This window comes from Ralstonia sp. 22086, assembly GCF_052045975.1.
Classification (GTDB): domain Bacteria; phylum Pseudomonadota; class Gammaproteobacteria; order Burkholderiales; family Burkholderiaceae; genus Ralstonia; species Ralstonia wenshanensis.
In genome coordinates this window covers 738805-796475 of sequence record NZ_JBQEPZ010000001.1, presented here as the reverse complement: position 1 = coordinate 796475, position 57671 = coordinate 738805, and the positions used below count along the sequence as shown (strand labels likewise).

The following is a 57671-nucleotide window of genomic DNA, read 5'->3' as shown; positions in this document are numbered from 1 at the left end:
TGGTGGCCCCGTCCTGGCTGACGTGATCGCTCTCGTGAAGGACCGTGCCAACACGCTGCGTGAAGTCGCCCAGACGGCGCTGCTGTTCTATCGCACCGATCTGGCTGTCGAACCGGAGCTGGCCGCGCAGCACCTCACCGAGGACGTACGCCCTGGCATCGCAGCGCTGGCTGAGAAGCTCGGCGCGCTGCCTGAGTGGAAGCGCGAGGCGATTGGTGCAGTCTTCAAGGAAGTGCTCGCCGCACACGGCTGGAAGATGCCGAAGCTGGCGATGCCGGTGCGCTTGCTGGTGGCCGGGCAACTGCAAACGCCGTCGATTGATGCCGTGCTGGAACTGTTCGGCCGCGACGTTGTTCTGCGTCGTCTGGCGGCGTGACGAGCGCGACGCAAAAAATTTTGCGAAAGGGTATTGCCAAGCGCTAAATACTTCCCCTATACTCTTGTTTTCGCTGCAACACGAAGCGAAATGCAGTAAGAAGCAAGCAGTAAAAGGCAGTACCTCGGGGCTATAGCTCAGCTGGGAGAGCGCTTGCATGGCATGCAAGAGGTCAGCGGTTCGATCCCGCTTAGCTCCACCAAAATGCCGGAAGATTCGATTCAAAAAATAATTTGAAAAGAGGCTTCCAAAACGCAAAAAAGTTCGTTATAGTAGCGGACTTCGCAGCGTAAGACAGAAAGCGTTGCAAAACAGTTTCTGTCCCCTTCGTCTAGAGGCCTAGGACATCACCCTTTCACGGTGAGTACAGGGGTTCGAATCCCCTAGGGGACGCCAAAACAAGAGCTTAACCAGAAGCTCATTAGCAAAATCAGTCTCTAGCTGATTTTGCAACCGACACGGAGCGGTAGTTCAGTCGGTTAGAATACCGGCCTGTCACGCCGGGGGTCGCGGGTTCGAGTCCCGTCCGCTCCGCCAAATCAAAACCCGCTGCTTGCAGCGGGTTTTTCTTTTGCGCTTTCAATTCAAGCCACGCTAATCAAGATTGATGCTGCTTTAAAGTGAGTGTGAATGGCTCGCTTTAATTGGCAGCGCGGCTCACGCGATTGAAATAGCTGACCAGCAGCGCGCCAGCCACCATCAAACTGAGCCCATTGGCGGCCCAGAAACCGGCTGCGCCGCGCAGTGCCGCAGCAATGTCCCCCAGCAGCCCAAATCCGAGCACATAACCGCCGCCAAGCCCTACGCCCCACAGCGATAGCGCATAGATCACAGTGGGGATGAGCGCGATTTTGTATGCGCGCAGAATGAACGCCGTCATGACCTGGAGCGCATCGAACATCTGATAGAAGGCGATGAAAGGCAGCAGCGGCACCGCAATCGCCAGGACAGCGGCATCGCGCGTGTATAGGCTGACCAGCTCCCGCCGCAAGAACAGCACGGCCGCGCCAACGATGACCGCGCACATCACCGCCAGCTTGATGCCATTCAGTGAGATGCGCCGTGCTGCTACGCGATCGCGGGCCCCAATTGATTGCGCGGCCAGCGTGGACGTCGCGATCGATAGCGACAGGGGCACCATATACGCAACCGCTCCAAGGTTGGCGGCAATCTGATGCCCGGCCAGGACCACCGTGCCAAGGCGCGCGATGAAGATCGCCATCAACGTGAACGACGTGATCTCGATCAGGTAGGTGAAACCCATTGGCACGCCCAGGTGTACCAGCGCCCACAGCCGCGCGCGGTTAGGGGGCGAGTAGTGCGTGAAAATCGCGAACGGCTTATATGCCGGATTGCGCATCAGGATGATGACCGCTGCGATAAACCATAGCCAACTGATGATCATCGAGGCAAGTGCGCAGCCTGGGCCGCCCATCGCGGGGACGCCCATGCCGCCGTACAGAAATAGTGCGTTGAGAGGAAACTTGATGGCGAGGCCTGCGAGCTGCAGTGCCGTCACCATCACCGGGCGCGACAGCGCGTTGTTCAACGCAGAGTAGATCCGGAAGCCGAGTGCCGCAGGCAACGCGAGCGCTTCATACCGCAAATAGGCGGTGGCTTTCTCAGTGAGTTCTGGCGTGGCGTCCGCCAGGTGCAGCAGTGGGGCGGGGAACCAGAGGATCAGCATACCGATCGCGGCGAGCACCAGTCCGAGCCAGGCGGCCTGGCGCACTTCTTCGCCGATCTCGCTGTGCCTTTGCGCGCCGTAGAGTTGTCCGGCGATGGGCGAGAGCGCTTGCAGCACGCCCATCAGGCTGATGTACACCGTCACGTAGATCGAACCGCCGAGGCCGATGGCCGCGAGGTCTGCTGCAGAGGCGCGGCCAGCCATCGCCGTGTCCAGTACGCCGAAGGCGATGACAGCCAACTGGCCGATCAGTACCGGCCAAGCCAGTTCGGTAATGCGGCGGACGTCGGCGACAAACATGAGGGGCTACGGAAACCTTACTGGCGCAGCTTGCGTCGGCGTGTGGTTGCCGGGGTGGGCGGCGGATGTTTGGCGGCCGCGGCTTCAGTCAGGCGGTACATGCGGAAGTGCTCATCGCGATCGGCTGGGCGGCGGCCTTCCCAGATCAGGCGCCACTCGTAGTTGGAGACGCTCGTCGGTGCGCCGTAGTCGTACGGATCATGACGCAGCAGGATGTCGCAGTTGTCTTCGGCGCTGCCAAAACGGATGTGGCCGAAGTACGCAAATGAGGCGAGCTGCGCATCGCCCATACGGATCGGCTGCACGCATGTGTAGGTGCGCGGCAGTGCGAGGGCGGCCGACTGCGCGACATCGCGATATGTCTTGGCGTAGTTGATGGTGGGTAGCCACAGCGTCATCATCAGCACCCACATCAGCGTAGTGCCGGCGGCCGAGATCACCACCGCGCGCCAGATGGCCTTGGGCGCGCGCGATGTGCGCCATACGACGATGAGCACCCACGCCGCGGTCACGAGCAGCGCGCAGACCAGTGCGGTCCAGCTGAACTCGGGTCGATAGCCCGGTACGATGCGGTACACGTTGCGCGCAAGCTGAGGCGGAAAGCCCGTCATCTTGGCGATCCACAGCAGCCATAGCGTGCCGCCCAGGATGGTGAAGGCCAGCAGCGCAAACCAGTCGATTGCGCTGATGGCGCCTCGCTTGAGTGTCGGCAGCGCGAACGTGGCCATCACGGCCATCGGTGGAATCAGCAGCAGGAATCCGTCGTCGCCCGGGTGGGGCTGCATGAGCAGCAGCACCAACTGCGGCAGTAGGACGGCCAAGGGCAACGTGATATGCGGAGCGGTACGCATGCCGCCCCAGCTCTTCCACGCCCATGCGGCCAGCGGCCAGACCGGCCAGGCGAACAATGGCAGGTTGCGCGCGACGAAGCCGAGCGAATGCGCCGTCGGGCCAGCGTATTGGTGGCGATCGAAGCGTGCCCATTCGCGAACGTAGGTCACGGCGTCAGTCGGATTATTTGCCAGCAAGTACGCCATCGCCGGCCATGAGCATCCCAGTACGAGCGACACGGGCAGTGCGACTGTGAGCAGTGGGCGCAGCGGCAGCACGCGCGTGGCATGCGCGGCGATCAATACGGCCACCGTGATTGTCAGGGGCAGGATTGGGCCGCCCGCCAGCGACAGGCAACCGATGCCGACGCCGTAGATGAGACTGCCGTGCACCGGCTTGTCCAGCGCTCGGATCAAGCCATACACCGCGACCGCCACGAAGCAGAGCGCCCCAACCAGCGGTGTCGTTTCGTGACCGCGCTGCGCGAGGCCTACGCAGGCGAGGAAGATCAGTAGTGCGCCATCTGCCAGCGTACGGCCGTAGTCGCGCGTGTTGGGCTGGCCACCAAAGACGAATTCAAACGGTTGGACTTCCGCGCGACGACCCAGCAGATAGGCGCCATACCAGATGCACGCGCTGGTGACGAAGAAGAAGAGGGCGGTCGCCAGGCGCGACGCATCCGCGGGGCCGAGCCATTGTCCGAAGAGGCGAATGAACGCCGCGCCGATCCAGAACACCAGCGGCCCCGATTGCACGACAGGGCGCCCGACGATGTTCGGCATCAGCCAGTCTTGCGCGTTGCCGGTGGCTAGCGTCCACATCGCGCCGAAGCCGGCGGCGTCTTCGTTCTTCCACGGGTCGCGCGAAAACAGGCCCGACAGGCCGTAGATCACGCAGATGGCGAGCAGCAGCCAACGCGGCAACTCACGGGTGGCGGCGGCAGTCAGGCGGATGCGCGAGACGCGGGTGGTGTTCATCGAGTGTCAGACCGGGCGAGCCCGGCCGGGGTTGCACAGCGACGTGCTGATCGTAAAGAGAGAAGCCGAATCAACGGCCTAACATGTGCCGAAAAACAAAAAAGGCAGCCGGAGCTGCCTTTTTCTGACCACTAGGACGGTCTGCACTGAGCGGGTCATGCGCTGAGCCGTCTCCGGCGCCGGTATTACTTGGCAGCCTTGCCGATCTTGCTGCCGAACTTGTTGCGGAACTTTTCGACGCGGCCTGCCGTGTCCAGAACCTTTTGCTGGCCCGTGTAGAACGGGTGCGATTCGGACGAGACTTCGATCTTTGCCAGCGGATATTCCTTGCCGTCCAGCGTGATCATTTCCTTGGTCTGGATGGTCGAGCGGGTGATGAACTTGAAGTCGCTGGACATGTCCTGGAACACGACTTCGCGGTAATTCGGGTGAATGCCTTCTTTCATGATGGGCCCTGGGGTAGAGGTAGCCAATTCGCGGCGCGCTTCAGGTGCTCACATGGTAGGAGCCACCGTGCGACCAGCCCTCGAATCACTTGCCGGGTGGAGAAACGAGGATTATGCCAGAGAAACAAAGGCTTGAGCAACGCGCCAGCCGCAAAATCCGTCGTGCCGGCGCATCGGAAAGTGACTTTAGGAGCCTATTTCGATCAAGGTTTGGCCAGACGCTCGATCGTGAGCACGCCGTGGCCGTCCAGATCCACGGTCCTGGTGTCGCCGACGCGCAACGAGGTGTCGAGGTTGCGCGCCAAGGTGTCGACGCGTGCAGGGGCCTCGGTGTCGGGCGACGGCTGGAACCGATGCAGCGTTACACCGATGGACAGCGTCTGGAACTCGCCCGACGCTCCCATCGGCCGCAGGGTGACGTCCACGCCGGTCTTGGCCCAGCGGTGGCGCATGAATTGGCAGGTAGTGGTGTCGCAGCCGAGCGGGATTGTGTCATCGGGCAGGCCGGCGGCGAAGCGCGCCTCCCATTCTTTCCTGGGCATCGAGCCGCCCACGTCGTACGTGTGGGTACGTTCGAGCAGTGCGATGTGCTCGCCCGTGGTGGATGTGTCGGCCGAAAGCGTGACGCGTTTGGTTTCTGATTGCCCATCGAATTGGGCGGTGACGCTGAGGATTACGGGCACGGCTGGCTGTGCCCACGCTGTGCCGGCAGCGAGACAACTACCGAGCAGCGTTGTGCGAAGCGCTTGGCGAATCGTCATGGCAGGAATCCCTCCTGGCGTTGCTCAGCGTCCAGCACGCGCCGTGCCGGATCTTGCAGGTAGAAGTCTTGCAGGAGCGCGTACAACGAGGGCAGCGTCTCGAGCATGGCGACCGGCTCTACGAAGAACACCTCCGACCCCACCGCAAAGAACTCCGACGGATGCTGTGCGCCATAGGGGTCGAGCAATGAAAGGATCGGGTCGTCGCCCCACCGGCGCTCGGGAATCTGGTCGCAACGATTGGCGAAGGCGTCGTACTCGGCATAGAGGTCATCGGCCCATTGCTCGCGGTCAACATCGGCATGCAGCCGCGATGAAAACGCCGGGACGCCGTCCGATTCGCCGTTGAGCATGTCGAGCTTGTGTGCAAACTCGTGCACGACCACGTTGTATGGCTGCGCGCCTGGCGCGGCCAGTGCGCCCCCAAGTTCAATGTCCTGCCACGAGAGGATGACCGGGCCGTGCTCCCATGCCTCGCCGGCGGCTTCTTCGCGCACGTTGTGTACGACGCCGTCTTCATCCATGACCTCCTTGCGGATGACGAACTCTCCGGGGTAGATGACCACCCCGTGCCATCCGGCATACCACGACATGCCCAACTCCAGGATCGGCACGCTGGCCTGCACGGCTACGCTGATCACCATGTCGTCGGTGAGCGGCAAATCGTGCGCGGTGGTGAATTCCTTTTCGGCGATGAAGAGCGTGGCCGTTTCACGCAGGCGTGCGAGGTCTGCGTCAGACCAGTCGAGCAGGAAGGGCAGGCTATCGAGCGCGCGTGACCACAGCGCGTCGGAGATGGCGTAACGGTTCAGCCGCCGCGTGCGTGCGCGGCCGGAGAACCATCGGAGGACAGACGAAAGCATGCGTCCAGTATATCGGCCGGCGCCTGCAGCTTTGCGACGCGCGCTTGCGCCCTTGTCGGGGAATCAGGCGACTGAGAGGAGTCGTGCACCGCGCTGATTGGCGACGTACACGGCCTCGGTGCGGCTGCGGACTTTCAGGCGCCGATACAGCGTGCTGATATGCGCCTTGGCTGTCGCCTCGGAGATGTTCAGCATGCGGCTGATGGTCTTGACCGGATGCCCGCGCGAGAGCAGCACCAGAATCTCGTACTGCCGCGGCGTGATGCCGAGCAGCTTCGGATCGGTCTGCGGGTCGCCTGCAAGCGCCGGGTTTGGTGCGCCGTCCAGGCGTGATTCCGGCAGCAGCGCGCTGGCCGGAATGTATTGACCACCCACCAGAACGAGCTCCAGCGAAGCTGCGATGACTTCGCCCGGCGAATGCTTGAGCGTGTAGCCTGACAATCCCATCTGCATGAGCGTACGGATGATGTCGGGCGATTCGGATTCCGCCAGCACGACCACGTGGCGCGCATGGGGCCGATGCATGATTTCGCCGATGGCCGACAACTCGTCGAGATGTGGCAACGGCAGGCCGATCACAAGGAGTCCGGCGTCGGCATTGGTTTCGATGGCGTCGAACATCCCTTCGTCCGGTTCGACAACCGTGACGCCAGTGACGCCCTTGAGCGTCCGTAGCAGGTGCGCAATGCCTGTACGCACCAACGGATGGGCTTCGATCAAAACAGTGTTCATCGTTGTTCTCGACCTGTTACCGATCTTGCGAACATCCTTGTCGCCCAGGCGAGATACAGGCCGGAGCAGACCCCCGTTCCGAATCATTTTAGTGGCGGAAGTCAAAAATGACAGCCGCCACGGCCATGCCTCGGGACCCTCCTTGCGGCGTCCTGGGTACTGTAGCCCAGCATTTGCCAGGGCGCGCAATTCGACCACCGCAGCACCTGCGCCCGATAACCGCGGTTTTTGTGGCGACTGCTGTTTCAGTCGCGACACAAAAAACGCATGCCATGCAGGGGCGCGCGGTTCTCCGTGTGGAAAATATCCCGTTAAAACAAGGCGTTAGCCATCATGGCATGGATGTCGCTCTATATCCGTCGGGGAGGAGCGAGCCATGCCGACAATCGCGCAGCGCTGTGCTCGACGTTTGCCGTTCGGGTGGACGGTCGAGAAGACCGGAGTGGTCGCAAATCGCACGGCCATGATCGTCATGGTGCCTGCGCTTGCAGTAGACGGCGATTTCGTCGCGCGGCGTCCAGTTACACCGCTGATCGCCCTTCGAAGCGTTCTCGCCGATACGTTGCCGGCGCGACTCGCATTCGGTCTCATTCCCACCCGCGCATTCGATCCATCCACCGGTTCTGTCGTGTCCGCACTCACGGACGGCGAACTGAGTACGTCGCATGCGTGGCTTAACAATCCAACGGCGAAGGGGCTTTCGCAATCCCCCCGGAAGTGGGGTGCTTTGCGGTATGTGCCGCTTACCGTGTCAGATTGCCGGCGCCGCAACAGTCTCTTGGCAAAGGTTGTCGTTGGTTGCGCAGCCTTGGGTGCACCAAAATGTGGCGCTTTCGCAACGTGCGCCGAACAGGCCCGCGTGGCGGTTCTTCAACGGTTTCGTGCTCCGTCCCCCGGCGGGCACTCTTTTCTTAATAGCCATCCTGGAGCTAGATCCCGATGCAAACCAACCTGGCCGCGTTTGCGGCGCTGGCACCGCCGATTGACTCCGTTGCCGGCAACTGAATTGAATGCACTGAACCAAATGCTGGATGCTTCCGATTGGGGGAGGCAGGCGGGGCCAGGTCCGTCGTTCTTCGTTCTTGCCCTCAATGCCCCTCAGGAGCGCAGCGCTAACGCTACGCCCCCGATCGCATGAAACCGATGAGACGGACGACGCTCAGGCCGTATGCAGCGGATGCTCTGCGCGAATGCCGTGCTTTTGCATCAGCCGGTACAGCGTGACTCGGGACACCGCCAATTCGCGCGCCGTCATGCCCATGTGGAAGCCGTTGCGCGCGATGGCCGTACGGATGGCGTCCGACTCGGCGCCTTCGCGCGCTTCTTCCAGCGTCTGGCCCGACACGGATGCGTAGCCTTCGAGATGCAGGTCAGCGGCGGAGATCTTGCGGTTGTCGGTCATCACCAGCGCGCGGCGCACGCGGTTGATGAGTTCGCGTACGTTGCCCGGCCACGGGTAATGCATCATCGCGTGCAACGCGCAGGGCGTGAACCCGCGGATGCGGTGCGAGGCTTCGCTCGCGTGCTGGGCCAGGATGTGTTCGGCCAGCAGCACGATGTCGCTGCCGCGCTCGCGCAGCGGCGGCACCGACAGGGTCAGCACGCACAGTCGATGGAACAGGTCGGTGCGGAATCCGCCGTGGTGTTGGGCTGCCTCCAGATCCACGTGTGTCGCCGAGATGATGCGGATGTCCAGCGGGATCGCCTGGTGCCCGCCCAGCCGCGTGATCGTGCCTTGCTGCAGGAACCGCAGCAGGCTGACTTGGCTCTCGAGCGGCAGGTCGCCGATTTCATCGAGGAATAGCGTGCCGCCATTGGCATGCTCGACCCAGCCGATATGACGTTGATGCGCGCCGGTAAATGCGCCTTTTTCGTAGCCGAACAATTCGGACTGGATCAGGTGCGGCGGAATCGCTCCGCAGTTGATGGCGATAAACGGCCCGCCTGCGCGCGAGGACGCTTCGTGAATGGCCTGCGCTGTCAGCTCTTTGCCGGTGCCCGACTCGCCCGCAATGAAGGCTGGCGCACTGTTCTGCGCAACCTTGCGGATGGCGCGGAACAGGCTGTGCATGGCGGGGCACTCGCCCAGCATGCGAGCGTGATTCGCCTTGGGCGCCGGCGTGACTTCTTGTGCGAGCGAGGCCATGCCCCAGGCGTGACGCAGCGAATACGCGGCCTCATCCATACGCAGCGGCATCTGCACGTAGTCCACGCAGTAGTCGCGCACGAGTTGGCGCACGCGTTCGTGATTCAGCATGGCGGGCGGTAGGGCGGCCACCCAGCCTACATGCGAGACCTGCATGCAGCGCTCGAGCAAATCCAACTCCGCAGCGGAGAACGCGCTGCTGAAATCGACCAACCCGGCCATGGGAACGCCGTCGCGAATGGCGCAACCCAGTTCACGCATCGACGTTACGCGCCGCACGTGCCACTCTGCACCCAGAATCGTCTCGTCGATCTCCCCCATCCCTGCGCGCGACGCCACTACGACGGTTCGGCACGCAGCAGTACATTCCAGCGACTCTTCGCGCATGGTTTCCCCCGTTCGATTCTTGGTGTGGTTCGTTCTTTGCCGAGGCGGCTCAGCCAGGGCAGGCTTGCAGTATGGTTGCCGAGTTTCTCTTTTGCGATGACGTTTAAGGACGATGGTGGCAAACGCTTGCGCGCCCGCGCTGTAATGCAAACGAACTAGCGAATTTCACAGCTTTGACGAGGAAATCCGCTGGAAAAACAGGCGGTTGACGCAGCAATAAAAAAGCGCACCACAATGGGTGCGCTTTTCGCTATGCAGACAGGAGATTCAGCCGCCGCGTCGCATCATGTCGAAGAACTCGGCGTTGTTCTTTGTCGTCTTGAGTTTGTCGAGAAGGAATTCCATCGCCTCGACCTCATCCATGTCGTGGATGAACTTACGCAGAATCCACACCTTCTGCAGAATGTCCGGTTTGATCAGCAGCTCTTCGCGGCGCGTGCCCGACTTGTTCAAATTGATGGCGGGGTAGACGCGCTTCTCGGCCAGGCGGCGTTCCAGGTGCACTTCCATGTTGCCGGTGCCCTTGAACTCTTCGTAGATCACGTCATCCATGCGGCTGCCGGTTTCGATCAGCGCCGTGCCGATGATGGTGAGCGAACCACCTTCTTCCAGGTTACGTGCCGCACCGAAGAAACGCTTCGGACGCTGCAGCGCATTGGCGTCGACACCGCCGGTCAGCACCTTGCCCGAGGTTGGCACCACGGTGTTGTAGGCGCGGGCCAGACGCGTGATCGAGTCCAGCACGATCACCACGTCCTTCTTCAATTCGACCAGGCGCTTGGCCTTTTCGATGACCATTTCGGCCACTTGCACGTGACGAACGGCCGGCTCGTCAAACGTCGAGGCCACCACTTCGCCGCGCACGGTACGCTGCATTTCGGTCACTTCTTCCGGGCGCTCGTCGATCAGCAGCACGAACAGCTCGGCTTCCGGATGGTTGGTCGCGATGGCGTGCGCAATGTGCTGCAGCATCACGGTCTTGCCGGACTTCGGGCTTGCCACCAGCAGCGCGCGTTGGCCGCGGCCGATCGGGGCAATCATGTCGATGATGCGGCCGGTGATGTTTTCTTCGGCCTTGATATCGCGTTCGAGCGTGAGCGGCTTGTTCGGGTGCAGCGGCGTCAGGTTCTCGAACATGATGCGGTTCTTGACCGCCTCAGGAGGCTGCGTGTTGACCTTGTCGACCTTCACCAGCGCGAAGTAGCGCTCGCCATCCTTGGGCGTGCGGACTTCACCTTCGATCGTGTCACCGGTGTGCAGATTGAATCGGCGGATCTGCGACGGGCTGATATAGATGTCGTCGGTGCTGGCCAGATACGAGGTTTCCGGCGAGCGCAGAAAACCGAAGCCATCGGGCAGCACTTCAAGCGTGCCGTCACCGAAAATCGTTTCCCCCTGTTTCGCCTTCTTTTTCAGGATGGCAAACATCAACTCCTGTTTGCGCATGCGTTGGGCGTTATCGATCTCCAGCTGCCCCGCCATTTCCAGCAATTGGGACACGTGCAAGGATTTCAGTTCTGTCAGATGCATAGACGAAAGATGAGGGAAGGGCCCGAACGGGCGGCGAAACGAGAAACGGGGGGAGGGGGAAAGGTCGAGCGAACGCTCGGAGAAACAGATTGGCTGCAATCTTAGCACAACGCTGGCGAGCTTCCAGGCGGAAGTGCGCCAGCGTGGGCGAGGGGCAACGCGAAGGGTCGCCCGCAGCCGAAAAAGGGCTTACAGGTGGCTGTCCAGGAATGCGGTCAGCTGCGACTTGGACAGTGCGCCCACCTTTTGCGCGGCCACAGCGCCATTCTTGAACAGAATCAGCGTCGGGATGCCGCGAATGCCGAACTTGGCCGGCACGCCTTGGTTTTCATCGACGTTGATCTTGGCGATCTGCACCTTCTCGCCGTAGTCCTTGGAAACTTCGTCCAGGATCGGGGCGATCATTTTGCAGGGACCGCACCATTCGGCCCAGAAATCGACCAGCACGGGTTTGTCGGACTTGAGCACGTCTGCCTCGAAGGACGCGTCGCTCACATACTTGATCTGTTCGCTCATGGCGGGAACCTCTGTTATTTCGTAATAGCTGGCGACGTGCGCCGAACCCATACATTACACGATTACACGAACCGGCGTGTATTGAGACCACTGTCGGCGCGGATGCTGCTGATATAGTACCGACGCCCTCATTTTCAACCGATTCAATCGTTGATTGTGGCTATCAGGCCGATAGCCGCACGTTTCCCGGTATATCGCCATATTCCCTCGCATGCAGACGCTTGCCTTCGCGCCTGGCCCAGCATTCCTTTCCCATGCCGCCGACGCTGCATGGCGCTTTCTGGATGTGCATGCCCAATCCTCGCGTGCCGCCACGGTTGTTGTGCCGACAGCCGCGCAGATTCCTGGGGTGCGCAGTGCCCTGCACGCCAGTGCGCAAGCAGCCGGCACGCCGCGCTTGCTCCCTCGCATTCTGACGCTGGGGCACTGGCTGCTCGATTTGCCACCCGAAGCGGGTGTGCCGGTTGCGCGCACGCCGCTGTCGCGACTGCTCGCCGTGCAACAGGCCCTCAAGACGCAGGCATGGCTGCGTGAAGCGCTTGGCGCACAGGACGATGCCGCCCTGTGGGGCGTGGCGCAGGTGCTTGTGACGGTGTCGGATGAGTTGTCTCAACGTTGGCTGACGCTGGATGCCGCGCACAGTGGCGCCGATGGGCGTTCCGACGAGCTGGAGTCGGCATTGGCGGAGGCGTTGGAGCGTACCTACGCACAATTGTCCGAGCGTTTCCTCGGTACCGAATCGCGCATCGTGCTGACGTTCTGGCGGTTGCTTTCGGGCGCGGCGGACCCGATTCCAATGCGCCTGCGGGCCATGCGGCGCCTGCTGGACGAACTGGACGGGCCGATCGTGTGGATGAGCCCGACCGATCCCGAGGCAGTTGATCTGGATTTCCTGCAGCGCGCCGCCGAGCGCGTGCCTGTGCTCAACATCGGCTATGACTGGAATGCCCCTGAAACCGGCGCGTCTGCGGCGCCCGCCACACACGCGGATTTCCGCGATCTGCTGCTGCATGCCTGGCTCGAATGCGCCACGCCCGCCCAGGCGGCGGACGATGCTGGCGACGCGCAGATTCCGGCGCCAATCCTGCGCATTGCGGGTGCCGCCCGCTTTGAGGACGAGGCGGCCTTCGCCGCGCATACGCTGGTCGACTGGTTGAACGCCGGACGCCGCTCGCTGGCGTTGGTGGCGCAGGATCGCATCGTCGCGCGGCGGGTTCGCGCGCTGCTCGCGCGTGTGAACGTGCCCGTGCGCGATGAGACCGGCTGGAAGCTCTCCACGACGCGCGCTGCTGCGGCACTGATGCGCTGGGTTGATGTGGTGCAGGGCGATGGCGATACCGCTGCGCTGCTCGATCTCATCAAAAGTCCGTTCTGTTTGCGCGATGCCGACGCAGGTGTTGCCACGCCTGCGTGGGTTGCGGAACTGGAGCGTCGGGTGCGCCGGCATAACGTTTCGGGTGGCTGGGGGCGGTTGCGCCGACTGGTGGCCGATCGCTCCACCAATGAAGCTGATGGCGAAGCAAAGGTCAGCCGCCTGGCCGATCGCCTCGGCGTGCTGGCTGATGAGGCGGCCCTGTGGCGCCGCGCCGGCAGCGCCACGCTCGACGCATGGGTAACGCTGCTGGCAGGCACGCTCGATCGTCTGCATATGCGCACCGGTTTGCAGAACGACGATGCAGGCCGGCAGTTGCTGGACTGGATTGACCGCCTGCGGACTTCCATACATGGCAGCACCGATGCGGGCGCGCGGTTCTCGCTCACCGAGTGGCGTGCGTTGCTGTCGATGCTGCTCGAATCTGCGGTCTTCAGCGAGCCTTCACCTCCTGCGGATCGGCGTGTTGTCATCCTGCCGCTGAACGGCGCGCGCATGCGGCGCTTCGATGGCGTCGTGGTGGTGGGTTGTGACGATGCGCAATTGCCGTCGGCGCAGCCGGAGTGGCTGTTCTTCTCCAACGACGTGCGACGCGAACTCGGTTTGCCCGACCGGGCCCAGCGCTTTGCGCAGCAGGCGCGCGACCTGGCCGAAGTGCTGCTCAACCAGCCCGAGGTGGTGTTGACCTGGCAACGCCATGGCGGACGAGGCGAGCCGCATCGCCTTTCGGGCTGGCTCGAACGCTTGCAGCGCCGGCTGGCGGTGAGCGGCGTTCGTATCGATACGTCGGTCACGTTGCCCAGTCTGCAGACCACGAGCCAGCCCACCGACATGCCCGCGCCCGCCGCTCCGTCTCTGGTGCCGTCCACGCTGAGTGCGGCCGCTTACAACAGCCTGCGCCGTTGCCCATACCAGTTTTTCGTCGGTCGCATGCTTCGTCTGGGCGAGCTGGAAGAGGTGTCCGACGAGCTGGAGAAGCGCGACATTGGCGAGATCCTGCACGCGATCCTGCATCGCTTTCACCGGCAGTTGCTGGAAGCGCCAATGCACGATCCGGCGGATCGTCAGGGCTTGCTGCTAAGCATCACCGATGAACTGTTCGGCCCGCTGTTGGCCGAGGATGGCAACGCGCTGCGTTTCTATCGGCGCTGGCTCGGGGTGATGCCGTCGTACTTGGCGTGGCAGGCCGCGCGCGAGGCTGACGGCTGGCGCTTTGAGGCGGGCGAGGTCGATGCCGATACGTCCATCACGTTGCCGGACGAGCGCCCGCTGCGCTTGCGCGGCCGTATCGACCGCATCGATGTGCACGACGAACACGGCGTGGCGGTGCTCGATTACAAGACGCAATCGCAAATGGTGCTGGTGCGTCGCGCCAAGTCGCCGTTTGAGGATTGCCAACTGCCGTTTTACGGCGTGCTCGATGCGCGCGCAGACTCCGGCGGCTGGGTTTCGCTGGACGGCGAGGCACGCGGGGACAAGCGCGACGTTGCATTGCCCGACTTTACGCAAGTCGTCGACTGGTTGATCGAACAGATGCAAAAGGACATGACGGCCCTTGCAACCGGTGCGCCGCTGCCGGCCTTTGGTGATGAATCGGCGTGCCGCTACTGCGCGGCGCGTGGCCTGTGCCGCAAGGGATATTGGACGGACGGCGCACCGCGCGAGCCGGAGGTCACGGCATGAGCGATCACGCTTACGAACGCGATGGCGCAGCGGTCTCGCCCGAGGCCTTCTCGCGCGCCGCGTGCGACCCGCAGCGCTCCGTTGTGGTGGAAGCGTGCGCGGGTAGCGGCAAGACGTGGTTGCTGGTCACGCGCATGCTGCGCCTGCTGCTGGCGGGTGCGGCACCATCGGACATTCTCGCCATCACGTTCACGCGCAAGGCGGCCGAAGAGATGCGCCAGCGTTTGCTCGATATCCTCGCGCAACTGGCCAGCGCTGACGATGAAGGCGTCGTGCGCGAGCTGATCGCGCGCACGGTGGATGAGCGCGATGCGCCCGCGCTGATTGAAACCGCGCGTGGGTTGTATGCCCGCGTGCTGGAATCGCCGTCGCGCATGGCGATCGACACGTTCCACGGCTGGTTCGGTTCGCTGCTGCGCGGGGCGCCGTTGTCGTCTGGCGTGCAGCAGGGCGCATCGTTGCGTGAAGATGCCGGGCGGCTGCGGCGTGAAGCTTGGGCGCCTTTCTGGCGCGGCTTGCTGGCCGACGATCAGGCTGACTTGCGCGCCGCGTATGAAGCGCTTGCCGATCTGGTCGGCGATTTCCAGGCCGGTCGCCTGCTCGATGCAATGTTCCATCAGCGCAGCGATTGGTGGGCGTACAAGACGCAGGCGGCGGGGCGTCCGCTGGATGCATTGGACGCACTGCTTGGCGACGATGCGACGGTCGATCCGTTGATCGAAGCGCTGCAGGATGCGGCGTTGTTGTCCGACATGCTGCGCGTGTCCGGGTGGCTCGGGCAGGGCGGTACGGCCGAGGGCAAGCGCGCGGTCACCATCGAATCGGCGGTCACCGCAGCGCGCGGAACCGATGTGTCGGATGAGGCCGCTCGTGCGCAAGCATTTGATGCGCTCTTCGCCGCCTTCCATACGCAAGCCGGCAAGGCGCGCGCGTGCAAGCCGACCAAGGCGCTCATCAAAGCCGTTGGCGACGAGCACGCACAAACGCTGGTGACCTTGCACACCACGCTCTGCGAAGCGCTGACCACCATCCAGGCCCGCCGCCAGGAAGCCCGCGTGCGCGCCGTCAACGCAGCATTGTTTGCGCTGGGTGACGCACTCATCGAACGCTATCAGGCCTACAAGCGCCAGGCGCGCGCGATGGACTTCACCGATCTCGAATGGGAAGCCGCGCGCCTGATGCAGCAAGACGATACCGCCGCTTACCTCCAGGTGCGGCTCGACGCGCGCTACAAACATCTGCTGCTCGACGAGTTTCAGGATACGAACCCGATGCAGTGGCGCATCCTGCAGGGCTGGCTGGCCGGTTATGCCGGCACCGGCACGCAGCCGAGCGTGTTTCTGGTGGGCGATCCAAAGCAATCGATCTACCGTTTCCGCCGCGCGGATGCGCGATTGTTCGATGCTGCGCGTGAAATGCTGGTCGCAGAATTCAACGCGACCGTGCTGCGCACCAACCGCACGCGTCGCAATGCGCCGGCCGTGCTGGAGTGGGTCAATGCCGTGTTCCTGCAAGCGCGGGCGCGCGGTGACTATCCCATCTACGCCGAGCAAAGCACTGCCGTGGATGCACCCATCGGGCAGGCGCTGCTATTGCCACTGGTGCCCGTGTCCGAAGCCGAACAGGCTGACGAAGCCGCCCCCCGCGATACGCTCACCGAGCCGCGTGAGGAGGCCGGCGATTCGCAGCGCTATGAAGAGGGCCGCCAAGTGGCCGCTTGCCTGCGCGCATTGCACGCTAACGAGCGCATTCGCGAGGGTGGCGTCGAGCGCCCCGTGCGCTGGAGCGATTTCCAGCTGCTCGTCCGCCGCAAACGCTATCTCGCCGATTACGAACGCGCGCTGCGCGACGCCGGCGTGCCATATCTGAGCCCGCGCCGTGGCGGTCTGCTGGCGACACTCGAAGCGCTTGATCTGTGCGCGCTGCTTGATTTCCTGATGACGCCGCAGGCCGATTTGTCGCTCGCGCATGTGCTGCGCAGCCCCATCTTCGCCGCCACCGACGACCACCTCATCGCACTGGCGCGGGTTGGCGAAAGCACGGTCGCATTGACGTGGTGGGAGCGCCTGATCGCGCTGGCCGCCCAGCCTGATGCGGCGGACACCTTGCGCTACGCGCATCGCATGCTGTCGCGCTGGCTGGCAGTGGCGCCCACGCTGCCCGTGCACGATCTGCTCGATCACATCGTCTACACGGGCGAACTCAAGCGCCGCTATGCAGAGCGCGCACCGGCCGCAAACCGCGATCAGGTGCTTGCCAACCTGGATGCATTTTTGAAGCTCGCGCTCGATCTGGATGGCGGCCGCTATCCGAGCCTGCCGAAGTTCATGGCCGAACTGCGCGCCATCCGCCAGGGTGACGAGGACGAAAGCCCTGACGAAGGCATGCAGGGCGACCCGGAAGCGCCGGACGCCATTGATGCCGAAGTTGCCAGCGAAGGACTTGACGCCGTACAGATCCTGACCGTACATGCCTCCAAGGGGCTCGAGGCGCCGTTCGTCGTGCTGCTCGACAGCCACCACAGCGACGCGCGTGTCGATACGGCCGGCATCTTGATTGATTGGCCGCCCGGGGCGCAGGCGCCTGTGCATTTTTCTGCGTTCGGCAAAACGTCAGAGCGCGGCCTCGCGCGCGAGTCTCTCTTCAAGCAAGAAAATGAGCTTGCCGAGCGCGAGAACTGGAACCTGCTCTACGTGGCGATGACCCGTGCGCGGCAAGCGCTCATCGTTTCCGGTGTGGCGAACAAGCGCGATGTCACAGCGGCCCAATCAGTCGATGAAGGTGATGCGCCCGAGGTGGACGGCACGGCGAGCTGGTACACGCTGCTCGCCACGGCAGGCGTGGCGTCACCTGCGCCGATGCTAGATGGCCTAGCAGATTCGGCCGGCGATGCGGCTGCGGCGGAGGCGGTCTCTTACCACGACTTCCGCGCGCCGCTTACGGTGACGGTGCGTGTCGGAGCGGCCGGCGCATCCGCAGAGGGGCCTGCCGATATCGTCTTTGACCAAGGCGCCGTCGCGCAGGGCGAACTGCTGCATGCCGTGCTCGAGCGCCTGACGCGCCGGGGCTTGCCTGAACAGGCGCCCGACGCAGAGACAATCGCGCGCTGGTTCGGTGCCACCGGCGTCACGCAAACCGACGCCACGCGCGCCGCCGATGCCGTGCGCCGGATGCTTTCAGCCGAGGCGCTGGCGCACGTTTTCGACCCCGCGCGCTTCGATGCCGCACATAACGAGATCGAACTCTTCGGCCCAGACGGCGCGCTGTTGCGCATCGATCGCCTGATCGAACGTGGCAAAGACGTCCTCGTGGTCGACTACAAACTGCGCTTGCTGCCCGTTGAACGTGCCGCCTATGCGGATCAGTTGCGCGGCTATGTGGCCGCCGTCGCGCCGATGTATCCGGGGCGCACCGTGCGCGCAGGCGTGGCGACCGCGCAGGGGGAGTGGATCGACCTGGACGCGTTGCCCAAGCCGGTGCAGACGTCACACGACGACAGCCAAGGCGCGTTGTTCTGACGCGGGCGGCACAAACAGAAAAGGGGAGGGTGATGCGGACGGGCAAAAGAGAAAGGGGACGAGCCTGACCCTCGGCACTGGCGGAAAACGGCTGTGGCTGCTTCGTTCCCGACCTGACCAGGTTGACCGCGCCACCATGCGAGGAGGCCCGTCCGACCGGCATTGTAACCGACTCCCACGTCCCCACCTGAATATCCTTGCAATTCGCTCGGCGCGCATGGCGGTTGACCCCTCCGAAGCCGCGTCGGAAATCCACCTCGCTTTGCTACAATCCGCCGCATGAGTTATCAAGTGCTCGCCCGCAAGTGGCGCCCTCGCGATTTCACCACGCTGGTCGGTCAGGAACACGTGGTGAAAGCGCTCACGCATGCGCTCGAACAGCAGCGCCTGCACCACGCATACCTGTTCACGGGTACGCGCGGTGTCGGCAAGACGACGCTGTCGCGCATCCTTGCCAAATCGCTCAATTGCGTCGGCGCAGACGGGCAGGGCGGCATCACCGCGCAGCCGTGCGGCGTGTGCCGCGCCTGTACCGAGATCGATGCCGGGCGCTTTGTCGATTACATCGAGATGGATGCCGCCTCCAACCGCGGCGTCGACGAGATGGCGCAGTTGCTGGACCGCGCGGTCTACGCGCCAACCAGCGGCCGCTTCAAGGTCTACATGATCGACGAAGTGCACATGCTGACCAACCACGCCTTCAACGCGATGCTGAAGACGCTGGAAGAGCCGCCCGAGCACGTCAAGTTCATCCTCGCGACCACCGATCCGCAGAAGATTCCGGTGACGGTGCTGTCGCGCTGCCTGCAGTTCAACCTCAAGCAGATGCCGCCGGGGCACATCGTGTCTCACCTGGACCGCATCCTTGGCGAAGAGGGCATCGCCCACGAGCCGAATGCGTTGCGTCTGCTGGCGGCCGCTGCCCAGGGTTCGATGCGCGATGCGCTGTCGCTCACCGACCAGGCCATTGCGTACAGCGCTGGCGAGGTGAGTGAAGCTGCCGTGCGCGGCATGCTTGGTGCGATCGACCAGAGTTACCTCGTGCGTTTGCTCGATGCGCTGGCCGATGAGAATGGCGCGGCGCTTGTCGAGATCGCCGACGAGATGGCGGGGCGCAGTCTGAGCTTCTCGGGCGCGCTGCAGGATCTTGCATCCCTGTTGCAGAAGATTGCGCTGGCGCAGGTCGTGCCTGCTGCCGTGCAGGACGACTGGCCCGAGGCCGACGATGTGCGCCGCCTTGCCGAGCGCTTCGATGCGCAGTCGGTGCAACTGTTCTACCAGTTTGCCAACCTGGGCCGGAACGAACTGGCGCTTGCGCCGGATGAATACGCCGGCTTCACGATGACGCTGCTGCGCATGCTGGCGTTCCAGCCCGGACAGTCGGGTGGGGACGCGCCGCCGCCTTCGGGCGGTGGTGGCGGGAAGCGGGCGATGCCGCTGGCAGCAACCCCGACCGCATCGACGCGCTCTGCGGCCCCGGCGACTGCGGCCGTGGCGGCACCGCATGCTGAGGTTGCGCAGGTGGCGGTGCGTCCGGAGCAGGTGGTCGAGGCGCCGCGTGCGACTTATCAAGCGACTCCGACGGCCCCAGCGGCCGTTGCAGCGGCCGTGCCGACGCCGGCTGCGGCGCCAGCGCGTCGCTCGCCGGCGATGGAAGCGCTGGCCGCTGCGCGTCAGGCGTCGAGTCGTGGCCGCGGCGGAGCTTCTGCACCTGTCGCTACGCCGGTAGCGGCGCCCGCGCCTGTCGCGCCTCCTTCTGCACCTGCTGCAGGTCCACGCCCGAATCCGGCTGCTGCGCCGGCATCCGCACCGCAGCGCCGTGAACAGCCGGTTGCAGTTGCCGCGCCCACCGATGACGGCCCGCCGCCCTGGGATGAAATGCCGGGCGAACTTGCTTCGCCTTCGCTTGAAGAAATGGACGCCGCGTTTGCCGGCTGGGATTTCGCTTCCAACGTGCGCCCCGGGGCGTCTGAGCCGGCAGCACGTCGTCCCGCACCGATCGAAGCGCCGGCAGCTGCGCCTGCGCCGGCCAAGACGGCCGCTCCGGAGCCGGTAGCCGCTGCTACGCCGCCTGATCTGAGCGCCAGCGGTCTTACCACGTTCGACGGCAATTGGCCGGCACTGGCAGCGAGCCTGCCGATCCGCGGTCTGGCACAGCAACTGGCCTACCAGAGCGAGTTGGCTGCCGTAGAAGGCGTCACGATGCGCCTGCGCGTACCGTTGCCTCCGCTGACTGACGCCAACGTCGTCGAGCGCCTGGAGGCAGCACTGACGGAACACTTCGGCACGCCCGTTCGCGTGGCGTGCGATATCGGGCCTGCACGCGCCACCGCGGCGGCTGTCGATGCCGAACAGCGCGCCGAGCGCCAACGCAATGCCGAAGACGCCATTGCCGCCAACCCATTTGTGCAGGCGCTGGTTCGTGACTTTGCCGCGCAGGTCGTTCCCGGTTCGATCCAACCGCACGCGCACTGAATCGCATTCCAAGACTGAACATTGAATACCGGCGCGCCAACCTGAGCGGCGCGCCCTTCACGACCCATTTCAAGGAGCAACGACCATGATGAAAGGCCAGATCGCGGGGCTGATGAAGCAAGCCCAGCAGATGCAGGAAAACATGAAGAAGGCGCAGGAGCAGCTTGCGTTGATCGAGGTGGAAGGCGTGTCCGGTGCCGGCCTCGTGAAGGTGGTGATGACCTGCAAGAACGACGTGAAGCGTGTGTCGATCGACCCGAGCCTGCTGGCCGAAGGCGAAGACAAGGATCTGCTGGAAGACCTCATCGCCGCTGCGTTCAATGACGCCGTGCGCAAGGCCGAGGCCACTGCGCAAGAGAAGATGGGCTCGCTCACCTCCGGTTTGGGCGGTATGGCGAGCATGCTGCCGCCCGGCTTCAAGCTGCCGTTCTAAACGACGCTCATCAGGATCGCGCCATGGTGCTGGAATCCGCGCTGCTGCACGTCAGGCCCGGCCAGGAAGCTGCTTTCGAGGCGGCCTTCGGCGAGGCTCGCCACATCATCGGTGCGATGGGGGGCTTCGTTTCGCTTTCACTGTCGCGCTGCATGGAGAAGACCAGCGATTACCTGCTGTTGGTGCAGTGGCAGACGCTGGAAGACCATACCATCGGCTTTCGTCAGTCGCCCGAGTACCAGCGGTGGCGCGCGCTGCTGCATCATTTCTATGACCCGATGCCGGAAGTGCTGCACCACACGACGGTTCTGGAGCACGTGTGATGCGTAACGCTTTAGGCACGCCATCGGCGCTGCAGATGCTGGTTGAAGCCTTGCGCGTGCTGCCGGGCGTGGGCCCCAAGTCTGCCCAGCGGATGGCGTATCACCTCATGCAACATGACCGCGAGGGCGCCGCGCAACTGGCACAGGCGCTGTCCGAGGCGACGGAATCGATCCAGCACTGCAGCCGCTGCAATACCTTTACCGAGCAGGAAATCTGCGAGACCTGCCTGGACGCGCGCCGCGATGCGTCGCTGCTGTGCGTGGTGGAAACGCCGGCTGATCAGATGATGATCGAGCAGACGCTGACTTATCGGGGCCAATACTTCGTGCTGATGGGGCGGCTCTCGCCGCTGGACAACATCGGCCCAAAAGAGATCCACCTCGAACGCTTGCTGGCCCGCGCCACTGACCCTGCGCTGGGCGGGCCCTGCGCCGAGGTCATCCTTGCCACCAACTTCACCAGCGAGGGCGAGGCGACCGCCCACTACATCGGCGAGATGTTGAAGGCGCGCGGTATCAAGGCGACGCGTCTGGCGCGTGGCGTGCCGGTGGGCGGTGAACTGGAATACGTGGACGCGGGCACCATTGCCCGCGCGGTGCTGGATCGGCGCCAGCTCTGAACCGGCGCACCTGAATCTCAGAATTCGGTATGCAGGCGCGTACCGAAAAACACCGCAGGACCGCGATCCGCGTTGTAGCCGGGATTGCGAATCCATTGCGCGTCGGCACTGATCCACAGGTGCTTGGTCGCCTGGAAGCTATAGAACGCCTCGACGATCTGCTCGGGCGCATAGTTCAGCTTGCCGTCTCCCAGGAATACGCCCAGGCCGCCTTGCTGCAGGTAGCGACGGTGATCCCGCGACAACATGTTGATAACCGCCGCGAGCCCGACCGTGTCATCCGAGCGGCCCCACTGGCTGCCCTTGACCAGCGTGCCGAACGACACGGAGCGATCGATCTCCGTAAAGGCGTAGGTTTCCGTCTTGCCGTCCGCCCAGGATGCACGTGCGAAGACGCCAATGTCGTCGTTGATCTGCTGTTCGCCGCCAATACCGACGCCGACCTTGGAGTTGTCGCGCCGCGCCAGGCTGATGTCCGGCGCGCTGCCCGTCGACTGGCCGAGGGCGAGGGCATCGTCGTAGCGGGCCATGTCGGTCCTGTTTCGGAAGAGCATCACGCGCAGCTTGCCCGGCTGACCCGCGAGCGTGTGGCTCCGCTCGACTTCAAACACGTCGCCGTAGTGGCGGCCGATGCGCGTGTCGAGCGGCAGGCCGTTGGATTCTTCCGGCTGGATGAAGCGGCCGATGCGATAGGCCCAGTCGCCGTCGTAATACTCCAGGGCGGCGCCCCAGGTGTAGCCGCGTGCATCAGCAGCGTAGTCGAACGCGCCGTGCGTGAGGAACGACCAGTTCAGGAATTGCGTGCGCGGATCGTGCGCGTAGGTCACGCTGTCGAACACGTCCAGCACCGAAAAATTGCCGGCTGTGAAGACAAGGCGACGCTTGTCGACTTGGCCGGCAAACTGGTTCATCTCGGCTTCCCTCTCTTCAGTGCCGCCACCCAGGCCGACCGTCTGGCGGAAGAAGGCGCGTGCGCGATAGAGCGTCGGGTTCGGGCCGGCGGTCTTGGCCAACTCACCATTGGTGAATCCGGCCAGGCCATGCAGACCCGAGAAGGGCTGGCCGAACGCCATTTCCGGATTGAAGTGCACTTCAGCGCCTTGCCACAGGCGCATGCCCAGGTCAAGCGTGGTCGTGACCGAATAGCTGGTGGTGGACTTGCTCGACAGGCTGTTCGGCCCGCTGTACGGCGAGTGGAACGATAGGTCGTGCTGCCACACGTAGGTGGCCTGGCCATGCACGGCAAAGCGGTCGGGATCGTTGATCGCCCAACCGGCGGTGTCGCCTGTGCTGCTTTCGGCTGCCAAGGCATGCCCGGCGCTCAAGGATAGGGCGCACAGGGCGGTCAAGCGGGCAAGACGGAACGGAAGCGGCATGGCGGCAAGCAGGGAGAACGCCGTTAGAATCCCTTTTTCGGATCCGGGAACGGCAAAAGTCCGCCATGTTAAACGTGGGCGGGTGACGGTCGGATGAAACACGCACGGAACGTGCCCCGATGTCACATCCGATGTTGTGTATTTCCCACCTTCAGCTTTCCACAATGAATCTCGCCCGCTTCGATCTCGTCACCCTCGGCCTGTTTGTGGCGGTGGCCCGGCTGGGCAGCATTTCGGCCGGGGCGCGCCAGTCGCACTTGGCCGTGGCTGCGGCAAGCAAGCGGATTTCCGATCTGGAAGCGGCTGTGGGCGCGCCGTTGCTATATCGCCATGCCGCCGGCGTGGAACTGACCGAGGCCGGCCAGGCGTGCTTCCGCCATGCTGTGGGCATCCTGCAGGACGTCGAGCGTATGGCCGGCGCACTGTCGGACTTTGCCGCGGGCACCCGCGGGCTGGTGCGCGTGTGGGCCAACACGTCGTCGATTACGCAATTCCTGGCAGATGACCTGGCCGCCTTCATGCTGGCCAATCCGGCCATCCGCATCGCGCTGGAAGAGCAGGACAGCGGCGATATCGTTGCCGCGCTGCGGGAGAACCGGGCGGACCTTGGCATCTTCGCGGCCGGTACACCCTGCGACGGGCTGCAATCGTTCGATTACCGCGAGGACGATCTCGCGTTGGTGACACCGCGCGGGCATCCATTGGCCGGGCGCAAGCACGTCCATTTCGCTGACGCCGTGGATTTCGACTTCGTCAGCCTGCCGCCGGGCACGTCGCTGGCCGCGCAACTGGTCGACGAGAGTGTCCGCCTGGGTAAGCCGCTGCGTTTGCGTATCCAGGTGCGCAGCTTTGAAGCCGTCTGCCGCATGGTGGCCTCCGGTCTGGGCGTGGGCGTGTTGCCGCGCATTGCGGCGCAAGGGCATGTATCGAGCCTGCCGGGCGCCGGTCTGGCCCTCGTGGCACTGCAAGACGAATGGGCGCATCGCCGCCTGTTGGTGGGCGTGCGCGACCCCGATGCCCTGACCAGCTCTGCGCGCCTGCTGATGACGCATCTGCTTGGCAACCCCGCTGCACTGTAAATTCAACGTTTTCTACAACCATGCCGACACAGGTTTTGCAGGACATCCGCGTGCTCGAACTCGGGCAACTGATTGCCGGGCCGTTTGCAGCCAAGACGCTCGCCGACTTTGGCGCGCAGGTCATCAAGATCGAGCCGCCGGGGCAGGGCGATCCGCTGCGCAAATGGCGGATGCTGCATGAGGGCACGTCAGTCTGGTGGGAAGCGCAGTCGCGCAACAAGCAGTCTGTTTGTGTGGACCTGCGTGTGCCGGAGGGGCAGGAAGTCGTACGCAAGCTGGCCGCCGAAGCCGATGTCCTGATCGAGAATTTCCGCCCCGGCACGATGGAAAAGTGGGGGCTGTCGTACGAGGCGCTTTCCGCCGTCAATCCGAAACTGATCATGCTGCGCGTGTCCGGCTATGGCCAGACGGGTCCCAAACGCGACGAGCCTGGCTTTGCCGCCATTGCCGAAGCCATGGCCGGCCTGCGCTATCTGACCGGTGAGCCGGGGCGGCCGCCTGCACGTGCGGGGCTGTCACTTGGCGATACGATCGCCGGCCTGCATGGTGCACTAGGCGTGTTGCTGGCCTTGTACGAACGCGATGCGCGTGGCGGCAATGGGCAGGTGATCGACGTGGCGCTGTACGAATCCGTGTTCAACCTGACGGAGAGCCTGCTGCCCGAATACTCGGTGTTCGGGGCAATCCGCCAGCCGGCGGGCGGGGCGCTGCCGGGCATCGCACCGTCGAATGCCTACCGCTGCGCCGGCGGCGAGTACGTTCTGATTGCCGCCAACGGCGACAACATCTTCCGCCGCCTGATGCAACACATGGGCCGGCAAGATCTGGCCGACGATCCCGGCCTGGCCCGCAACGACGGCCGCGCTGCGCGTGCAGAGGAGATCGACGCCGCCATCAACGCGTGGACGAGCACGCTGCCCATCGGCGATGTCCTGGCCGCGCTGCATGCGGCCGAAGTGCCCAGCGGCCCGATCTACACCGTCGCCGATATTGCCGCCGACCCGCATTACCGCGCGCGCGGTGTCATCGAAACGGTGCGCGCGCAGTCGGGCATTGATGTGGAGATGCCAGGCGTGGTGCCTAAGCTTTCCGCTACGCCGGGCGCCGTGCAGGCGAGCGCGCCGCGCCTGGGCCAGCACACACGTGACGTCCTGCGCGGCCACGGCCTCACCGACGCGCAGATCGACGCGCTGGCTTCGCAAGGCATCATTGCCGAAGCCAAAAGCTAAACAGCTAGGACGATCCCGCATGTTGTGTTGCAAATCGTTGCGGTAATATCGCCGCCAAGGCAGTGAACGCCACAAAACGGGAGACAGGCATGGGGACACGAGTCATTGGGCGCTGGGCAAAATGGGTGGGCGCAGCACTGTGCGCGACGAGCCTGGTGGCTGCCAGCCCCACCGTTCTGGCACAGGGCAAGCCTGAAAAGAGCAAGGTCACCATCGCGGTGGGCGGCAAGGCGTTGTTCTACTACCTGCCGCTGACGATTGCCGAGCGCCTGGGCTACTTCAAGGACGAAGGCCTGGACGTTGAGATTGTCGACTTTGCCGGCGGCGCGAAAGCCCTGCAGGCCGTGGTCGGCGGCAGCGCCGACGTGGTGAGCGGCGCGTATGAGCACACGCTGGTGCTGCAGGCCAAGGGCCAGATGTACCAGGAGTTCGTGCTGCAAGGGCGCGCACCGCAGATCGTGCTGGCGGTCAGCAACAAGACGATGCCCAACTACAAGTCGATTGCCGATTTGAAGGGCAAGAAGATCGGCGTGACGGCTCCGGGTTCATCGACCAACATCATGGTCAACTATGTGCTGGCGCGCGCCGGCATCAAGCCGAACGAAGTGTCGATCATCGGCGTGGGCCCGAGCAGCGGTGCGATTGCCGCCGTGCGCGCTGGCCAGATCGACGCCCTGGCCAACCTGGACCCGGTGATGTCGATGCTCACGCAGAAGAACGAAGTGCGCGTGGTCTCGGATACCCGTACGCTGGCCGATACCAAAGCGGTCTTCGGGGGGAACATGCCGGCGGGCTGCCTGTATGCATCCACCGCGTTCATCCAGAAGAATCCGAACACGACGCAGGCGATGACCAACGCCATGGTGCGCGCACTCAAGTGGCTGCAGAAGGCGGGCCCGTCGGACATCGTCAAGACGGTGCCGGAAGCCTATCTGCTGGGCGACCGCGCGCTGTATCTGGCAGCGTGGGACAAGGTGCGCGAAGCCATCTCACCTGATGGCACGATGCCCACCGACGGCCCCGCCACGGCACTGCGCACGCTGTCGGAGTTTGATGCGGAAGTGAAGGGCAAGCAGATCAAGCTCGACCAGACCTTCACCAATGCCTTCGTGCAGAAGGCCAACGCCAAGTACAAGTAATTCCAACAGGCTTTCAGCAACGCGCCCGGCTTCGCCCGGGCGTATTGCTTTTGGACCGCAGACCATGTCCCATCCCGCGCTTTCGTTCGATCAGATCACCTGTACGTTCATTTCACCCGACACGCCAGGCCAGCGTTACACCGCCGTCCAAAACACCTCGCTGGAGGTGCAGGCCGGCGAGTTCGTCTCCGTGGTGGGCCCCACCGGCTGCGGCAAATCTACGTTGCTGAATCTGGCTGCCGGCCTGTTGCAGCCATCTTCCGGGCAGGTTCGGGTGTTTGGCGAGCCGTTGCTCGGCATCAACCGGCGCGCCGGCTATATGTTCCAGGCTGAGGCGTTGATGCCATGGCGCAGCGCGCTCGACAACGTGACGGCCGGGCTGCAGTTTCGGGCCATGCCCGACAAGGATGCGCGTGACCTCGCCATGTCTTGGCTCGCGCGCGTGGGTTTGGCTGGGTTTGAAGACCGTTATCCGCATCAGCTTTCCGGCGGCATGCGCAAGCGCGTGAGCCTGGCGCAAACGCTAGTGCTCGACCCAGACATCATTCTTATGGACGAGCCGTTCTCGGCGCTCGACATTCAGACGCGCCAGCTGATGGAAAACGAGGTGCTCGATCTCTGGGCCGCCAAGCGCAAGGCGGTGCTGTTCATCACGCACGATCTGGACGAAGCCATTGCCATGAGCGACCGCGTGGTCGTGCTGGCCGCTGGCCCCGGCACCCACCCGATCGGCGAATTCACCATCGACCTGCCGCGCCCGCGCGATGTGGCTGAAATTCGCGACCAGGCCGGCTTTGTCGACCTGCATTCGCGCATCTGGGACGTCCTGCGTGAGGAAGTGCTCAAGGGCTATGCGCAGCACCGCCGCGTAGCTTGAACTGAATCTGATCGATTGCATCCATGGCTAACCGTCCGCTTTCTCTATTCGCGCTGCGCACCTGGCAGCTTGGCCTGCTGGTTGTCACGTTGGGTGTGTGGCACTTCGCCACGCGCTCGCAGGAAGTCGCGTTCTTCTTCGGAGAACCGCTCATCGTTGCCCAGCGCATCTGGGCGTGGTTTGTCACCGAGGGCGATATCTATCAACACCTGGGCGTGACGTTGGCCGAGACGGTGCTGGCCTTTGCCATCGGCACCGCCACTGGTCTGGGCGCCGGCTTGTGGCTGGCGCTGAGCCCGGCGGCTTCGGCAGTGCTTGATCCGTACATCAAAGCGGCCAACTCGATGCCGCGCGTGATCCTGGCGCCAATCTTTGGCGTGTGGTTTGGGCTGGGTATCTGGTCAAAGGTCGCGCTGGCGGTGACGCTGGTGTTCTTCATCGTCTTCTTCAACGTCTATCAGGGCGTGAAGGAAGTGAGCCCGGTCGTGCTGGCAAATGCGCGCATGCTGGGCGCATCGCAGCGGCAACTGCTGCGCTTTGTCTACCTGCCGAGCGCGACGAGCTGGGTGTTCTCGTCCCTGCATACGTCGGTGGGCCTGGCCTTCGTCGGGGCGGTGGTGGGGGAGTACCTCGGCTCCGCGCGCGGTGTTGGCTACCTGATCCTCCAGGCCGAGGGGACGTTCGACATCAACACCGTGTTTGCAGGCATCGTCGTGCTGACGGTCTTTGCGCTGGTGCTCGACTGGCTCGTCGGCTTGATGGAAAAACGCCTGATGCGCTGGCAGCCGAAGAGCGGCGAGACCGAGAAGCTCTGAGCGAGCGCGCTAACGACGCGAACGTCACATCGACCCTGCTCGTAGCAGGGTCATGCAACTAGACGGTCGGTCTACTACAATGCGATCCATCATGAGCAAGCACCCCGAACCCGTCACCGCTGAAGGCGCCGAAGCCCGGCACGACACCCGCGACCGCATTCTGGACGCCGGTGCCGAGCTGATCCTCGGGCGCGGTTTCTCGGCTGTCGGCTTGGCGGAAATCCTCGGCCGCGCGCAGGTACCCAAAGGCTCGTTTTATTACTACTTCGGGTCGAAGGAAGACTTTGGCGTCGCCATGCTGGAACGCTATTTCCAGGACTACGACGCGGGCGTTGTCAGCCTGTTCAACGACACGCGCGTCACCGCCCGCGAGCGGCTACTGCGCTATTTCACGGCCTGGATCGATCTGCATGAGCGCAGCGCATGCGAGGTCACCTGCTTGGCGGTCAAGCTGTCGGGGGAGGTATCGGATTTGTCGGAGCCGATGCGCAAAGTGTTGTCGACAGGGATGACGCGCATGGTCGAGCGCATCGCCACCGCAATCGAGGCGGGCGTCACCGACGGTTCGTTAGCGCCTGTGGAGGATGCGCGCCAGCTGGCCGAAGGGCTGTACGCCATGTGGATGGGCGGCGCGCTGTTGGCCAAGGCGCACCGCAATGTCGCCGCGTTCAAGAGCTGTGTGACGCAAACGGAAATTCTGCTGGCCAAGCCGAAACACTGATTGCAAAAGCCATTGCCGGCGAGGCACGTTCCTCGCTTTTTCTTTGACCCCGGTTCTAGATGACCGGTCGAATAGTCTCTCTTTCAGGAGCTGATATGACTCAACAATTGCTGTCCCCGATTCAGACCGGCCGTACGACCCTCGCCAATCGTGTCGTGATGGCGCCGCTCACGCGCTCGCGCGCCGGTCAGCCTGGCGACGTGCCGACCGAGCTGAACGTGACTTACTACGCCCAGCGTGCAACCGCCGGCCTGATCGTCACGGAAGCAACGCAAATTTCCCGCCAGGGCCAGGGCTACGCCTGGACGCCGGGTATGTACACCGACGAACAGGAAGCCGGTTGGAAGGCGGTCGTGGATGCCGTGCACGCCAAGGGTGGCCGCATCTCGCAACAGCTCTGGCACGTGGGCCGCATTTCCAACACGTTGCTGCAGGAAAACGGCCAGGCGCCTGTCGCGCCGTCGGCCATCGTCGCCAAGGGCGCGCAGAGCTTTGTCGTGCAGCCCGACGGCACGCCCGCCAATGTGCCGACCAGCGAGCCGCGCGCGCTCGCCACGGAAGAAATCCCTGGCGTGATCGCGCAATATCGTCAGGCTGTGCTGCGTGCACGCCGCGCTGGTTTCGACTTCGTCGAAATCCACGCCGCCAACGGTTACCTGCTGCACCAATTCCTGTCGACCAACAGCAATCAACGCACCGACCAATACGGCGGCTCGCTGGAAAACCGCGCCCGACTGATTCTCGAAGTGGTCGATACCGCCATCGCCGAGATTGGCGCAGACCGCGTCGGCATCCGCCTCTCGCCGCACTTCGTCGCGCATGACATTGCCGACGCACAAGCCGAAGAAAGCGCGTTGTACTTGGCCCGCGAGCTGGCCAAGCGTGGCATCGCCTATCTGCACATCGCCGAGCCGGATTGGGCTGGCGGCCCCGAGCTGACCGACGATTTCCGCCGGCAACTGCGCGACGCCTTCAAGGGCACGCTTATCGTGTGCGGCCAATACACGGCGGAAGAGGGCGAGCAGATGATTGCCTCCGGTCTGGCGGATGCCGTTGCGTTCGGTCGTCCGTTTATTGCCAACCCCGATCTGGTGGCGCGCTTCCGTGTCGGCGCCTCGCTTAACAAGCCCGATCGCGCAACCTTCTATGGCGGCCAGGAAAAGGGCTACACCGACTACCCGACGTTGGAAGAAGCGGCCTGATAATCGGTCGCGTCAAAAAGAAAGCCGCGCAGGCGATCAACCTGCGCGGCTTTTTTGTCTCCAGCGCCCCGGTTTTTAAGGCTGGATCACCACCTTGCCCGTCACCTTGCGCGCCGCCATGTCGAGCAGCGCCTGTGTCGTCTGCTCCAACGGATAGCGCGCCGAGATGTGCGGACGAATCTTGCCTTCCTGCATCCAGCCGAGCATCTGCATCATGTTCGCCAGATTCGCCTTCGGCTCGCGACGTGCAAACTCGCCCCAGAACACGCCGACCAGCGACGCGCCTTTGAGCAGCGCCAGGTTCAACGGCATCTTCGGGATCTCGCCGTTGGCAAAGCCAACCACGAGGTAGCGGCCACGCCAGGCGATCGAACGGAACGCCGGTTCTGCATAGATTCCGCCGACCGGGTCATAGATCACGTCCGGGCCCTTGCCGTCGGTCAATTCCTTGATGCGCTCGCGCAGGTCTTCGGTCGAATAGTTGATGAGCGCATCGGCGCCGTGGTCTTTGCAGACCGCGAGCTTCTCGTCGCTCGACGCCGCCGCGATGACGCGTGCGCCAATCGCCTTGCCGATCTCAATGGCCGCCAGCCCGACGCCGCCCGCCGCGCCGAGCACCAGCATCGTTTCGCCAGCCTTCAGTTGCCCGCGATCGACCACCGCGTGGTGCGACGTGCCGTATGTAAGCGTGAATGCGGCTGCGGTGTCGAATGCCATGCCAGGCGGCATTGGCATCACCACCTTGGCCGACGCCTTCACCTGTGAAGCAAAGGCGCCTTGGCCAAGGAAGGCGATCACGTGGTCGCCGGTCTTGAGGTGCGACACGCCTTCGCCCACCGCATTGACCACGCCCGCGACTTCCGAGCCTGGCGTAAACGGCAGCTCCGGCTTGAACTGGTATTTGTTCTGGATGATCAGCACGTCAGGGAAATTCACCCCCGCAGCCTTCACGTCGATAACCACTTCACCGGCACCCGGCGAGAGGTCCGGCAGCGTTTCGATCACCAGCGATTCGGGCGGGCCCCAGGTTTTGCAGACGACGGCTTTCATCATGTGTCTCCTCAACAGTCTTGCGTTGGATTGTTCGCCATCTCGCATGCATTGCACGCGATCTCGTCCGGCAGTGTAACCGAATAAAAGCACGGTCGTTCGATTTGGCCGGCGGCGATAAATCGTGCGGCTTGTCGATGCATTTTTTGTAAGCGTGTAGAACGTGTGCGCGAGCACGATTCGCGAACGTTGCTCGGTTACAATCCGCGCCATGCATATTCTCATTGCCAACGACGACGGATACCTCGCGCCCGGGCTCGCGGCGCTGCATCGTGCGCTGAGCCCTCTCGGCCGCGTGACGGTGGTCGCACCGGAGCAGAACCACAGCGGCGCGTCGAACTCGCTCACGCTGCAACGGCCGCTTTCGGTGTTCGAAGCAACCGAGGGTGCCCAGAAGGGCTTTCGCTTCGTCAACGGTACGCCAACGGACTGCGTGCACATCGCGCTCACCGGCATGATCGAAGAGAAGCCCGATCTGGTCGTCTCGGGCATCAACCAGGGCCAGAACATGGGTGAAGACGTGCTGTATTCCGGCACCGTCGCCGCTGCCATCGAAGGTTATTTGTTCGGTATTCCGTCGATTGCGTTCTCGCAGGCCGACAAAGGCTGGACGCACCTTGACGCTGCCGAGCGCGTCGCCCGTGAGGTTGTCGAGCGCTATCTGTCCGATCCGCCGGATGGCCCGGTCCTGCTCAACGTCAATATCCCGAATCTGCCGTACGGCGAGCTTGGCGGCTGGCGCGCAACGCGTCTAGGCAAGCGGCACCAATCGCAGCCGGTGATCCGCCAAGCCAATCCGCGCGGCGAGCCGATCTTCTGGGTCGGTGCCGCCGGCGATGCGAAAGACGCCAGCGAAGGCACCGATTTCCATGCCGTCGCGCATGGCTTCGTCTCGCTGACACCGCTGCAGCTCGATCTGACCGATACGGCCCAACTGCGCACTGTGCGCCGCTGGCAGACGCCATGATCGCCTTGGTGGCACATGTCTGAACGCCCGCGCGACCGGCGCTTTCCGTTGACGCTCGATGCTGTGGTCGAGCGCAAGCCCGTGGAACGTCAGCGTGAAACGCGCATCTCGTCGGGGGTGAGCGCAGTGTCGCGCCCCACGCCGGTGCGCATGGCATCCGTCGAGCGCGCGTCGCCCGCATCCGCTCCGGCGCCTGCGCCACAGCGTGTGGCGGGTGTCGATGCCGCTGTCGGTGCCGTCGCCGCGAGCGCCGTTCAGGCACGCACGGCTGCAGCGCACGCCGCGGCCGGTGGCATGGCATCGGATCGTGCGCGTCAGGCGCTGGTTGGCCGTGTGCAGGCCGGAGGCGTGAGTGATAAGCGCGTGTTGGCTGCAATCGGCACGGTGCCGCGTCATTTGTTTGTCGATGCCGGCCTCGCCTCGCAGGCGTACGAAGATTCCGCATTGCCGATCGGCCATCAGCAAACGATCTCGAAGCCGTCAGTGGTCGGACGGATGATCGAGCTGTTGTTGAGTGGGCGGCCCGGCCGCACTGGCATGCCGCTGGCTCGCGTGCTGGAAATTGGTACCGGCTGCGGCTACCAGGCAGCCGTTCTCGCACAGCTCGCCGACGAGGTGTACTCGATCGAGCGCGTTCGCCCGCTGCATGAAAAAGCCAAAGCGAACTTGCGGCCACTCCGCGTGCCAAACATCCGTCTGCACTATGGCGACGGCATGCTGGGGCTGCCGAAGGCCGCGCCGTTCGACGCCATCATCCTGGCTGCGGCGGGGCTGGAGGTGCCGCAGGCGCTGCTCGACCAGTTGACAATCGGCGGCAGGCTGATCGCCCCCGTGGCCACCGACCGCAACAGCGGCCCCGCGCAGCAGCTCGTTCTCATCGAGCGCCGCAGTCGCTTCCAGTTTCACAGTACCGCGCTTGAAGGCGTTTTCTTTGTCCCGTTAAAATCAGGAACTGTTTAGCATGTTCATTTCCCGGAGCTCCATGAACCGTCCAAGCCCCGTACGCGCAGGCCGGCTCGCCGTGGCGATGGTATCGGCCGCACTACTGGCGGCTTGCGCATCCTCCGGCAACCAAGCGCCTGTTCTCGATCGTACATCGCGCGCCGGCAACACTGGCACCGTGTCGCAAGAGCCGCCGCCCCCCGGCTACTATCGGGTCAAGCGTGGCGATACCTTGTACAGCATCGCCTTGCGTAACGGCCAAGCGCCGCGTGACCTGGTGGCCTGGAACAACATCGCCAACCCCAACCAGATCGAAGTCGATCAGCTGTTGCGCGTCGTTCCGCCGAACGCGGAAGTCAGCAGCACCGGGGCCGTGGTCACGCCGGTTCGCCCCGCCAACACGAGCACGCAGCCGGTCGATTCCGCACCGGTCACGCCGCCGCCCGCAGCGTCGGCCAGCGCTCCTGCCGGGGCAACCGACGGCGCAATTTCGCTGGCGTGGCCTGCCCGCGGCTCGCTCATCAACCGTTTCGATGACAAGAGCAATAAGGGCATCGACATTGGTGGCAAACGCGGTGACGCGGTGGTCGCTGCCGACGACGGAAAAGTGATCCACGTTGGACCCTTGCGTGGGTACGGGAATCTTGTCATCATCAAACACAACGACACGTTCCTGACCGCCTACGGCAACAACGATAAGGTTCTGGTCACCGAGCAATCCACGGTTAAGAAAGGGCAGAAGATCGCCGAAATGGGCAGTACCGATGCGGATCGCGTGAAGCTTCATTTTGAAGTGCGCCGCAACGGTAAGCCGGTCGATCCGATGCGCTACTTGCCGCCTCAATAGAGGAATGCATGCCGCGCCAGAAAGCCGCCACGCCCGTCACCCCCGCCGATGACAACATCGACGCTGCTGTAGAGGGCCAGCGCACCCCGAATGGGCGCGCGGGGCGGCGTGCGCGCGGCGAGGCGCAGCCGCCCGCTGAAGAGATCGAAGTCGTCGACGCGCTCGTCGACGACCTGCCCGTTTCCGATTCCGCCGAACTCAACGACACGTCGGACAGTGCCGACGAGCCCGATGAAGAAGAGGAAGAAGGTGAAGAGGCCGAGGAAGCTGCACCAGAGGAAGATTTCCGCAAGGTGCTACAGGCCGAACTGGCCGCCGACACCGTTCAGCACTATCTCAATCGCATCAGTATCAAGCCGCTTCTGACGCCGGCCGAAGAGCTGCATTTCTCGACGTTGGCCAAGGCTGGCGAGTTTGCCGCGCGCCAAGTCATGATCGAGCGCAATCTCCGCTTGGTCGTGAGCATTGCCAAGGGCTATCTGAACCGCGGTGTGCCGTTGCTCGATCTGATCGAAGAGGGCAACCTGGGTCTGATGCACGCGATTGAAAAGTTCGATCCGGAACGCGGATTCCGCTTCTCCACGTATGCAACGTGGTGGATCCGCCAGAGCATCGAGCGCGCGATCATGAATCAGGCGCGCACAGTTCGTTTGCCGGTGCACGTAATTCGCGAGCTCAACCAGGTGCTGCGCGCCAAGCGCCATCTGGAAAAGAGTGGCGTGGATGGCCGAGACGCAAGTCTTGAAGACATCGCCCACCTACTCGGCAAGACCACGGAGGAAGTGCAGGACGTGCTCTCGCTCAATGAGCACACGACTTCGCTGGATACGCCGTTCGACCTTGATCCGGGTACGAGCCTGCTCGATTTCCTGTCGGACGAGCATGGTGCTTCGCCCGATCAAGAGGTGGCACATCGCGAGCTGTCGCTGTTGATGAAGTCGTGGCTCGCACGTTTGTCTGACAAGCATCGCTATGTCGTTGAGCGCCGCTTCGGCCTTAACTACATCGAGCCGGCCACGCTGGAAGAACTTGCCGCCGAGATGGGTTTGACGCGTGAACGCGTGCGTCAGATTCAGCAGGAAGCGCTGGTGAAGCTCAAACGCCATTTCGCCTCGCAAGGCGTGCGCAAGGACGCGGTGCTGTAAGGCACTGCTGTCCCTTTGTCCCTCGTCTCTTTTTCTAGTCGTTCCGAAGCTCCAGCAGCATCGGTTGATGATCCGATGCCTGGGTGGTGCTGTTGACTTCCAGGCGCAGCACGCGCGGCTTCAGTGGTTCGCTGACCAGCATGAAATCGCACGCGTAGGCCGGTTCGGTCCAGCCAGCGCGGTCGTGCACGCCGAAAGTCGGTGGCTGCGGCGTCGCGCCGTGCGCAATCTCCCACGCATCATGCAAAGCGGGTTCGCGAGTGAATGGCACGGTGGCCAAGCGCTTGGGCGTCGAGTCGGGCTTGCAGTTGAAATCGCCGCAGACGATGGTTGCCGAGGTCTGTGCAAGCGGGCGGAAAGGGCCAGCTTCGGGCTCTGTGCCAAGCACGGATGGTTGAGTCGTGCGCGCGCAACCTTCTGCGTGGATGGCCCGCAGAGCATCGATTTGTGCGACACGCTGATGTTCCGAGTAGTACTCCAGATGTGTGGTGACAACACGCAAGGCACCGAACGGCGCCTGCACGATTGCCTCAATGGCCATGCGCGGCATGCACGGTGTGGCATCGGGCGGACAGGACAATGCGTGGCGCCGGATGTAATGCACGGGCAGGCGCGTGACAATGGCGTTGCCGAAGCGCTGCGCATGCGCGCCGTTGTGGCGCTCCAGCGCGAATCCACTGATGACGGTGTATTCGCTGCCAAGCGCCTCGGCCAGCTCGCTCCATTGGTCGATGCCCGGTCGGCCCGGGAGGTCGCTGAAGCCGGAGGTGACTTCCTGCAGGCATAACACGTCAAATTCGGCCATCGCACGTGCTTGCGCGAGTTGGCGCTCGAGGCTGACGTGTCCGTCGGCGCCCCGGCCCCATTGGATGTTCCACGTCAGGATGACGGTGCCCATGCTGGTCCTCCGGTGTCTTACAATGCCGCCCTTGTCCTCATTTTGCCCAGGCTCGCTCGTGTCTCAAGCTGCACCCAACGTCACGCCTTCCTCTTCTGCTCCAGCAACGGTTGCGCCGGACGCACCGTCGGCCAAGCCCCGTGGCCGCCGTAAGCCCGAAATGCCTGTGGCAGGGCCGCTGGAAATCGTCTCGCTCGATGGCGAAGCGCGTGGCATCGGGCGTTTGATGAACGAGGATGGCACGCCGGGCAAGGTTGTTTTTGTGGAAGGCGCACTGCCGGGTGAGCGGGTGATGTATCGCAGTCACCGCGTCAAGCCTTCATACGAGCAGGCGAGCGTCGTGAACATTCTGCGCCAGTCCGCCTCGCGCGTGACGCCGCAATGCAAGTTCTTTGGTGTGTGCGGTGGTTGCTCGATGCAGCATCTGGATTCGCGCGCGCAGGTTGCGATCAAGCAGCGCGTGCTGGAAGATGATCTGTGGCATTTGGCCAAACTGCGTCCGGACGTGGTGTTCCGGCCCATTGCCGGCCCGGATTGGGGCTACCGCTATCGGGCGCGTTTGACCGTGCGCCATGTTGCGGCCAAAGGTGGCGTGCTGGTGGGTTTTCACGAGCGCAAAAGCAGTTATGTGGCGGACATGACGTCGTGCGAGGTGTTGCCGCCGCACGTGTCCGCGCTGCTGGTGCCGTTGCGCGAATTGGTGGGGCGCCTGTCGATCGTGCAGCGCATGCCGCAGATCGAGCTCGCGGTCGGCCAGGATGTGACCGCGCTGGTGTTGCGTAACCTGGAGCCGATCACAGCTGAAGATGAGGCCGAACTGCGCACTTTTGCCGATCATCACAACGTTCAGTTCTGGCTGCAGCCCAAGGGGCCGGATACGGTCTATCCGTTCCATCCGCTGGATCGTACGCTGACGTACACGCTGCCCGAGTTCGGCATCACCATGCCGTTCAAGCCGACTGATTTCACGCAGGTCAATCACCAGATCAACCGGGTGCTGATGTCGCGGGCGCTGAAGCTGCTCGATGCGCAACCGGGTGATCGGCTGCTCGACCTGTTCTGCGGTATCGGCAACTTCACGCTGCCAATGGCGACGCGTGCCCGCGAGGTTATGGGGATCGAGGGCAGTGAGGCGCTGACGACGCGTGCCTTGGCCAACGCCCAGCACAACGGCCTGGACGCGAAGACAACATTTGCTTGCCGCAATCTGTTCGAAGTGACGGCTGATGATATTGCCGCGCTGGGCAAGTTTGACCGTTGGCTGATCGATCCGCCGCGCGAAGGCGCGCTGGCTGTGTCCAAGGCGCTGGCCGAGTTGTTTCAGCGTGGCGGTGATGCGGCTGAATTGTTGCCGAAGCGCATCGTCTACGTGTCGTGCAATCCGGCGACGCTGGCGCGCGACGCGGGTCTGCTTGTGCATGAAGCCGGCTACAGGCTGGCCGGTGCGGGCGTAGTCAACATGTTCCCGCACACATCGCACGTCGAGTCGATGGCGGTATTCGAGCGCGACTAAGCACTCGTCACGTAATCTTGCGGGCAACAAAAAACCGGCGCACTAGGCGCCGGTTTTTTTGTTACTCCGCGCCAGTGCTAGCGCGGGGGCGAATTTCGGTCAGTTGCGATTTCCGCCGAAGATGCCCAGGATCGCCAGCAGGTTCGTGAAGATGTTGTAGACGTCCAGGTAGATCGCCAGGGTGGCGGTCACGTAGTTGGTCTCGCCGCCGTTCACGATGCGCTGCACGTCGAACAGGATGTAGGCAGAGAAGATCGCGATGGCCAGCACCGAGATCGTGAGCATCATTGCCGGCAGTTGCAGCCAGATATTGGCTACCGAGCCTACGATCAGCACCAGCACGCCCATGAACAGCCATTTGCCCAGGCCAGAGAAATCACGCTTGCTGACCGTGGCGACCGTCGCCATCACACCGAAGATGATCGCTGTGCCACCGAACGCCGTCATGATGAGCGACGCGCCGTTCGAGAAGCCCAGGATCATGCCGATCAGCCGCGACAGCATCAGCCCCATGAAGAACGTGAAGCCCAACAGCAGCGCCACGCCCAGGCCGCTGTTCTTGAAGCGCTCAATGGCGTAGAAGAAGCCAAAGGCCACTGCCATGAAGATGACGAACCCCATCAGCGGGTTGCGTCCCATCAGGTTGAAGCCGGTGGCGACACCGATCCACGCACCGAGGATGGTGGGGATCATGGAAAGCGCGAGCAGCCAATAGGTATTGCGCAGCACGCGGTTGCGGACGGCCAACGCGCCGGCGGTGCCGGAAGCGCCAAAACCGTACGTGTTGAGTTGGTTGTCCATGCGAACTCCTTGGGGTGAATGACATTGCAGACAATGCGACGACACAGCGAATGTGGCATCCGAAACCGGCTTTTGCAAGCCGCATCGTCCTTACTTGGAGAGCCAGCATGCCACGCGGTTCCGGTCGCTGGCAGGCAATCACGGCGGAAAACGCGCTTCGCAGGTGACTTTCCGTGCGCCCGATAAGGGGATCCTAAGGCGCGTTCATCGAACTGGCGGTTGTGCTTAGTACGAAGTGATCGCTGAATCTCGTGGCTCTGCCAGCATTCGCGGGGCGGGGTTGCACCGCTTGACATTCAATCTGGCTCCCTCCCGTGTTAGAATCTAACGTTTATCTTTCACGTAACACCTTCATTTTTTGGAGTTTTTGATGGCGCTCGAACGCACTTTGTCGATTATCAAACCGGATGCCGTGGCCAAGAATGTCATCGGCCAGATCTACGCCCGCTTCGAAGGCGCAGGCCTGAAGGTCGTCGCGGCCAAGATGATCCACCTGTCGCGCGCAGAAGCCGAGCAGTTCTACGCCGTGCACAAGGAGCGCCCGTTCTTCAAGGATCTGGTGGACTTCATGATCTCGGGCCCGGTGATGGTGCAGGCGCTGGAAGGCGAAAACGCAATCGCCAAGAACCGTGACCTGATGGGCGCAACCGATCCGAAGAAGGCTGAGAAGGGCACGATCCGCGCCGACTTCGCCGACAGCATCGACGCCAACGCCGTGCACGGTTCGGACGCTGCTGAAACGGCTGCCGTGGAAGTCGCTTTCTTCTTCCCGGGCCTGAACATTTACAGCCGCTAAGCGTCAACACTAGACTGGAATTGGTGGTTTCGGGTTGCAAGTCATGAGCGATGTGGTGAATCTCCTCGATTTCGACGCACAGGGCCTTGTCGCGTACTGCGAGAGTCTGGGCGAGAAGTCGTTTCGCGCCAAGCAGTTGCAGCGCTGGATTCACCAGTCGGGCGCATCCGATTTTGGCGAGATGACCGATCTCGCCAAGTCGTTGCGCGAAAAGCTTGCGACCCGCGCCAACATCCAGGCGCCGGCGGTCATTACCGATCACCTTTCGTCGGACGGCACGCGCAAGTGGCTCGTCGACGTAGGGCAGGGCAATGCAGTCGAGACGGTCTACATCCCCGAAGAGACGCGTGGCACGTTGTGCGTATCGTCTCAGGCGGGGTGTGCCGTCAACTGCCGGTTCTGTTCGACCGGCAAGCAGGGCTTCTCGCGCAATCTCAGCACGGGCGAGATTATCGGTCAGCTGTGGATGGCCGAGTTCGCCATGCGCAAGCAGCTCGGCCGCGGCCCCAAGGACGATCGCGTTATCACCAACGTGGTAATGATGGGCATGGGCGAGCCGCTGCTGAACTACGACGCCGTGGTGCCGGCGCTGGCCCTGATGCTGGATGACAATGCGTATGGCCTTTCGCGGCGCCGCGTAACGGTGTCCACTTCTGGCGTTGTGCCGATGATGGACCGCCTTGCGCGCGATGTGCCTGTGGCGCTTGCAGTGTCTCTGCATGCGTCCAACGATGCGTTGCGCGACGTGCTCGTGCCGCTCAACAAGAAGTACCCGCTGGCCGAACTGATGGCAGCTTGCCGCCGCTATCTTGAGTTTGCGCCGCGCGATTTCATCACCTTTGAATACTGCATGCTTGATGGCGTCAACGACACCGTCGAGCATGCCCGTGAACTGCTGCGCGTCGTGGCCGACGTGCCGTGCAAGTTCAATCTGATCCCATTCAACCCGTTCCCGGAATCGGGGTTGAAGCGCTCGAACAATGAGCAGATCCGCCGCTTCTCACAGGTGCTGCTGGATGCCGGCATTGTCACGACCATCCGCAAGACGCGGGGTGACGACATCGATGCGGCCTGCGGTCAGCTCGCCGGCGAGGTCAAAGATCGCACACGCCTGGCCGAGCGCGGCAAGTTCGGCAAGATCGTCGAGATCCCCGTGGTCGGGGCCGACTCAACTCACCGCATGGGTACCGCATGAAGCGTTGGTCGACTGCTGTCAGTCTGGTCTTCACGCTGGCAGCTGCCGGGTGCGCATTGTCGCCGCCGGTCCAGACACAGACACGAGAAGTCACGACCGTCCCGGATCAAAAGGCTGACGCCGGCCGTCGCGCCGCGATCCGGTTGCAGCTCGCGACGCAATACTTGGAAGCTGGTCAGAATGCGACAGCGCTTGAGGAAATCAAGAACGCCATCGCGATTGATCCGAGTGTCCCAAATGCGTATCACATCCGCGCGCTGGCCTATATGAATCTCGGTCAACGCGAACAGGCTGACGAGAGTTTCCGCAGCGCGCTGGCAGCGACTCCGCAAGATGGTGACCTGCTGAACAACTATGGCTGGTTCCTGTGCTCGCAAGGCGGCAAGCCGGATCAAGGCATGGCGATGTTGCGCCAGGCCATCGAGACGCCTGCTGCTGCCAGCCCGGCCAAACCGTGGACGAACCTGGGCGTTTGCCAGATGCGTCAGGGCGATCTTGATGGCGCGGAGAAGAGCCTGACGCGCGCCACCTACATCGACGCGAACAATCTGCTGACTAACCTCACGTTGGCGCAGCTTTATTACAAACGCCGCGAATATGCGCGTGCCATGCCGTTTATCGAACGTGTGAATGGCCGTGGCAATGCGACGGCAGAAAGCCTGTGGCTGGGCGCGCGCATCGCGCGTCGCCTGGGTGACACTTCGCAGCAGAACGCATGGAGCGCGCAATTGCAGCGTCGCTTCCCCAATGCGCCCGAAGAGGCGGCATTCGAACGAGGAGCCTGGGATGACTGACCGCGACGTGGCAAGCGCTGCCGACCTCTCTCACGGCACTGCGCCTGCCTCGAATCCGTCTGCCGCCGCGTCGCCTGAGCGCGACGATGCGTTGCGTCAGATTGCCGAACGTCTGCGTGCCGGCCGCGAGCGTCAGCGTCTGACGGTCGACGATCTGGCCACGCGCTTGAAAGTGGCGCCGGGCAAGTTGTTGGCGGTGGAGTCGGCGGATGTCAGTGCGTTGCCCGACATGACGTTTACCAAGGGCCTCATCCGCGCCTATGCGCGCGCTCTGCAGGTCGATGTCGATGATCAGCTTGCGCGTTTGAACGCGCGTGCGCAGGTCACCAACATCGGATTGCGCCCTGAAGGCGGGCTCGGTGAATCGTTCTCCGACAAGCCGAGCTTTGCCAAGCGTCGGGGTGGCAGTGGTCGCTGGCTGATTGGTGTGCTGGTTGCGGTGATCGTGGCCGCCGGTGCGCTCGCGGGTATGGACCGTCTCAAGCAGTGGTTTGCCACGCAAACGGCGGCTACGCAGAGCACCGACTCAACCGCGAAGGAAGCACCGACTGCGGAGCAAGCCGCGCCCGCGCAAGTGGCTCCGGCGGCTGAGCAGGCACCGGCAGAAGCGCCGGCCGCTTCGATGCCGACGCCATTGACGCCCGTTGCACCGGCCGCTCCGGCGTCCGGTGTGGTGACTGCGCCGCTGGCGCCGCCGCCTACGCTGCCGCGTTCGGACAACGGTGGCGCGCCGGCTCCCGCTGTAGCGGGTGCGAGTGCCAAGCCGGCTGTCATCAACGTCGACGCTCCGATCGTTGCGCTGCCGGCAGAAGCCGCCAAGCCGGCTGAATCGGGCAGCGGCACGGTCTCGGTACGCTTCTCGGGTCCGTCCTGGTACGAGATCAAAGATAAGACCGGCAAGACGCTCGCCAGTGGTATTTCCAAGGAAGGCGACGCACGCGATCTGACCGGCACGCCGCCGTTCAAGGTCGTCTTCGGCAATGCGGAAGCTGTTGAATCGCTGGCCGTGGGCGGTGCCACCGTCGATCTTCAGAAGTACGCCCGCAATCGCGTGGCACGGGCCACGTTGCCCTGAACCGTTTTGTAAATGGCGCGGTGCCTGTAGGCGGCGCGCCTTGCCTGATCATGGAAATCACCACGCCTCTCGATTGCGCTCCAGCCTTGGTCGGCCCTTTGCCGCGCCGGAACTCGCGCGCGGCAGAAATCCGCTGGGGCGATCGCGTTGTGCACGTTGGCGGCGATGCGCCGGTCTGCGTGCAATCGATGACGAATACCGACACGTCGGACGCCATCGGTACCGCAATCCAGGTAAAGGAACTCGCACGCGCCGGCTCTGAGTTGGTGCGCATCACGGTCGATACGCCGGCCGCTGCCGCTGCAGTGCCGGCCATCCGCGAGCAGCTCGACCGCATGGGTGTGGACGTGCCGCTGGTCGGCGATTTTCACTACAACGGCCACAAGTTGCTGCAGGACTATCCGGAGTGCGCGCAGGCGCTTTCCAAGTATCGGATCAACCCGGGCAACGTCGGGCAGGGTGCCAAGCGAGACACGCAGTTCGCACAGATGATCGAGATCGCCTGCCGCTACGACAAGCCGGTGCGTATCGGCGTGAACTGGGGCAGCCTTGATCAGGATCTTCTCGCGCGCATCATGGACGAGAACGCACAGCGTGCAACTCCGTGGGATGCCCGGGCTGTGATGGTCGAGGCGCTGATTACCTCGGCGATCCAGTCCGCGCAGAAGGCTGAAGAGCTTGGCTTGCCGGGCAGCCAGATCATCCTGTCGTGCAAGGTGTCAGCGGTGCAGGATCTGATTGCTGTGTACCGCGAGTTGGCGCGTCGCTGCAATTACGCGCTGCACCTGGGGCTGACAGAGGCAGGCATGGGTAGCAAGGGGATTGTCGCTTCCACGGCGGCGCTTTCGGTGTTGCTGCAGGAGGGCATCGGCGACACGATCCGCATTTCGCTCACGCCGGAACCGGGTGCGCCGCGCGAGAAGGAAGTCATCGTCGCGCAAGAGATTCTGCAGACCATGGGCCTGCGCAATTTCACGCCCATGGTGATCGCGTGCCCGGGTTGCGGGCGCACGACCAGTACGGTGTTCCAGGAGTTGGCGGCGCGCATCCAGTCGTACCTGCGTGAGCAGATGCCGACGTGGAAAAAGCAGTACCCCGGCGTCGAAGAGATGAACGTGGCCGTGATGGGCTGCATCGTCAACGGCCCCGGCGAGAGCAAGCACGCCAACATCGGCATTTCGCTGCCAGGCACGGGCGAATCGCCGGCGGCGCCGGTGTTCGTTGACGGCGTGAAGGTGAAAACGCTGCGCGGCGAGCGCATCACAGAAGATTTCCAGACGATCGTCGACGAGTACGTGCGCACGCATTACGGCGCACAGACCCCGGCGACGGTCTAAGCGGCTCAGGCTTCAAAGCTTGAAGCTGAAGCGCGAAACGACCGGCCGGCCCCCGCACGAAGGTAGATGCGAGAGGCGGGCTTTCAACGTGACATCATGAGCGATACACAGAAACAACGCGTGCAGAAGATCGCCGGCGTCAAAGGCATGAACGATCTGCTGCCTAGTGACGCCCCGCTGTGGGAGCATTTTGATAACGCCGTGCGCAGCATGCTGCGCGCCTATGGCTACCAGCAGATCCGCACGCCGATCGTCGAGCAGACGCAATTGTTCGTGCGTGGCATCGGCGAGGTGACGGACATCGTCGAGAAGGAGATGTACACCTTCACCGATGCGTTGAACGGCGAGCAACTGACCATGCGCCCGGAAGGCACCGCCGCCGCCGTCCGCGCCGTGATCGAGCACAACCTGCTGTACGACGGCCCGAAGCGCTTGTGGTACACCGGCCCGATGTTCCGCCACGAGCGTCCGCAGCGCGGTCGCTATCGCCAGTTCCATCAGGTGGGTGTGGAAGCGCTGGGCTTTGCGGGCCCGGACATCGACGCAGAAGTCATCCTGATGTGCCAGCGCCTGTGGGACGATCTCGGTCTGGTCGGTCTGAAGCTTGAGTTGAATTCGCTCGGTCAGGCGGAAGAGCGCGCTGCGCACCGCGCCGATCTCATCAAGTATCTGGAAGGCTTCCAGGACATTCTGGATGAGGACGGCAAGCGCCGTCTTTACACCAATCCGCTGCGGGTGCTCGACACAAAGAATCCGGCGCTGCAGGAAATGGCGGTGGGCGCGCCGAAGCTGATCGACTATCTGGGCGACGAATCGCGCGCACACTTTGAAGGCGTGCAGAGGCTGCTGAAGGCGAACAACATTCCGTTCACCATCAATCCGCGTCTGGTGCGCGGGCTGGATTATTACAACCTGACCGTCTTCGAGTGGACCACCGATAAGCTGGGTGCACAGGGCACCGTGGCCGGCGGCGGCCGCTATGACCCGCTGATCGAGCAGATCGGCGGGAAGCCAGCCCCCGCATGTGGCTGGGCGATGGGCGTTGAGCGCATCATCGAACTGTTGCGTGAGGAGAAGCTGGAGCCCGAAGCGCAAGGCTGTGACGTGTACATCGTCCATCAGGGCGATGAGGCGCAGGTGCAGGCGTTGATTGCGGCAGAGCGGCTGCGCGATGCCGGCCTCGACGTCATCCTTCACGCCTCGCCTGAAGGCCGCAACGGTAGCTTCAAGTCGCAGTTCAAGCGCGCAGACGCAAGTGGCGCATCCTATGCGGTTATCATTGGCGACGATGAGGTCACCCAAGGTGTTGCACAGATCAAACCGCTGCGTGGCGATCCGGCCGCGGATGCCCAGCAGACCGTGCCGTCGGACCAACTGGTCGACCGCCTGATCGATGCCATGGTGGCCAACAACGACTAACCGCGACAGTGCGTTCCGCAGCGAACCACCGCGATCCACTTCCAATATTCAAGCTCTGCAAAGCATGGCCTACGATCTCGAAGAACAGGAACAGATAGAGAGTCTCAAGCACTGGTGGCGTGATAACGGCAACGTGATCACGTGGATCGCCATCGTGGTGCTGCTGGCCGTGGCCGGTTGGTTCGGCTGGAAAAACTGGCAGCGTAAGCAGGCCGGCGAAGCGTCCGTGCTGTACGAGCAAGTGCAGAAGGCCGTTGATGGCAAGGACGCTGAAAAGATCAAGCGCGCCGCGACTGACATGGAAGACAAGTTCGGTGGCACGGCCTACGCGCAGATGACCGCGTTGGCGGCGGCCAAGGCGCTTTACGAAGCCAACGATGCGGCCGGCGCCAAGGCGCAGCTGCAATGGACGGTTGATCATGCGCGCGACGATGAATACAAGGCGCTCGCCAAGCTGCGTCTGGCCGGTCTCCTGCTCGATGAGAAAGCCTACGATCAGGGCATCGCGCTAGTCTCCGGCGACGTAGCGCCGGCGTTTGCGGGCTTGTACGCCGATCGTCGCGGCGATCTGCTGGCCGCGCAGAACAAGAACGAAGATGCCCGTGCCGCCTACAAGCTGGCGCTGGAAAAGTTCGGTCCGGCCGATGCTTCGGCGCGCCAGATCGTGCAGTTCAAGCTGGATGCCCTGGGCGGCGCCTGATTGGCGCACCCCATGCAATTCGACGCATAACAAAAGGATCCCGATTTCATGATTCACGCACTTGAGCAGGGTGGTGCTGCGCGCGGTGTTGCACGGGCGGCACGCGTGGCAGTGCTGGCACTGGCAGCGACGGCTGTCCTTGGCGGTTGCTCGCTGTTCAGCAGCAAGAACAAGCATGAACCGGCCAAGCTGAGGGACGTTCAGCAAGTGCTGGCCGTGCGCCAGGTGTGGAGCGTGAGCGTCGGCAAGAGCGGCCGCTACGTGATGCAGCCGGCGGTGGCGGGCAACAACGTCTATGTGTCGGCCGCTGGCGGTACTGTCACCGCCCTGGATGGCGCCACCGGTCGCACGGTTTGGCAAGGCAAGGCAGACGTGGACCTCACCTCCGGTCCTGGCAGCGATGGCACCCTGACAGCCGTGGCGGGTGAGAAGGGTGCGGTCATCGCGTTCGACGAGAAAGGCGCACAGAAGTGGAAAGTTGCTGTCAACGGTGAAGTCCTGACGGCGCCGCTGGTTGGCCAGGGATTGGTGATCGTCCGTACGACCGATGGCCGCGTCATGGGTCTGGACCCCAGCAATGGCGAACGCAAGTGGATTTACCAGCGTTCTCCGTCGGCGCTGAACCTGCGCAGCAGTCTCCCGATGATTTTCTCCGGCGATAACATCATCCTCGGATTTGCAGGCGGCAAGCTCGGCGCACTGTCGGCCAGCAACGGCGCCTTGCGCTGGGAAGCTGCCGTGTCGTATCCGCGTGGGGTATCGGAAATCGAGCGCCTCAACGATGTGACGGGGGCACCGTCGGTCAACGGTTCGCAAGTCTGTGCAGCCAGCTTCCAAGGGCGCGTGGCATGTTTCGATACGAGCACCGGCGCACCGCGCTGGGGTCGTGATTTCTCGTCGCCGACCGGTGTAACGCAAGAGGATGACGGGCTGTTTGCCGCTGACGAGAAGTCGGTGGTCTACGGTTTTAACGCACAAAACGGCGCTGACCTCTGGAAGAACGACGCGCTGCTGTGGCGCGACCTCGGTACGCCGCTGGCGTTTGGCCGTGCGGTCATCGTGGGCGATTCCGAAGGTTGGCTGCACTTCCTGTCCCGTGATGACGGCAAGTTCGTCGCCCGCGTGAAGACCGACAGCAGCGCCATTGGAGCAGCACCCGTGGTAGTTGGCCAGACGCTGGTCGTGCAAACCCGCGGTGGCGGTGTCTACGGCTATTTGCCTAAGTAACATCGGCCGCCTTGGCCCGGATGGGCTGCGGCGGCACACGCATCACATCGGGGCGGTATCGCCGCCTTGAACTTGCGCCCGCGTATTCCGCGGGCGTCTTGCATCTGTGTCGTCAGGCATTCAGCCGTACAGATGCCAACCGCAGTTGCAACAACCAGAATTTGCCGTTGCGCCATTCGCGTGCGGCACACAAGCATGAAACCAGTCATTGCCCTCGTAGGGCGGCCGAATGTCGGCAAATCGACCCTCTTCAACCGTCTGACGCGCTCGCGTGACGCGTTGGTGGCGGATATCCCGGGCTTGACGCGCGATCGCCACTACGGTGAGGGCCGCGTGGGCGATCGTCCGTTCATCGCTATCGATACCGGCGGCTTCGAACCTGTCGCCAAGGACGGCATCGTTGCAGAGATGGCCAAGCAGACGCGTCAGGCCGTGGTCGAAGCCGATGTCGTGATCTTTATCGTCGATGGTCGTCTGGGGCTGGCGCCGCAGGATCGCGTGATCGCCGACTATCTGCGCAAAACCGGGCGCCGCATCCTTTTGGCCGTCAACAAGGCTGAGGGCATGCGCTACACCGCCGTCGCCAGCGACTTCTACGAGCTTGGCCTGGGCGATCCGGCTGCCATCTCGGCCGCGCACGGTGACGGGGTCAATGATTTGGTGGCCGAGGCGCTCGACCTGGCGTTTGCCGAGCGCCCTGAACTTGCCGAGGCAGCCGACGCGCACGACCATGGCACCCGCATTGCCATCGTTGGTCGTCCGAACGTGGGCAAGTCGACGCTGGTGAACGCGTTGATCGGCGAAGAGCGTGTGATCGCATTCGATATGCCGGGCACCACGCGCGACGCCATCTATGTGGATTTCGAGCGTAACGGCAAGCCTTACACGCTCATCGATACGGCCGGCTTGCGCAAGCGTGGCAAGGTGTTCGAGGCAATTGAGAAGTTCTCGGTGGTGAAGACGCTGCAGTCGATTGCCGACGCCAACGTGGTTGTGCTGATCCTCGACGCGCAGCAGGACATTTCCGACCAGGACGCGCATATCGCCGGATTCATCGTAGAGTCCGGGCGGGCGCTGGTGATTGGCGTCAACAAGTGGGATGGTCTGACCGGCCATGCACGCGATCGCATCAAGCACGATATGGAGCGCAAGCTGCAGTTCCTTTCGTTTGCCAACGTGCATTACATCTCGGCCAAGGAGGGCACGGGCATTGGCGCGCTGATGAAGTCCGTGGACGCCGCGTACGCTGCCGCCATGGTCAAGCTGCCGACACCCAAGCTCACGCGCGTGCTGATGGAGGCAGTCGAGTATCAGCAGCCGCGTCGCGCAGGCGTCTCGCGCCCGAAGCTGCGCTACGCGCACCAGGGCGGTTCCAACCCGCCAATCGTGGTGATTCACGGCAATGCGCTGTCGAATATTCCCGAGACCTACCGCCGCTACTTGGAAGGGCGTTTCCGGGAGGCCTTCCAACTGAAGGGCACACCGCTGCGGATCGAATTTCGTACGAACAAAAACCCGTACGCCCAATCGAACGATTGAGCATCGCACGGGCGGTGCTCCACGGCGGGGGCGTGTGACGCGGGGGCATTTGAACGGGGGATCACCAAAAAGGCCGAGCCATTTCATATGGCGGGGTCATCGGTTTTCCGTTTGCTTTCCCTGATTTCTAAGGCTAAATTCTCGAGACATGGCGCTTGGTGTCTGCAAATCCCAGGCGCCATTGGCGTCATTTGGACGCGTCTGGCCGACTCTTTTGACGAACTTTTTTTGCGTCGCCTGCTTGAACCCGGGCTTCCTAGCCCCATAACCCATCACTAAACCTATAAATCTGGAGTGTGCCATGAGCAACAAAGGGCAATTGCTACAAGACCCGTTTCTGAATGCGCTGCGTAAGGAGCATGTGCCGGTGTCGATCTATCTCGTCAACGGTATCAAGCTGCAAGGCAACATCGAGTCGTTCGACCAGTACGTCGTGCTCCTGCGTAATACCGTGACGCAGATGGTGTACAAGCACGCAATCTCCACCGTGGTGCCGGCCCGTGCCGTGAACTTCCGCGTGGACGAAGCGCCTGACGCCTGATTCTGCCTCGCTCCCGCCGCCGTCCGCGCGGCGGGACGCACCCACCCCGTTTCTCCCTTCTCTATTTCCCCGTTTGGCATCCCATCCCACCTCCAGCTCGGAGCCGACGCGCGCCATTTTGGTCGCCGTCGATTTCGGCAAGCATGATTTCCAAGAAAGTCTGAGTGAACTGGCCCTGTTGGCCTCCACAGCCGGCTCTGAACCGGTGCGCGCGGTTACGGGTAAGCGTTCCCGGCCTGATGCAGCGCTGTTCATCGGCGCAGGCAAGGCGGAGGAAGTAAAGATCGCCGCAGACGAGGAGGATGCGGAAATCGTCATCTTCAACCATGCGCTGAGCCCAGCTCAGCAGCGCAACCTCGAGCGCTTTTTCGGGCGCCACGTCGTGGACCGGACCGGCCTCATTCTCGATATTTTCAGCCAGCGCGCGCAAAGCCACGTCGGCAAGGTGCAGGTTGAGCTCGCTCGCGTGCGATATCAGGCGGCACGTCTGGTGCGTGCGTGGAGCCACTTGGAGCGCCAGAAAGGCGGTGTCGGTCTGCGCGGTGGCCCGGGCGAGCGTCAGCTCGAATTGGACCGGCGGATGTTGGACGAACGCGCCAAGCGGCTATCGTCCGAGTTGGACAAACTGCAGCGTCAGCATGATACGCAGCGCCGTTCGCGCAGCCGCAACGACGCGTTTTCCGTCTCCCTGGTCGGCTACACCAACGCCGGCAAATCGACGCTTTTCAATGCGCTGACCAAGGCGCGCGCGTACGCGGCCAACCAGTTGTTCGCCACGCTGGATACGACATCCCGCCGGCTGTACCTCGAAGGGCTGGGCAACGTGGTGCTGTCGGACACGGTCGGGTTCATCCGCGATTTGCCGACGCAACTGGTGGCGGCTTTCCGCGCCACACTGGAAGAGACCGTCCACGCAGACGTGCTGCTGCACGTGGTGGATGCAGCCAGCAGCGTCAAGCATGAGCAGATGGAGCAGGTGGATCGCGTGCTGGATGAAATCAATGCCAGCGGCATCCCCCAGATTCTGGTGATGAACAAGATTGACGCGGCGGAGGAGCTGCGTGCGGCTGGCCCGCGCATCGAGCGTGACGAATCCGGCGCCGTGCGGCGTGTGTTCGTTTCCGCCATCGAAGGTACCGGGCTCGATTTATTGCGCGAGGCGCTGGTCGAGACCGCGATCCGCTTGCGTGAGCACCCCGCGCCGCATGGCGGCGATTTCGATCCGCGCTTCGATACCCGCCGTGATTCGCTGCCGGCGCACCGTGACGAACTGTCGCAAAGCTTGCCGAACAGCGGTTCTTCAGCCAAAGGTGACGAAGAGGGCTGATAGAATGCCCCGTCACTCCTTCGCAGTCAGACAATCAGGACAAGCCCGACCGCTCATGCCCGAGATTTCGACCCAGTCTTCCTCCATGGCCTCGCCGCGTCCGGCGCGAGGTTTGTGGCACCGCTTGCGTGTGCTGCTTTCGCTGAACGATCCCCGCTGGGGTCGCGGCGATGACAACAACGCCGAGCGCGAAGGCAAAGACGAGCCAAAGCGTCAAAGCAAGCCGCCTCAGGACGGCCCCCCCGACCTCGACGAGTTGTGGCGCGACTTCAATCGCCGCCTGAATAACCTGTTCGGTCGCAAGGATAGCGGTAACGGTAACGACGGCCCCACGCCGCTGCGTCCGGGTAACGGCCGAAGTGGTTCAGGCCTGGGCGTCGGTGTGCTGCTGGCGGTGCTTGTTGGCCTGTGGCTGGCGAGCGGTTTCTTTATCGTGCAGGAGGGCCAGACGGGCGTGATCCTGCAGTTCGGCCGCTTCAAGTATCTGGCAACGCCAGGTATCAACTGGCGCTTGCCGTATCCGATCGAATCGCACGAGATCGTGAACCTGTCGGGTGTACGCACGCTGGAAATCGGTCGGACTACCCAGATCAAAGATACAAACCTGAAAGACTCGTCGATGCTCACGCAAGACGAGAACATCGTCGACGTCCGGTTCTCGGTTCAGTACAACATTGCCAACCCCGTCGACTACCTGTTCTACAACCGTACGGACCGCGGCGGCGATGAAGAGCTGGTGACGCAGGCGGCAGAGACGTCGGTGCGCGAGATCGTCGGCCGCAACAAGATGGACGCGGTGCTGTACGAAGGTCGCGATGCCGTTGGCCGCAACCTGGCCGAGTCGATTCAACGCATCTTGTCGGCGTATAAGACCGGGATCCGAATCCTTAGCGTCAACGTGCAGAGCGTGCAGCCGCCCGAGCAGGTGCAGGCCGCGTTCGATGACGTGACCAAGGCGGGGCAGGACCGCGAGCGTGCGATCTCCGAAGGTCAGGCTTATGCCAACGACGTGGTGCCGCGCGCCAAGGGTACGGCCGCACGTTTGGGTGAAGAGGCGCAAGGCTACAAGGCACGGGTCATTGCACGTGCGGAAGGTGATGCGGCTCGCTTTGCGTCGGTGCAACGCGAATACGCGAAGGCGCCGCAGGTCACGCGCGACCGTATCTATCTGGAAACCATGCAGGACATTTACGCCAACTCGACCAAGGTGCTCGTCGATCAGGGCAGTGGCAGCCTGTTGTATCTGCCGCTGGACAAGCTGATCGCGCAAACGCAGGGCGATACATCGCGTCCGGCTGCCGCGCCTGGTGCGTCGCCCCAGGACAGTGGTTCTGTGCAGGGCGTGCCGACCCCCTCCAATCCGTCGCCGGCCAATGACGCAGATTCGCGCTCGCGCGAAGCACTGCGGAACCGTGACCGCGATTCGCGCTAACAGGAGGGCACTATGAATCGTCTGATTTCTGCCTTCGTGGCGCTGGTCATTGCCCTGGCGGTGTTCTCGTCGGTGGTGTTTGTGGTGGATCAGCGGCAGTACGCCGTGGTGTTCGCCTTTGGTGAGATCAAGCAGGTCATCAAGGAGCCGGGCCTGCACTTCAAGCTTCCGCCGCCGCTGCAGAACGTGGTGTTCATGGACAAACGCCTGCAGACCATCGATGTGGCCGGCGCCGACCGTTTCATTACGGCTGAAAAGAAGAACCTGCTGGTCGACTGGTTTGTGAAGTGGCGCGTGTCTGATCCGCGTCTGTTCTACGTGAGCTTCAAGGGCGATACTCGCCTCGCGCAGGACAGCATGACGCAGAAGATCAACTCCATCGCTCGCGATGAGTTTGCGCGCCGCACCGTGTCTGACGTGGTATCGACGGATCGTGAAGCGGTGATGCAGAGCATCCTCAAGGGCGTGCAGGAGTACGGCAAGTCGGTCGGCGTAGACATCATCGACGTGCGCCTGAAGCGGGTGGACCTGCTGGCCAGCGTGACCGAATCGGTCTATCGCCGCATGGAAGCCGAGCGTAAGCGTGTGGCCAATGAGCTGCGTTCGACGGGGGCTGCCGAGGGCGAAAAGATTCGCGCCGATGCCGATCGTCAGCGCGAAGTCGTCTTGGCCGACGCCTACCGTGATGCCCAGAAGATCAAGGGTGAAGGCGATGCCCGCGCCGCCGACATTTACGCCGATGCGTTTGGCCGCGATCCGCAGTTCGCCGCATTCTGGCGCTCCATGGAGGCGTATCGCGCGTCATTCCGCGATCGGAAGGACGTGATGGTGCTGCAGCCGAACAGCGATTTCTTCAAGTACATGCGCAGCCCGAACGGCGGCGGCTCGGCCGCAGCGCCAGCTGCCCAGACGGGGCGCCATCGCTAGTACAATGCGTCGCTGATCATTTGAGGCGGACAGACCCCGGCTTGCCGGGGTTTTGTTCGTTCGCCAACCGCACCCCATGGAAGAGTCACTCCCCACCGTTTTGCTGGCAGCGTGCGCGCTGGTGCTCGTAGTCGAGGGCATCCTGCCGTTTGTAGCGCCGCAGGCCTGGCGACGCGCTTTCCAGACGCTGACCGAACTGCCGGACGAAAAGCTTCGCGTGATCGGTCTGGTGTCGATGGCGATTGGCCTCATCCTCCTGCGGTTGCTGCATCGCTAGCGCACTTCCTGCGTTTTTACGATTTTCTGCTGTACCAAGACTCCCGAGCGAGACCGCCATGCCGACCAATTGGCTGCTGCCTGAATCCATTGCTGATGTGCTGCCCTCCGAGGCGCGCAAGATTGAAGAGTTGCGCCGCCGCATGCTCGACCTGTTCCGCACTTACGGCTACGAACTGGTCATGCCCCCGATGCTGGAGTACATCGAGTCGCTGCTTTCGGGCACCGGACACGATCTGGACCTGAAAACGTTCAAGCTGGTCGACCAACTTTCGGGGCGCACCATCGGTCTGCGCGCCGACATCACGCCGCAAGTCGCCCGTATCGATGCACACTTGCTGAACCGTGCTGGCGTGACGCGTCTTTGCTATGCGGGATCGGTATTGCATACGCGCCCAAGTGGATTCCACGTCACGCGTGAGCCGCTGCAGATCGGTGCCGAAATCTATGGTCATGCCGGTCTGGAAGCTGACCTCGAAATTCAAGAGCTGATGCTTGCCGCGCTGTCGGCCGCCGGTCTGGCGGATGTACGCTTGGACCTCTGTCACGTTGGGGTGGTGGCGGCATTGCTAGACCAGTCGCCGGTTGCCGGTCGTATTCAGGACGACCTCTTCACGGCGCTCGCCGCCAAGGACGTCCCCGCTTTGCGTGCTATCACGGCCGACTTGCCGCCGACACAGCGCGACGCCATCAACTTGTTGCCAGCACTGTACGGCGGTGTCGATGTGCTGGACCGTGCGCGTAAGCAGTTGCCCGCGCTGCCCGCCATCGGCCGTGCGCTGGACGACTTGGCTACACTGGCCGAGCGCGCAGGCGGGGCAGCCGTCAACATCGACTTGGCCGATCTGCGCGGCTACCACTACCACAGCGGTGTGATGTTCACTGCCTACGTGGCCGGTGTACCGAATGCCGTGGCGCGTGGCGGTCGGTACGACAAGGTCGGAGAGGCTTTCGGCCGTGCTCGCCCGGCGACCGGCTTTTCGCTGGACCTGCGTGAGGTCGCCGGCATTTCGCCAGTGGAGGCGCGCGCCGCTGCCATCCACGCGCCCTGGTCGGGCGATGCCAAGCTTCGTGAGGCGATCGCTGCGCTGCGCGCGGCGGGCGAGATTGTCATCCAGTCGCTGCCGGGCCACCCGGAAGATCTGGAGGAGTTCGCTTACGATCGGCAACTCGTCGAAGAAGGCGGTCGCTGGATCGTCAAGCCCCGCAACGCTTCGGTCTGAAGTTGTTGCATAACGTTGTGTAAATACCCGGTAATTCCAGGGAAGGCCCTGGCAACAAGGGTAGAATACGTTTTTAACCCATCTGCAAATTCAACATGTCCGCACCAGCAGTGAGCCAAGGACGCAATGTCGTCGTCATCGGCACCCAATGGGGTGACGAAGGTAAAGGGAAAATCGTCGATTGGCTGACCGATCATGCGCAAGGCGTGGTTCGTTTCCAGGGCGGACATAACGCAGGCCATACCCTCATCATCGGCGGCAAGAAGACGATTCTGCGTCTGATTCCGTCGGGCATCATGCGCGATGGTGTCGCGTGCTACATCGGCAACGGTGTCGTGCTCTCGCCTGAAGCGCTGTTCAAAGAAATCGACGAGCTTGAATCGGCCGGCGTGCAGGTGCAGAACCGCCTGCGCATTTCGGAAGCAACCAACCTGATCCTGCCGTACCACGTGGCCATCGACAAGGCGCGCGAAGCCAAGCGTGGCGCCGCCAAGATCGGTACCACCGGCCGCGGCATCGGCCCGGCATACGAAGACAAAGTGGCCCGCCGCGCGCTGCGTGTGCAGGATCTGTTCGATCCGGCTTACTTTGCCGAGCGTCTGCGTGAGAACCTGGACTTCCACAACTTTGTTCTGACGCAGTACCTGAATCACCCGGCGCTGGATTTCCAGCAGACCCTGGACGAGATGCTGTCGTACGCAGGCCGCCTCGCCCCGATGGTGACGGATGTGTCGGCCGAACTGTTTGCCGCCAACGCGGCCGGCAAGAATCTGATGTTCGAAGGCGCGCAAGGCACGCTGCTCGATATCGACCACGGTACGTATCCGTTCGTTACGTCGAGCAACTGCGTGGCAGGCAATGCCGCGGCGGGTGCAGGCGTTGGTCCGGGCCAGCTGCATTACATCCTTGGCATTACCAAGGCGTATTGCACGCGCGTGGGTTCCGGCCCGTTCCCGAGCGAGCTGTATGACGCGGACAACCCGGCGCGCCAGGATCCGATCGGCGTGCGTCTGGCCAATGTCGGCAAGGAATTCGGCTCGGTCACTGGCCGGCCGCGCCGCACGGGCTGGCTGGATGCCGCCGCGCTGCGTCGTGCGATCCAGATCAACGGCGTGTCGGGTCTCTGCATGACCAAGCTCGATGTGCTGGATGGCCTGGAAACGCTCAAGCTGTGCGTCGGCTACATGCTCGATGGCAAGGAAATCGACATCCTGCCGCGTGGCTCCGATGCTGTGGCGCGTTGCCAGCCGATCTACGAAGAATTCCCGGGCTGGAACACCTCGACCTTCGGCCTGAAGGAGTGGGATGCGCTGCCCGAGACTGCTCAGGCTTACCTGAAGCGCGTCGAAGAAGTGGCTGGCATTCCGATCGCCATGATCTCCACCGGCCCTGACCGCGACGAGACCATCCTGCTGCGTCATCCCTACAAGGACTGATGCGCTGCTCTCAGATTCGCCCGGTGATTCGCCGGGCGAATTTGCATGGAGCGCCGTTTTTCATAGAACACGATAGCGGCAACTCACGCCGCATTCACGATACGAAGAGGTACACCATGAACCAGCCGATCAACGACGACTCGCACCTGTGGGTGTCTTGGGATGACTACCACGGCCTGATCGAGCGCCTGGCGCTCGTCGTGCACGAGTCGGGCTGGAAGTTCGACAAGATTCTGTGCCTGGCGCGCGGCGGCTTGCGTGTTGGCGATCAGCTTTCGCGCATTTACGACCTGCCGTTGGCCATCCTGGCGACGAGCAGCTATCGCGAAGCCGCTGGCACGCAGCAGGGCGATCTCGACATCGCGCAATACATCACGATGACCCGTGGCGAGCTGTCGGGCCGCGTGCTGTTGGTGGATGATCTGGTGGATTCGGGCATTACGCTGGAGCGCGTTGGGCGTCACCTCAAGGAGCGCTACCCGGCCGTGACCGACGTGCGTACTGCTGTGTTGTGGCACAAGGCGTGCTCGAAGATCAAGCCTGATTATGCCGTGCAGTTTCTTGCGACCAATCCGTGGATCCATCAGCCGTTCGAGGAATACGACACGCTGCGCCCGCATAACTTGGCAGCGTGGATCAAGCGCGGCAAGTCACGTTCAGCCGGCAACGGCGAGGCGCCGGCAGTTTGAGGCGTTGGTCGATAGCGTCGAGGCGCGAATGGAGTGGCGTGTGCGGCTTGCGTCGTGCGTGCCACTTCGGTAACCTGCTGTCACGGGCTGCAATATTGGCCCGAAACCCGCGTACGGATTGGCTTTGCAGGAGTTGGCCAATCGGCGGTGCGCGGTTGATCGAGGCGAGGTGTGTCTTTGTGGATGCACTGGGCTTCGAGCCCACCCAGCGTTTGGGGCAGGTGAGGCCGGTGATCCTGGCTCGGCCCTGGCGCGATAGCCAAGACACAATGCACGTCGCACTTCGCGGAATGTCGCATCAGCAACTGAACAACGGCAATCCGGCCGCGGAAAAGAAAAACGGCGCAACTTGCGTTGCGCCGTTCCTAAACTCTGGTGCCCAGGAGAGGACTCGAACCTCCACGGAGTTACCCGCTAGTACCTGAAACTAGTGCGTCTACCAATTCCGCCACCTGGGCAGGTGTGCGTGTACCGAAGCTGTAATTATTACGGGATCCAGCGATCCTGTCAACACTCTAGAAGAAAAAATTGAATCAACCGACTTATCCGATCCCGAGCCGCGAGGAAATCCTCGGTGTGCTACGCACGTCGGGGTCTCCGCTGTCTGCCACCGACATTGCCAAGACGTTGTCTGTCACGCGCAAGGAGCATGACGGCTTTATCAAGCGTCTGACCGCCATGGAGCGGGATGGTCAGATCGAACTCAACCGCAAGGGGCGCTACGAACTGGCGCACCAGCCCAATTTCATCGAGGGCCGCGTGATCGGCCATCGCGACGGCTTCGGCTTCTTCGTGCGCGATGATGGCGAGCCCGATATCTTCCTGCCCGAGCGCGAGATGCAGAAGGCCATGCACGGCGACCGCGCCCTCGTGCGTGCCGTCGGCTACGACCGCCGCGGGCGTTCGGAAGGGCAGATCGTCGAGATCCTGCAGCGGGCCAACAAGCGCGTCATCGGACGGTTGCTCTCGGAGAGCGGCACGCTTGTCGTGGCGCCCGAAGACAAGCGCCTGGGCCGCGACATCCTGATCGCGCCGAAGGGACAGGGCAAGGCCAAGGTCGGCCAGGTGGTGAGCGTCGAGATCCTGGAATATCCGGATCGCTACGTACAACCGATCGGCCGCGTGGTCGAAGTGCTGGGTGAGATTGACGACCCGGGCATG

The 57671-nt window shown here is 63.1% G+C and carries 50 protein-coding genes, 4 tRNA genes and 1 other RNA gene (2 of these 55 only partly in view); 40 read left to right on the top strand and 15 right to left on the bottom strand.

Annotated features, from left to right (window positions below):
• The 4 genes from gltX to ACTJK6_RS03680 all read left to right on the top strand — a co-directional run.
• On the top strand, positions 1-376 hold the 3' end of the coding sequence (gene gltX / locus ACTJK6_RS03695; protein WP_440838367.1) for a glutamate--tRNA ligase. It extends 1022 nt beyond the left edge of the window; only the last 376 of its 1398 coding nucleotides appear in the window; its start codon lies off the left edge, out of view; it ends in the stop codon at positions 374-376.
• Positions 377-502: 126 nt separating this feature from the next.
• Positions 503-578 (top strand) — tRNA-Ala (locus ACTJK6_RS03690).
• Between the two features lie 118 nt (positions 579-696).
• A tRNA-Glu gene (locus tag ACTJK6_RS03685) sits at positions 697-772 on the top strand.
• A gap of 64 nt (positions 773-836) precedes the next feature.
• Positions 837-913, top strand: a tRNA-Asp gene (locus tag ACTJK6_RS03680).
• Between the two features lie 103 nt (positions 914-1016).
• Here the strand turns inward: ACTJK6_RS03680 and ACTJK6_RS03675 are convergent.
• The 9 genes from ACTJK6_RS03675 to trxA form a co-directional block, all read right to left on the bottom strand.
• Positions 1017-2363: an MATE family efflux transporter gene (locus ACTJK6_RS03675; RefSeq protein WP_440838366.1), complete on the bottom strand. Its 1347-nt coding sequence runs from the start codon at positions 2361-2363 to the stop codon at positions 1017-1019.
• Positions 2364-2380: 17 nt separating this feature from the next.
• Positions 2381-4171: an ArnT family glycosyltransferase gene (locus ACTJK6_RS03670; protein WP_414560514.1), complete on the bottom strand. Its 1791-nt coding sequence runs from the start codon at positions 4169-4171 to the stop codon at positions 2381-2383.
• A 185-nt stretch (positions 4172-4356) separates the two neighbouring features.
• Positions 4357-4617, bottom strand: coding sequence for a type B 50S ribosomal protein L31 (locus ACTJK6_RS03665; RefSeq protein WP_004626237.1), 261 nt, complete (start codon positions 4615-4617; stop codon positions 4357-4359).
• A 203-nt stretch (positions 4618-4820) separates the two neighbouring features.
• Positions 4821-5378: a hypothetical protein gene (locus ACTJK6_RS03660; protein WP_414560515.1), complete on the bottom strand. Its 558-nt coding sequence runs from the start codon at positions 5376-5378 to the stop codon at positions 4821-4823.
• Positions 5375-6241: a zinc-dependent peptidase gene (locus ACTJK6_RS03655; RefSeq protein ID WP_440838365.1), complete on the bottom strand. Its 867-nt coding sequence runs from the start codon at positions 6239-6241 to the stop codon at positions 5375-5377. Before ACTJK6_RS03655 ends, ACTJK6_RS03660 begins: the two co-directional genes overlap by 4 nt.
• 63 nt (positions 6242-6304) lie before the next feature.
• On the bottom strand, positions 6305-6973 hold the full coding sequence (locus tag ACTJK6_RS03650; RefSeq protein WP_009238433.1) for a LuxR C-terminal-related transcriptional regulator: 669 nt from the start codon (positions 6971-6973) through the stop codon (positions 6305-6307).
• 1159 nt (positions 6974-8132) lie between these two features.
• Entirely contained in the window at positions 8133-9506 is a 1374-nt protein-coding gene (locus ACTJK6_RS03645) for a sigma-54 dependent transcriptional regulator (protein ID WP_232042488.1), read from the bottom strand.
• 267 nt (positions 9507-9773) lie between these two features.
• Positions 9774-11036, bottom strand: coding sequence for a transcription termination factor Rho (rho, locus tag ACTJK6_RS03640; RefSeq protein ID WP_004626250.1), 1263 nt, complete (start codon positions 11034-11036; stop codon positions 9774-9776).
• 189 nt (positions 11037-11225) lie between these two features.
• The gene (trxA, locus tag ACTJK6_RS03635; protein ID WP_004626253.1) at positions 11226-11552 is read right to left on the bottom strand and encodes a thioredoxin TrxA; all 327 of its coding nucleotides are present in this window, start codon (positions 11550-11552) and stop codon (positions 11226-11228) included.
• Positions 11553-11763: 211 nt separating this feature from the next.
• Here trxA and ACTJK6_RS03630 point away from each other — a divergent pair, with 211 nt between their 5' ends.
• The gene (locus tag ACTJK6_RS03630) at positions 11764-14607 is read left to right on the top strand and encodes a PD-(D/E)XK nuclease family protein (RefSeq protein WP_440838364.1); all 2844 of its coding nucleotides are present in this window, start codon (positions 11764-11766) and stop codon (positions 14605-14607) included.
• Positions 14604-18125, top strand: coding sequence for a UvrD-helicase domain-containing protein (locus ACTJK6_RS03625; protein WP_440838363.1), 3522 nt, complete (start codon positions 14604-14606; stop codon positions 18123-18125). Before ACTJK6_RS03630 ends, ACTJK6_RS03625 begins: the two co-directional genes overlap by 4 nt.
• Positions 18126-18179: 54 nt before the next feature.
• Here the strand turns inward: ACTJK6_RS03625 and ffs are convergent.
• An RNA gene (gene ffs, locus ACTJK6_RS03620) (signal recognition particle sRNA small type) lies at positions 18180-18278 on the bottom strand.
• Between the two features lie 126 nt (positions 18279-18404).
• Between ffs and ACTJK6_RS03615 the strand changes: the two genes are divergently transcribed.
• The 4 genes from ACTJK6_RS03615 to recR all read left to right on the top strand — a co-directional run bounded on the left by ACTJK6_RS03615 (position 18405) and on the right by recR (position 21976).
• A complete protein-coding gene (locus ACTJK6_RS03615; RefSeq protein WP_440838362.1) occupies positions 18405-20600 on the top strand; it encodes a DNA polymerase III subunit gamma/tau in 2196 nt (731 codons plus the stop codon).
• 85 nt (positions 20601-20685) lie between these two features.
• Positions 20686-21033, top strand: coding sequence for a YbaB/EbfC family nucleoid-associated protein (locus ACTJK6_RS03610; RefSeq protein ID WP_024975986.1), 348 nt, complete (start codon positions 20686-20688; stop codon positions 21031-21033).
• Between the two features lie 23 nt (positions 21034-21056).
• Entirely contained in the window at positions 21057-21356 is a 300-nt protein-coding gene (locus ACTJK6_RS03605) for an antibiotic biosynthesis monooxygenase family protein (RefSeq protein WP_322016522.1), read from the top strand.
• Positions 21356-21976 (top strand): recombination mediator RecR, encoded by a 621-nt coding sequence (gene recR / locus ACTJK6_RS03600; protein ID WP_440838361.1) that lies wholly within the window; start codon positions 21356-21358, stop codon positions 21974-21976. The genes ACTJK6_RS03605 and recR overlap by 1 nt, the downstream gene beginning before the upstream one ends.
• A 17-nt stretch (positions 21977-21993) precedes the next feature.
• Here the strand turns inward: recR and ACTJK6_RS03595 are convergent, their stop codons facing one another.
• Positions 21994-23283 (bottom strand): carbohydrate porin, encoded by a 1290-nt coding sequence (locus ACTJK6_RS03595; protein ID WP_440838360.1) that lies wholly within the window; start codon positions 23281-23283, stop codon positions 21994-21996.
• 233 nt (positions 23284-23516) lie between these two features.
• Here ACTJK6_RS03595 and ACTJK6_RS03590 point away from each other — a divergent pair, with 233 nt between their 5' ends.
• The 7 genes from ACTJK6_RS03590 (at position 23517) to ACTJK6_RS03560 (ending at position 30414) form a co-directional block, all read left to right on the top strand.
• Positions 23517-24431, top strand: coding sequence for a LysR substrate-binding domain-containing protein (locus ACTJK6_RS03590; RefSeq protein ID WP_232042495.1), 915 nt, complete (start codon positions 23517-23519; stop codon positions 24429-24431).
• Between the two features lie 20 nt (positions 24432-24451).
• Positions 24452-25660, top strand: a complete 1209-nt coding sequence (locus tag ACTJK6_RS03585; RefSeq protein ID WP_440838359.1) for a CaiB/BaiF CoA transferase family protein — start codon at positions 24452-24454, stop codon at positions 25658-25660.
• Between the two features lie 89 nt (positions 25661-25749).
• Positions 25750-26799: an ABC transporter substrate-binding protein gene (locus ACTJK6_RS03580; protein WP_440838358.1), complete on the top strand. Its 1050-nt coding sequence runs from the start codon at positions 25750-25752 to the stop codon at positions 26797-26799.
• Positions 26800-26863: 64 nt separating this feature from the next.
• The gene (locus ACTJK6_RS03575) at positions 26864-27676 is read left to right on the top strand and encodes an ABC transporter ATP-binding protein (protein ID WP_440838357.1); all 813 of its coding nucleotides are present in this window, start codon (positions 26864-26866) and stop codon (positions 27674-27676) included.
• Positions 27677-27699: 23 nt separating this feature from the next.
• Complete coding sequence (locus ACTJK6_RS03570) at positions 27700-28491, top strand: ABC transporter permease (protein ID WP_440818261.1); 792 nt, start codon at positions 27700-27702, stop codon at positions 28489-28491.
• Between the two features lie 91 nt (positions 28492-28582).
• Complete coding sequence (locus tag ACTJK6_RS03565) at positions 28583-29212, top strand: TetR/AcrR family transcriptional regulator (RefSeq protein ID WP_440838356.1); 630 nt, start codon at positions 28583-28585, stop codon at positions 29210-29212.
• Between the two features lie 95 nt (positions 29213-29307).
• Positions 29308-30414 carry an alkene reductase gene (locus ACTJK6_RS03560; protein WP_440838355.1) on the top strand — a complete coding sequence of 369 codons (1107 nt, stop codon included), beginning with the start codon at positions 29308-29310 and terminating at the stop codon, positions 30412-30414.
• A gap of 75 nt (positions 30415-30489) precedes the next feature.
• Here the strand turns inward: ACTJK6_RS03560 and ACTJK6_RS03555 are convergent, their stop codons facing one another.
• Entirely contained in the window at positions 30490-31464 is a 975-nt protein-coding gene (locus ACTJK6_RS03555) for an NADPH:quinone oxidoreductase family protein (RefSeq protein WP_440838775.1), read from the bottom strand.
• Between the two features lie 211 nt (positions 31465-31675).
• Between ACTJK6_RS03555 and surE the strand changes: the two genes are divergently transcribed.
• From surE to rpoS, 4 genes are read left to right on the top strand one after another with little or no spacing between them, the layout of a single operon-like run.
• Positions 31676-32431, top strand: a complete 756-nt coding sequence (gene surE / locus ACTJK6_RS03550) for a 5'/3'-nucleotidase SurE (protein ID WP_232042502.1) — start codon at positions 31676-31678, stop codon at positions 32429-32431.
• 15 nt (positions 32432-32446) lie between these two features.
• Positions 32447-33391, top strand: a complete 945-nt coding sequence (locus ACTJK6_RS03545) for a protein-L-isoaspartate(D-aspartate) O-methyltransferase (RefSeq protein WP_232042503.1) — start codon at positions 32447-32449, stop codon at positions 33389-33391.
• Between the two features lies 1 nt (position 33392).
• On the top strand, positions 33393-34220 hold the full coding sequence (locus ACTJK6_RS03540) for a peptidoglycan DD-metalloendopeptidase family protein (protein WP_232042504.1): 828 nt from the start codon (positions 33393-33395) through the stop codon (positions 34218-34220).
• An 8-nt stretch (positions 34221-34228) separates the two neighbouring features.
• On the top strand, positions 34229-35365 hold the full coding sequence (rpoS, locus tag ACTJK6_RS03535; RefSeq protein WP_232042505.1) for an RNA polymerase sigma factor RpoS: 1137 nt from the start codon (positions 34229-34231) through the stop codon (positions 35363-35365).
• Between the two features lie 34 nt (positions 35366-35399).
• On the opposite strand, the gene ACTJK6_RS03530 is transcribed toward rpoS, so the two are convergent.
• Positions 35400-36263 carry an endonuclease/exonuclease/phosphatase family protein gene (locus tag ACTJK6_RS03530; RefSeq protein ID WP_322016528.1) on the bottom strand — a complete coding sequence of 288 codons (864 nt, stop codon included), beginning with the start codon at positions 36261-36263 and terminating at the stop codon, positions 35400-35402.
• 160 nt (positions 36264-36423) lie between these two features.
• On the opposite strand from ACTJK6_RS03530, the gene rlmD reads away from it, so the two are divergent.
• Positions 36424-37776 (top strand): 23S rRNA (uracil(1939)-C(5))-methyltransferase RlmD, encoded by a 1353-nt coding sequence (gene rlmD / locus ACTJK6_RS03525; protein ID WP_440838774.1) that lies wholly within the window; start codon positions 36424-36426, stop codon positions 37774-37776.
• Between the two features lie 99 nt (positions 37777-37875).
• Here rlmD and ACTJK6_RS03520 read toward each other — a convergent pair whose 3' ends face one another.
• Complete coding sequence (locus tag ACTJK6_RS03520) at positions 37876-38577, bottom strand: Bax inhibitor-1/YccA family protein (RefSeq protein ID WP_024975969.1); 702 nt, start codon at positions 38575-38577, stop codon at positions 37876-37878.
• A 370-nt stretch (positions 38578-38947) separates the two neighbouring features.
• Here ACTJK6_RS03520 and ndk point away from each other — a divergent pair, with 370 nt between their 5' ends.
• The 17 genes from ndk to ACTJK6_RS03435 all read left to right on the top strand — a co-directional run bounded on the left by ndk (position 38948) and on the right by ACTJK6_RS03435 (position 56510).
• Positions 38948-39373: a nucleoside-diphosphate kinase gene (ndk, locus tag ACTJK6_RS03515; RefSeq protein ID WP_045204261.1), complete on the top strand. Its 426-nt coding sequence runs from the start codon at positions 38948-38950 to the stop codon at positions 39371-39373.
• Between the two features lie 43 nt (positions 39374-39416).
• Positions 39417-40568, top strand: a complete 1152-nt coding sequence (rlmN, locus tag ACTJK6_RS03510; protein WP_440838354.1) for a 23S rRNA (adenine(2503)-C(2))-methyltransferase RlmN — start codon at positions 39417-39419, stop codon at positions 40566-40568.
• Positions 40565-41362, top strand: coding sequence for a type IV pilus biogenesis/stability protein PilW (pilW, locus tag ACTJK6_RS03505; protein WP_253537080.1), 798 nt, complete (start codon positions 40565-40567; stop codon positions 41360-41362). The genes rlmN and pilW overlap by 4 nt, the downstream gene beginning before the upstream one ends.
• Complete coding sequence (locus tag ACTJK6_RS03500; protein ID WP_440838353.1) at positions 41355-42437, top strand: RodZ domain-containing protein; 1083 nt, start codon at positions 41355-41357, stop codon at positions 42435-42437. The genes pilW and ACTJK6_RS03500 overlap by 8 nt, the downstream gene beginning before the upstream one ends.
• A 50-nt stretch (positions 42438-42487) precedes the next feature.
• Positions 42488-43774 carry a flavodoxin-dependent (E)-4-hydroxy-3-methylbut-2-enyl-diphosphate synthase gene (gene ispG / locus ACTJK6_RS03495; RefSeq protein ID WP_440838352.1) on the top strand — a complete coding sequence of 429 codons (1287 nt, stop codon included), beginning with the start codon at positions 42488-42490 and terminating at the stop codon, positions 43772-43774.
• A 96-nt stretch (positions 43775-43870) separates the two neighbouring features.
• On the top strand, positions 43871-45193 hold the full coding sequence (hisS, locus tag ACTJK6_RS03490; RefSeq protein ID WP_440838351.1) for a histidine--tRNA ligase: 1323 nt from the start codon (positions 43871-43873) through the stop codon (positions 45191-45193).
• 64 nt (positions 45194-45257) lie between these two features.
• Positions 45258-45893, top strand: coding sequence for a YfgM family protein (locus tag ACTJK6_RS03485; protein WP_260802647.1), 636 nt, complete (start codon positions 45258-45260; stop codon positions 45891-45893).
• A 48-nt stretch (positions 45894-45941) separates the two neighbouring features.
• The gene (gene bamB / locus ACTJK6_RS03480; RefSeq protein ID WP_440838350.1) at positions 45942-47120 is read left to right on the top strand and encodes an outer membrane protein assembly factor BamB; all 1179 of its coding nucleotides are present in this window, start codon (positions 45942-45944) and stop codon (positions 47118-47120) included.
• Positions 47121-47315: 195 nt separating this feature from the next.
• Positions 47316-48659, top strand: a complete 1344-nt coding sequence (gene der / locus ACTJK6_RS03475) for a ribosome biogenesis GTPase Der (protein ID WP_232042513.1) — start codon at positions 47316-47318, stop codon at positions 48657-48659.
• Positions 48660-48960: 301 nt separating this feature from the next.
• Entirely contained in the window at positions 48961-49200 is a 240-nt protein-coding gene (hfq, locus tag ACTJK6_RS03470; protein ID WP_004626316.1) for an RNA chaperone Hfq, read from the top strand.
• 73 nt (positions 49201-49273) lie between these two features.
• The gene (gene hflX, locus ACTJK6_RS03465) at positions 49274-50527 is read left to right on the top strand and encodes a GTPase HflX (protein ID WP_322016532.1); all 1254 of its coding nucleotides are present in this window, start codon (positions 49274-49276) and stop codon (positions 50525-50527) included.
• Positions 50528-50582: 55 nt separating this feature from the next.
• Positions 50583-51959 (top strand): FtsH protease activity modulator HflK, encoded by a 1377-nt coding sequence (hflK, locus tag ACTJK6_RS03460; RefSeq protein WP_440838349.1) that lies wholly within the window; start codon positions 50583-50585, stop codon positions 51957-51959.
• Between the two features lie 12 nt (positions 51960-51971).
• Positions 51972-52886: a protease modulator HflC gene (gene hflC, locus ACTJK6_RS03455; RefSeq protein ID WP_260802643.1), complete on the top strand. Its 915-nt coding sequence runs from the start codon at positions 51972-51974 to the stop codon at positions 52884-52886.
• Between the two features lie 76 nt (positions 52887-52962).
• The gene (locus ACTJK6_RS03450) at positions 52963-53163 is read left to right on the top strand and encodes a DUF2065 domain-containing protein (RefSeq protein ID WP_232042517.1); all 201 of its coding nucleotides are present in this window, start codon (positions 52963-52965) and stop codon (positions 53161-53163) included.
• A gap of 58 nt (positions 53164-53221) precedes the next feature.
• A complete protein-coding gene (locus tag ACTJK6_RS03445) occupies positions 53222-54385 on the top strand; it encodes an ATP phosphoribosyltransferase regulatory subunit (protein ID WP_232042518.1) in 1164 nt (387 codons plus the stop codon).
• Between the two features lie 95 nt (positions 54386-54480).
• Entirely contained in the window at positions 54481-55821 is a 1341-nt protein-coding gene (locus ACTJK6_RS03440) for an adenylosuccinate synthase (protein ID WP_232042519.1), read from the top strand.
• Between the two features lie 116 nt (positions 55822-55937).
• On the top strand, positions 55938-56510 hold the full coding sequence (locus tag ACTJK6_RS03435) for a phosphoribosyltransferase (RefSeq protein WP_045204246.1): 573 nt from the start codon (positions 55938-55940) through the stop codon (positions 56508-56510).
• Positions 56511-56883: 373 nt separating this feature from the next.
• Here ACTJK6_RS03435 and ACTJK6_RS03430 read toward each other — a convergent pair.
• Positions 56884-56968, bottom strand: a tRNA-Leu gene (locus ACTJK6_RS03430).
• Positions 56969-57038: 70 nt separating this feature from the next.
• On the opposite strand from ACTJK6_RS03430, the gene rnr reads away from it, so the two are divergent.
• Positions 57039-57671, top strand: partial view of a ribonuclease R gene (gene rnr / locus ACTJK6_RS03425; RefSeq protein WP_232042520.1) — the 5' portion only. Its footprint extends 1962 nt past the window's final position; the window shows 633 of its 2595 coding nt (coding positions 1-633); its start codon is at positions 57039-57041; its stop codon lies off the right edge, out of view.

Coding starts and splice junctions, on each gene's coding strand:
- hisS (WP_440838351.1), top strand. CDS start 43,871: ATGAGCGATACACAGAAACAACGCGTGCAGAAGATCGCCGGCGTCAAA.
- surE (WP_232042502.1), top strand. CDS start 31,676: ATGCATATTCTCATTGCCAACGACGACGGATACCTCGCGCCCGGGCTC.
- ACTJK6_RS03530 (WP_322016528.1), bottom strand. CDS start 36,263: ATGGGCACCGTCATCCTGACGTGGAACATCCAATGGGGCCGGGGCGCC.
- recR (WP_440838361.1), top strand. CDS start 21,356: ATGCGTAACGCTTTAGGCACGCCATCGGCGCTGCAGATGCTGGTTGAA.
- trxA (WP_004626253.1), bottom strand. CDS start 11,552: ATGAGCGAACAGATCAAGTATGTGAGCGACGCGTCCTTCGAGGCAGAC.
- der (WP_232042513.1), top strand. CDS start 47,316: ATGAAACCAGTCATTGCCCTCGTAGGGCGGCCGAATGTCGGCAAATCG.
- ACTJK6_RS03540 (WP_232042504.1), top strand. CDS start 33,393: ATGTTCATTTCCCGGAGCTCCATGAACCGTCCAAGCCCCGTACGCGCA.
- ACTJK6_RS03590 (WP_232042495.1), top strand. CDS start 23,517: ATGAATCTCGCCCGCTTCGATCTCGTCACCCTCGGCCTGTTTGTGGCG.
- bamB (WP_440838350.1), top strand. CDS start 45,942: ATGATTCACGCACTTGAGCAGGGTGGTGCTGCGCGCGGTGTTGCACGG.
- ACTJK6_RS03435 (WP_045204246.1), top strand. CDS start 55,938: ATGAACCAGCCGATCAACGACGACTCGCACCTGTGGGTGTCTTGGGAT.
- hflK (WP_440838349.1), top strand. CDS start 50,583: ATGCCCGAGATTTCGACCCAGTCTTCCTCCATGGCCTCGCCGCGTCCG.
- ACTJK6_RS03625 (WP_440838363.1), top strand. CDS start 14,604: ATGAGCGATCACGCTTACGAACGCGATGGCGCAGCGGTCTCGCCCGAG.
- rlmD (WP_440838774.1), top strand. CDS start 36,424: ATGCCTGTGGCAGGGCCGCTGGAAATCGTCTCGCTCGATGGCGAAGCG.
- ACTJK6_RS03560 (WP_440838355.1), top strand. CDS start 29,308: ATGACTCAACAATTGCTGTCCCCGATTCAGACCGGCCGTACGACCCTC.
- hfq (WP_004626316.1), top strand. CDS start 48,961: ATGAGCAACAAAGGGCAATTGCTACAAGACCCGTTTCTGAATGCGCTG.
- ACTJK6_RS03615 (WP_440838362.1), top strand. CDS start 18,405: ATGAGTTATCAAGTGCTCGCCCGCAAGTGGCGCCCTCGCGATTTCACC.
- ACTJK6_RS03630 (WP_440838364.1), top strand. CDS start 11,764: ATGCAGACGCTTGCCTTCGCGCCTGGCCCAGCATTCCTTTCCCATGCC.
- ACTJK6_RS03605 (WP_322016522.1), top strand. CDS start 21,057: ATGGTGCTGGAATCCGCGCTGCTGCACGTCAGGCCCGGCCAGGAAGCT.
- ACTJK6_RS03570 (WP_440818261.1), top strand. CDS start 27,700: ATGGCTAACCGTCCGCTTTCTCTATTCGCGCTGCGCACCTGGCAGCTT.
- ispG (WP_440838352.1), top strand. CDS start 42,488: ATGGAAATCACCACGCCTCTCGATTGCGCTCCAGCCTTGGTCGGCCCT.
- ACTJK6_RS03655 (WP_440838365.1), bottom strand. CDS start 6,241: ATGCTTTCGTCTGTCCTCCGATGGTTCTCCGGCCGCGCACGCACGCGG.
- ACTJK6_RS03520 (WP_024975969.1), bottom strand. CDS start 38,577: ATGGACAACCAACTCAACACGTACGGTTTTGGCGCTTCCGGCACCGCC.
- pilW (WP_253537080.1), top strand. CDS start 40,565: ATGAAGCGTTGGTCGACTGCTGTCAGTCTGGTCTTCACGCTGGCAGCT.
- rho (WP_004626250.1), bottom strand. CDS start 11,036: ATGCATCTGACAGAACTGAAATCCTTGCACGTGTCCCAATTGCTGGAA.
- ACTJK6_RS03555 (WP_440838775.1), bottom strand. CDS start 31,464: ATGAAAGCCGTCGTCTGCAAAACCTGGGGCCCGCCCGAATCGCTGGTG.
- ACTJK6_RS03440 (WP_232042519.1), top strand. CDS start 54,481: ATGTCCGCACCAGCAGTGAGCCAAGGACGCAATGTCGTCGTCATCGGC.
- ACTJK6_RS03485 (WP_260802647.1), top strand. CDS start 45,258: ATGGCCTACGATCTCGAAGAACAGGAACAGATAGAGAGTCTCAAGCAC.
- ACTJK6_RS03585 (WP_440838359.1), top strand. CDS start 24,452: ATGCCGACACAGGTTTTGCAGGACATCCGCGTGCTCGAACTCGGGCAA.
- rlmN (WP_440838354.1), top strand. CDS start 39,417: ATGAGCGATGTGGTGAATCTCCTCGATTTCGACGCACAGGGCCTTGTC.
- ACTJK6_RS03665 (WP_004626237.1), bottom strand. CDS start 4,617: ATGAAAGAAGGCATTCACCCGAATTACCGCGAAGTCGTGTTCCAGGAC.
- ACTJK6_RS03675 (WP_440838366.1), bottom strand. CDS start 2,363: ATGTTTGTCGCCGACGTCCGCCGCATTACCGAACTGGCTTGGCCGGTA.
- ACTJK6_RS03610 (WP_024975986.1), top strand. CDS start 20,686: ATGATGAAAGGCCAGATCGCGGGGCTGATGAAGCAAGCCCAGCAGATG.
- hflC (WP_260802643.1), top strand. CDS start 51,972: ATGAATCGTCTGATTTCTGCCTTCGTGGCGCTGGTCATTGCCCTGGCG.
- ACTJK6_RS03450 (WP_232042517.1), top strand. CDS start 52,963: ATGGAAGAGTCACTCCCCACCGTTTTGCTGGCAGCGTGCGCGCTGGTG.
- ACTJK6_RS03565 (WP_440838356.1), top strand. CDS start 28,583: ATGAGCAAGCACCCCGAACCCGTCACCGCTGAAGGCGCCGAAGCCCGG.
- ACTJK6_RS03670 (WP_414560514.1), bottom strand. CDS start 4,171: ATGAACACCACCCGCGTCTCGCGCATCCGCCTGACTGCCGCCGCCACC.
- ACTJK6_RS03575 (WP_440838357.1), top strand. CDS start 26,864: ATGTCCCATCCCGCGCTTTCGTTCGATCAGATCACCTGTACGTTCATT.
- ndk (WP_045204261.1), top strand. CDS start 38,948: ATGGCGCTCGAACGCACTTTGTCGATTATCAAACCGGATGCCGTGGCC.
- ACTJK6_RS03445 (WP_232042518.1), top strand. CDS start 53,222: ATGCCGACCAATTGGCTGCTGCCTGAATCCATTGCTGATGTGCTGCCC.
- rpoS (WP_232042505.1), top strand. CDS start 34,229: ATGCCGCGCCAGAAAGCCGCCACGCCCGTCACCCCCGCCGATGACAAC.
- ACTJK6_RS03645 (WP_232042488.1), bottom strand. CDS start 9,506: ATGCGCGAAGAGTCGCTGGAATGTACTGCTGCGTGCCGAACCGTCGTA.
- ACTJK6_RS03650 (WP_009238433.1), bottom strand. CDS start 6,973: ATGAACACTGTTTTGATCGAAGCCCATCCGTTGGTGCGTACAGGCATT.
- ACTJK6_RS03580 (WP_440838358.1), top strand. CDS start 25,750: ATGGGGACACGAGTCATTGGGCGCTGGGCAAAATGGGTGGGCGCAGCA.
- ACTJK6_RS03660 (WP_414560515.1), bottom strand. CDS start 5,378: ATGACGATTCGCCAAGCGCTTCGCACAACGCTGCTCGGTAGTTGTCTC.
- ACTJK6_RS03545 (WP_232042503.1), top strand. CDS start 32,447: ATGTCTGAACGCCCGCGCGACCGGCGCTTTCCGTTGACGCTCGATGCT.
- ACTJK6_RS03500 (WP_440838353.1), top strand. CDS start 41,355: ATGACTGACCGCGACGTGGCAAGCGCTGCCGACCTCTCTCACGGCACT.